Genomic DNA, 41714 nt, shown 5'->3' with positions numbered 1-41714 from the left:
CATTGCTGGCGTGAAGGAAGTCGAGGGCCTGTTCGATACGCATAAAAAATCCGAAACCAAATCAACAGGTTTCGGATTTTTACACATCAGCAGGATCGGTCAATGGATCCTTAACTGATCGGCATTAACCTCAGGGTCGCCTTTTTCTATCGCCCCGCAGGTTGGCGTTGGTACTGGCTCAGGTACACAGACCAGACGGGTCACTTCTGCTTGGTCACTCTTCTATTGCCCTTTTCTGGCGCTCTTGCCTGATCCCTTCTCCCCTTGGTCCATTTCTTCACGGCGCTCTCGAGTCTCCAGGCTGTTCTGGACCATCAGTGGTTGAGGTAGACATCCTGTCCGCCGTAGGCCAGCGGGCCGCTGTGCACGGGCAGTTGCGTTCCTGCAGGCTCGAAAAAGCGGGTCAGCACCCCTAAGCGTTGCCCCAGTTTGCTCAGCTTGACGCGATCCAGCGAAACCTGTGCAGGCAGCCAGGTCAAGACGGCTGCGCAGTGACCATTGCCCAGACTCTGCTCCAGCATAAGCTGCCAGTTCTTGATCTTGGGGCTGTGAACCACCAGCACCCGAGCGGGGTTGATCCCCTGAGCCTGCAGCTGTTTGGCCACTGGCAGGCCTGGCGGGGCAATCAGCAGGATCCAGCCCGTGTCGCCATGGCTCAGCCTCACCAGCTCGTCGAGCAATGGCAGCTCATCGTTGGCAGGCGCGGTGTGGCACGCTTCTTCCACCTTGCTTTGATTGCGGGTTGGCCAGGGATTGCTCATGCTGACAGACGCGGCGAAAGGGAGGTGACTCATGGGCTGGCTCATATGTTTGTCCTGTATGGATAACCATGCTGTATGTGCATACAGTAGTTGCAACTCAGTTCAGTGACAAGCCATTTATGGCCAAAAATGTGATCAAGCTGGCAGGGGCTGAACTCATATTGTTGATTGTAAGAGATATTTTATTTTTACCAGGGTGCTTGTTTTTTCGGCTATGGACAAAGAGGGAGGTGGCGCCCATGGTTATACAGTATCTGGATGAAGAGGAGAGATGAAGATGGACGTCAGTACCTTGCAACGGCTGGATGCCAATATCCTGCTCGGGATCATCAATGAAAAGCTGCGACTGGAGTGTGATGGCCTGGAGGAGCTACTGGCTTATTACGACATGACGGAGGATCAACTGGCGACCCGGTTAATGCAGATAGGCTATCACTACGACCCCATGAGCAATCAGTTCAAGGCCCATGGTTGAAGGGGAGTCGATCGTCGTCATCGGGGGGCCAATCTTGCTTTATGAACAGCGCACATTGAAATCGTTTTCAATGCGCGCTGAATTTTCAGCTATTTTCATGGATTTTCAGTACTTGGCAATGATTGAAAACCTATTCACGGATTTATATTTGCATTTATTTGTTAAGTTGCTGATTTTAAATGAAATGAGTGTCACTGATTAATAAGTTTCAGGAAAGGGTTTTCAAGCTTGAACTGTCATTTTTATACGTTAAAGTGTGACTTGCGTTAACTTTTAAACCATCGGCTTTAGCTAGTATGCCCACGCCGGAACATATTCTGAGATAACAACAGCACCGGTCCCTGATGGGATAACAATTTTATTATTCTGTAACGAAGGAAATGGTTTATGGCTACCAAGAAGAAGACAGACCAGGATCTCCAACTGGATAAAGATCAGCTCAAGGCGAGTATCGTGCGTCACCTGCGTTCTACCTTGGGTACAAGCGAACAGAAAGCCTCGCCAGAAGCGTGGTGGAAAGCAACCGCAGCCGCCGTCAACGAACAGGTGTACGAGCGCCTGACCCGTACTCAGCAGACTCACTTCAAGAAAGATACTCGTGCGATTCACTATCTCTCTGCTGAATTTCTGATGGGGCGTTTGACCTCAAACAACCTGCACAACCTCTCCCTGTACAAAGTGTGTGAAGAGGCGCTGGGTGAACTCGGTCTGGAACTGACCGATTTGTGTGAACAAGAGCCGGACATGGCGCTCGGCAACGGTGGCCTTGGCCGCCTGGCTGCCTGCTTTATCGACTCCCTTGCCACCCTGAACTACCCGGCTGTCGGTTATGGCATCCATTACGAGCACGGCCTGTTCCGTCAGGAGATTAAGGATGGTCGCCAGATCGAACGCCCGGACTCCTGGCGTGAATATGGCAATCCCTGGGAGATCTGCCGCCCGGAATCTGTGCAGGAGATCCCGCTCTACGGCTATGTGGAAACCGTGTTCGGCGACAAGGGTGGCCTGAAGAAGGTATGGCACGCAGGCCGCAAGATCAAAGGGGTGCCTTGGGATATCCCTGTGGTGGGCTTTGGAGGTCACACCGTCAATATCCTGCGTCTGTGGGAATCCCGCGCCTCCGAGTTTTTCGACTGGGACGTGTTCAACGCCGGTGGTTACATCGATTCCCAGGCTGAAAAAGCCCAGGCCGAAACCATCTCCAAGGTGCTCTACCCGAATGATGAAACCGATGCGGGCAAAGAGCTGCGCCTGATCCAGCAGTACTTCTTCTGTGCCTGCTCCATCAAGGACATCATGCGCCGCTACAAGCGGGTGCATGGCAGTGACTTCAGCAATTTTGCCGCGCAAATTGCCATTCAGCTCAACGATACCCACCCGACCGTAGCTATCCCAGAGCTGATGCGGGTGCTGGTGGATGAGGAAGACTTGAACTGGGATGCCGCCTGGGCCATCTGCTATCGGGTCTTCTCCTACACCAACCATACCCTGCTGCCGGAAGCGCTGGAGAAGTGGTCTGTCAGCCTGTTTGAGAAGGTGCTGCCCCGTCACCTGGAAGTCATTTACGAGATCAATGCCCGCTTCCTGAGCGATCTGGTCGAACCCAAGTGGCCAGGCAACGATGCCATCAAGGCCAAGCTCTCCATCATCGAAGAAGGGGATGTACGCAAGGTGCGCATGGGCAACCTGTGCGTGATCGGTTCGTCCAAGGTGAACGGTGTGGCCGAGATCCACTCCAAGCTGGTGAAAGAGGATCTCTTCCCCGAGTTCGCCGAGCTGTGGCCAGAGAAGATGTGCAACGTTACCAACGGCGTGACCCCCCGTCGCTGGCTGCTGGCCTGCAACCCAGAGCTGGCCGAGCTCTATAACGAAGTGGTGGGCAAAGAGTGGCCGCTGCAGCTCGACAAGCTGCGCGCCGTCACCAAGTTTGCCGACGACAAGGCATTCCAGCAGCAGTTCATGACCATCAAGCGTCATAACAAGGAGAAACTGGTCAAGGTCATCAAGGCCGAAACCGGCATCGATGTGAGTGCCGAGGCGATCTTCGACGTCCAGATCAAGCGTCTGCACGAGTACAAGCGCCAACAGCTGAACCTCATCCATATCATGGCGCTCTACCGTCGTCTGCTGGCGAATCCTGACTATGACATGCACCCGCGCGTGTTCATCTTCGGCTCCAAGGCGGCGCCCGGTTACAAGCTGGCCAAGGATATCATCTACGCCATCAACAAGCTGGCGGAGCGGGTCAACAACGATGCTCGCATCCAGGGCAAGCTGAAAGTGGTGTTCATGCCGAACTACCGCGTGAGTCTGGCCGAGAAGCTGATCCCGGCGGCCGATGTCTCCGAGCAGATCTCCACTGCCGGTTACGAAGCCTCCGGTACCGGCAACATGAAGATGGCACTGAACGGCGCCATTACCATAGGCACGCTGGATGGGGCCAACATCGAGATCGCGGAAGAAGCGGGTGCCGAGAACTGCGCCATCTTCGGCCTGAACGTGGACGAGGTGAAGTCATTGAAGGCGCGTGGCTACAACCCGTACGACTTCTACTATGCCAACTCCGAGCTCAAGGCCGTGCTGGATTGGTTCGACACCGACTATTTCACGCCGGGCAAGCCGGGAGAGCTCTCCTCCATCAAGCGCTCCTTGCTGGAAGGGGGCGATCCCTACCTGACCCTGGCCGATTTTGCTTCCTACTCCGATGCGCACAAGCTCATCGATACCTGGTACCGGGATCCGGCGCTGTGGGCGAAGAAGGCCATCATCAATTCGGCTACCATGGGCAAGTTCAACTCGGACCGTTCCATCCAGGACTACGTGGATCGGATCTGGAACCTGAAGAGCTGCAACATACAAGGTTGATAACTTCTTGATATGAAAAAGCCCTCGCAATGCGAGGGCTTTTTGTTTCAAGGGCCACTTGGGGATCAGAGAATGTCGCCAACAAAGTAGGCCAGGACCGCCAGTAGAATGACGAAGACAATGTTGAGGGCCATCCCGGCCTTCATCATCTCCTTCTGGCGGATATGACCGCTGGCGAAGACGATGGCGTTGGGTGGGGTGGCAACCGGCAGCATGAAAGCGCAGGAAGCACCTATGGCGATCAACACGGCCATGACGACAGGAGAAACCCCCAGCGCTTCGGCAACACCGGCAAACAGCGGGATGAGCAGGGCGGCGGTGGCGGTGTTGGAGACTAGTTCGGTCAGGAACACCACGAATGCCGCCAGCATCAGCAGAATGATGAAGATATTGGCATCGGCCAATACGGCCGACAGGTGACTGGCCAGGAAGGCACTGGTACCGGTTGCCTTGAGAATGGCACTCAGGGTCAGGCCACCACCGAACAGCATCAGCACGCCCCAGTCAGTGTTCTGATTGATGTCATCCCAGCTGGCGACCCGGCTGACGGCGATGGCAATGATGGCACCCATGGCGATCAGGGTGTCAAATTGCGGGATGCCCCCCAGTGCCTTGGCAATGGGTTGAGAGCCGATCCAGAGTACGACCGTAGTCAGGAAGATAGCCAGGGTTACCTTGCGCTCGCGGGTCCAGTTGATGGTGACATCCTGGATCTCCACTCTGTGGTTGAGCTGCGGACGCGTCACCAGATAGAGCAGGGCAATGCCGCAAGGCATCAGGATCAGCACCACAGGCACACCAAACTTCATCCAGTCGGTAAAGCCAATTCCCATCTGGGCGGCGGCGATGGCATTGGGTGGGCTGCCGACCAGGGTGCCGATGCCGCCTATGCTGGCGCTATAGGCGATACCCAGCAGCACGAAGACGAAGGTGGCACGATCCTGCTGGCTGTCGAGACGCGCCAGCATGCCAATGGCCAGCGGCAGCATCATGGCGGTGGTTGCCGTGTTGCTGATCCACATGGACATGGCCGCCGTGATGGTAAACAGCAGTATGACACCCCAACCCAGATGGCCATTGGCCAGGTGCATTACCTTGCCTGCCATCAGGGTATCCAGCCCCTGCTTGGAGAGGGCGGCTGCGAGGGCGAAACCACCGAAAAACAGGAACAGGATGGGGTTGGCAAAGTCGGTGAGGGATTTGCCCATGTCAAACACCCCGAGCACTGTGGCCAGCAGGGGCACCAGCAGCGCTGTGATGGTGACGTGCAGGGCTTCGGTCAGCCAGAGAATGGCGATGAAGACCAGGATCCCCAGCCCCTTGTTGACCATGGGGTCAAACGGCAGCCAAGCCAGCATGGCACAGAGCAACAGCACATCCAGGATGACAATCCCGGATTTGATGTCCAGCCAGCGAGATGGAGTAGTCGAGGGTACAGCCGATGTGTGCATATTGTTCTCTCGGTTAATTTATGGTTGTTGTTGTGTTGCCGAGATTACAATTATTCCCCTGTTTGAAACAGGGGAAAGTCGTCAAACCATGCCGGGACTCACAGAGTCAAATTGGCAAGAAACACTTAAAAAACAAAAATTAAACAATTATTTATCATTCAAGGCTGAATGACGGAGGTCACCCACTCCTTGAACAGGCTCTTGGGCAGAGAGCCGCTGCGTTGTGCCACCATCTTGCCTTGCTTGAATATCATCAGGGTGGGAATGCTGCGGATGGCGTAACGGGCTGCGATGGCAGCTTGTTGTTCCGTGTCGACTTTGACAAAACGGAAGTTGGGCTCAAGCTCGCTGGCAACTTGCTGAAAAATTGGTGAAAATTGTAAGCATGGTCCGCACCAGCTGGCCCAGAAGTCCACCACGACAGGAAGGTCGGATTGGATCAGAGTATCGAATTGATCCTCACGGCCGATGACAGGGGTGGTGCCAAACAGCGAGGACTTGCAGCGGCCACATTTCGCATTTGAATCCATTTTTTCGGCGGGCAGGCGGTTTCTGGTGAAGCAATGGCTACAATAGGTAGTGATAAATGACATAATTGATTCCTGTAAGCATAAGCCCTGCAACATCTTTAGTGCACTGACAGGGCAGAGTAACGGTAACATAGCAGTCAGTTATCTTTCACAGCCAGTGGTCCGTTGGCGGATACACGGTCATGACATGAGAATCGAGACGGGATGAATAATGTGACACGGGTCAATCGTGTTGTCCTGAGCCTGATCATCGTCGCGCTGCTGGCGTTTGCCGGCTATTGCTGGCAACTGCTCAGCCAGCAACACAAGGCCTCCGAGCTGAGTGTGGCAGCGGAATTGATCCTCAATCGGGTCAATACTGACACTATTTATCTGCTGGGGCGCGAAAAAGCCAATGATGGCAATGTACAGCAGCGCCTCAACCAGTTGTCGAGCAACCTGGACAGCTTCGTGCGCCAGGTGCGCAACGATCCGGATACGGCCGATAGTCCCAGCTCCCAATCCCTGCTGCACGATATCGACAGCTACCTGCTGGACCTGGCCAAGCTCTACTCCATGGAGATGGCCATCCAGTATATAGAGCAGCCTTTTCAAAAGCAGCTCAATGCCTTGCTGGCCACCTTGCCTGCCAGCTCTGCGCTGGCCATTGATCTGGTCGAACTGGCGCAGCTCAGCCACTACCTCAAGCGCAGCTGGGACAGAGGTGAGCAACGGCAACTGCAAGCGCTGCAGCAACGACTCAAGACCGCCTATCCCGAGTATCCCCAGGTGGCCGGGCTTGCCCAGTTGAGCGAGGACGTCAGCCGTCAGGTGGTGGATTACCATATATTGCGCAACCAGGTCATCGACATGCATGAGCTGGATGGCTTGTCGGTCTGGAAACAAAGCAAAATGGTGCAAGCCTCCTCCCTCAAGAGCCGCTTCTACCTGATGGTGCTCGCTGGCGCCATGGTCTGCTTCGTGCTGGTGGCGGTGACCCTGTGGCGTCGCAACCAGAAGTTGAGCGAGTTGTCACGCCAGACCGGCTTGCTGGCGCAGGCAAAAAGCGATTTTCTGGCCAACATGAGCCACGAGATCCGCACCCCCATGAATGCCATCATAGGTTTCAGTTCCCTGGCGCTGCAAACCGAACTGGATCAGCAGCAGCGGGATTACCTCAGCAAGATCAAGTCTTCGTCAGATACCTTGCTGCTGCTTATCAACGACATTCTGGACTTGACCAAGGTGGAGTCCGGCAAGCTGACCCTGGAAGAGATCGATTTTGACTTGAGCGAGCAGATAGATTCGCTCGCCGGCATGTTTGCCGATCTGGCCGAGCGCAAGCAGGTCGAGGTTATCATCAACAAGTCCCCGGCTGTGCCCGATTTCCTGCGCGGCGATCCGCTGCGCCTGGGCCAGGTATTGGTCAATCTGGTCAACAACGCCATCAAGTTTACCGAGCGGGGCGAGGTGGAAGTGGTCATCACCTTGGTCAACCAGCATCCCATGCGGGTGCGTTTCAGCGTGCGGGATACCGGGATTGGCATCGCCGAGGATAAGCAGGACCAGCTGTTCCAGCCTTTCACCCAGCTGGAGGCGGGTAACACCCGCAAATATGGTGGATCAGGTCTTGGCCTCAATATCTCCCAGCGTCTGGTCGAACTGATGGGCGGGCAGATCACTGTGCAGAGCAAGCCGGGGTCCGGCTCTGTGTTCCAGTTCGAGATCCCCATGACCAAGGCGGTGTACGGGGTATCGGGCCGCCGGGTCTTTTTCGAGCATCAGCCGCTCATTCTGGTGATGGATGACAATGAACTGGTGCTGGACCTGGCCAAGGATATTCTCGGCCGTGCCGGTGTCCGGGTCGTGGCCGTCAACAGCCTCTCCCGGGCGCGTCAGGTGCTGCGGGAAGAGGGGCAGAATATCCGGCTGGCCATTCTGGACTGGCGCATGGGACAGGAGGATGGCCTGGATCTGGCCCTCGAAATGTACCAGCACAGCCAGTGGCGGCGACTGCCAATCCTGATGACCAGTGCCTGGGCCAAGGAGGGGCTGCACGGGCGGATGGAGAGCATGGGCCTGACCCACTTTCTGCCCAAGCCCATGACCGAGAATTCCCTGCTGGCCAAGGTGGATGAGTTGCTCAATGGCAGCTCCCATGATCATCAAGTCCGCCAGGCAGAAGCCCAGGGAGATCAGCAGCACTTTCGTGAGCTGCTGCAAGGTGTCCGGGTCTTGCTGGCGGAGGACAATAGAGTCAACCAGCAACTCATCATCGAGTATCTGCGCCGGATCGATGCCGTGGTGACCGTGGTAGGTAACGGGCGCGAGGCGGTCGAACGGGTAGCCGAGCAGCCTTTTGACGTCATCCTGATGGATTTACAGATGCCGGTACTCGATGGGTTGGATGCGACTCGCCAGATCCGCAAAATGGTCGACAAGCATGACGTGCCCATCATAGCGCTGACGGCCAGCGCCATGCCCGGTGACAGGGAGCGTTGCCTCGGTGTCGGTATGAACGGGTATGTCACCAAGCCGGTCAGCAAGCTGGATCTCTACAACAACCTGTTGCAGTGGGTGAAGAGCGCCAGCGGCGAGCGCCGGATCCCGTTGGAGGTGAAACCCCCTGATCTGATGGGAGTACTGGATCTGGAAGATGCCCTCAAACGGCTGGAGCAAGACAAGGAGGCGCTGCAGATCCTGTTCAAGCTGTTTATGTCCGAGCACAAGGATGATCTGTGGGAGATCCGCTCCGCCCTGCGTCGCCAGCAACCCGAAGTGGCCTGTCGTCTGTTGCATACCCTGAAGGGGGTGTCGGCCAATATATCCGCTGCTCGCCTGCAGATCATGGCCGGTGATTTGGAGTGGCGACTGCGCCAGCAAGAGGAGTTGACCGAGCCGGACCTGGAGCAGTTGCAGCAGGTATTCAGCCAGACCCGGGAGGAGGTGTCTCACTTTCTGCTGACCGGAGAGCAGCATGAATCACCATACAGCCTCGTGGGGCAGCGAGATGATCGCTTATTGTAGGGAGACAAATAGCAATAATTCTCAAGCCAGCCACTTCAGGCTATCATGACCCTCTCGTATCGCCCCCTTCTGGGGGCGATTGCATTACGTTTCCCCGTGACGGGCGGCAGCCTTGGGCTGGCCGCGACAAAGGACATCTACGTGAGTGTATTCTCAAGGCTGGGCTGGTTCTTCAAGGAGCAGTGGCGGCGTTATCTGATCGCCATCTCTTTGCTGATGATGGTGGCACTGTTGACCGTGATCCCGCCCAAAGTGGTGGGTTGGGTGGTGGATGGCATCGCCAAAGGTTCTCTCGACAACGACACCCTGATGGGCTATCTGGCGGGGCTGTTTGTGCTCGGTCTGCTCATTTATCTGCTGCGCTACGTATGGCGGGTCATGTTGTTTGGTGCCTCCTACCGGCTTGCCTATGTGCTGCGTAACCGACTGTTCAGCCACTTCACCCGCATGAGCCCCGATTTTTACCGGCGCCACCGCACCGGCGATCTGATGGCTCACGCCACCAACGATATCCAGGCGGTGGAGATGACAGCCGGGGAAGGGGTATTGACCCTGGTGGACTCCATCATAGTCGGGGTGCTGGTGCTCTCCATCATGTGCAGCCAGTACTCCTGGCAGCTGACCCTGCTCTCCCTGCTGCCCCTGCCTGTGATGGCATTCTTCATGAACCGCTTCGGTACCCAGATCTACAAGGAGTTCAAGGCGGCGCAGGGAGCCTTCTCCCGTCTCAACAACAAGACCCAGGAGGCGCTCTCTGGCGTGCGGGTGCTCAAGTCTTATGCGGTTGAATCCCTGGAAGACAAGGGCTTTGCCGAACTGACCCGACAGGCGGGGGCGTGCAACATGGCGGTGGCCCGCATCGATGCCAAGTTCGATCCTGTCATTTACCTCTGTATCGGTTGTTCCTACTTTCTCGCCGTTGCCGGTGGCAGCGTGCTGGTGGTGCGTGACGAGCTGACGCTGGGGGAGCTCACCAGTTTCACCATGTATCTGGGTCAGCTCATCTGGCCCATGTTTGCCATCGCCTGGCTGTTCAACATCATAGAGCGGGGCAGCGCCGCCTATTCACGCATCGAGAGCATGCTGGCCGAGCGCAGCGACATCGAAGAGCCGACGGAGCAGGCGATGTTTGTCTCTCCCTTCCCGCTCCAGGCCAAGGGGGTGAGCTATCAGCTGGAGCAGCGCACCTTGCTGCGCAATATCGACTTCACCCTCCACAGAGGCGGCATGCTGGGGATCGTCGGGCGCACCGGGGCTGGCAAGAGCTCGCTGCTCAAGCTGTTGATGCGCCTTGCCAATCCCACGTCTGGTGAGCTCACCATGGGCGCAGTGCCCATAGCGCAGCTGGCCCTTGGCGATCTGCGCGGCCAGTTTGCCTATGTGCCCCAGGAGCCGTTTTTGTTCTCCACCACCATAGCGGCCAACATCGCCCTTGGCCGGCCCGATGCCAGCCAGGAGGAGATAGAGCGGGTGGCGCGCATCGCCTGTGTGCACGATGACATCTGCCGCTTCCCCAAGGGCTATGAGACCGACGTGGGGGAGAAGGGAGTGACCCTCTCTGGTGGTCAGAAACAGCGACTTTCTATTGCCCGCGCCCTGCTGTTGGCGGCGCCAATCCTGGTGCTGGATGATGCCTTGTCGGCGGTGGATGCCCATACCGAGCAGCAGATACTGCAAGCGCTCAAGGCCCATAGACGCACGCTGATCCTGGTCAGTCATCGCATGACTGCAGTGGAGCAGGCCGACGAGATCCTGGTGCTGGAGCAGGGCCACATCAGCGAGCGGGGCCGCCATGGCACCCTGATGGCCCACAACGGCTGGTATGCAGACATGGTTCGTTACCAGCGACTGGAACAAGATGTAGAGGAGAGTTTGTGAACCCGATCATTGAATGGCGACTGACTGCCTGGTTGCGCCCGTTACTCGCGTCTGAAACAAGATGTGGGGAGACGCTGTGAATCCAACGATCAAACGCCTGCTCGCTTATTGCGCCCGTTATCCTCGCTGGCTGATTCAGGCGGGGATCTGCCTGCTGCTGGCCACCGGCGCCGAAGTGGCCGGCCCTCTGCTCATCAAGCTCTTTATCGATGACTATCTGGCGCCACGCCAGCTGGTGTGGCCTCCCATTGCTGCCATCGCGGCTGGGTATCTTGGCTTGCAAGTGCTCTCGGCGGCGGGTTTCTATCTGCAATCCCTGCGTTTCAACCGCATCGCCCAGGCTGTGGTGCAGACCTTGCGCGAGCAAGTGTTTGCCACCGCCATCCGGCTGCCGGCCCGCTACTTTGACCAACATCGCTCCGGCTCGCTTATTTCCCGCATCACCAACGACACAGAGGCGATCATGAACCTCTATGTGCAGGTGATCGGTCTGCTGGTACAAAAAGTGGTGCTGCTGTGCGGCATCCTTATCTCCATGGCCCTGCTGGATGTGCGGTTGATGCTGGTGTGCGCCTGCTTGCTGCCGGCAGTGGCGGCTGTGATGTGGCTGTACCAGAAATTGAGCGTGCCCGTGGTACGGGCGACCCGCAGCCTGCTGTCCGATATCAACAGCCGCCTCAATGAGTCGCTGCAGGGAATGCCGGTCATTCAGGCCATGGTACAGGAGCGCCACTTCGCCAACGCCTTTGCCGAGGTGAACCAGCAGCACTGGTCGGCGCGCCTCAAGAGCCTCAAGATCAACGGCATTCTGCTGCGCCCCCTCATTGATTTGTTCTACATGATGGTGCTGATAGGCCTGCTGGCTCTGTTTGCCCGCGAGGGCTTGAGTGCGGGTGGCGCCATCCAGGTGGGGGTGCTCTACGCCTTCATCAGCTATCTGGGGCGGATGATAGAGCCGCTCATCGAGATGACCAACCAGCTCAACCAGCTGCAGCAGGCCATGGTAGCCGGGGAGCGGGTATTTGCTCTGCTCGACGAGTCCTGTGAGAGCACGCAAGGCGAGAGTCCTGCGTTGCAGGGGCGGGTCAGCTTCGACAAGGTGAGCTTCTCCTACGATGGCCAGCAGCAGGTGTTGCGGGAGGTGAGCTTTGCCGCTCGCCCTGGCCAGATGCTGGCGCTGGTGGGTCACACCGGCAGTGGCAAGTCCACCATTATCAGCCTGTTGATGGGGTTTTATCCGGTGGATCAGGGCACCATCCGCTTCGATGATCATCCCATGGCTGAACTGTCGCTGGCGGCGGTGCGCCGCAGCATAGGTCTGGTGCAGCAGGATCCCTTTATCTTCGTTGGAACTTTGGCGGAAAACCTGCGGCTCGGCCGTGACGGCATCGATGAGGCACGGCTCTGGCAGGCATTGACCGAGGTACAACTGGCAGACTTCGTGCTGAGTCTGCCGGATGGGCTGGGTACCCTGATGGAGGAGGGGGGCAAGAACCTCTCCGCCGGTCAGCGGCAGTTGCTCTCCTTCGCCCGCGCCCTGGTGGGGGATCCGCGCATCCTCATCCTGGATGAAGCCACCGCCAGCGTGGATTCCCAGACCGAGCTGGCGCTCTCCACGGCGCTGGCAGCAGCCCGCCGTGGCCGCACCACCATCGCCATCGCTCACCGGCTCTCGACCATAGTCGATGCCGACGAGATCCTGCTGCTTTCCCGCGGTCAGGTAAATGAGCGGGGCACCCACGGTGAGCTGATGACGCAGGGAGGACACTACGCCCAGCTGTTCGAGATGCAGAGTCAGGGGGCCTGGCTGGAAGAGAAACGGGCCTGATCGCAAGGCCCGTTGTAAAAAAGAGAGGGAGCCCGAGGGTTCCCTCTTTTTTTGTGTTCACCGACAAGCAGCAGAAGCGTGATCGGCAACCTTGTAGAGCAGGGTGGTTGCGTGGCAACATGCTGTTTACATTAACTCATCGGATCAGTTTGCATATGGACCTGCAACGTTTCAAAGCCAATCTGGCGCTCCGGCTGTTTGCCTGGCGCTACATTCCCGTTATCGGCTTTTGTGCCCCCGTGATCGAACAAATGGATGCCAAGGCACTGCGCATTCGCATTCCCCTTGGCTGGCGTACTCGCAACCATCTGGGCAGCATGTATTTCGGCGCCCTGGCGACCGGTGCCGATCTGGTGGGGGGATTGCTGGTAATGGAGAAGGGACGGACGAGAGGCAAGAAGGTACATTTTGCTTTTAAAGATGTACAGGGGGAGTTTCTGAAGCGGCCCGAGGCGGATGTGCAGTTTGATTGCGCCGCCGGGGAAGAGATAGATGCCATGATCGACGAATCATTGGCGACGGGGCAGAGAGTCAATCGTCCCATCCAGGTGGTGGCGACTTGCCCGTCACTGAATGGGGATGAGGCGATGGCGCGCTTTGTGCTGACCTTGTCGATCAAGGCCAGCTAGTCAGCAACCGGCTCACTTGCACCTCCTGGCAGGAGGGAAGCGGCCGGTATTCTGGCTCGGTTCCGCTTGCATCACGACTGTCATGTCGCGGATGCCAGCCACTGACTAGGTCACTTTTCTGATCTTCTGGTAGTGCTTGCGGGGATCAGAGGATCTCAGGGCTCACGCCCTCTTTTACCACGACTTTCATGCCGTTGAAGTTGACCACTTGCTCGGCCACTATCTTGCAGCGTTTGCGGGTCTCGACCTGACCGTCCACTTCCACCAGACCGTCGGCGACGAGCGCCTTGGCCGCGCCGCCACAATCGGCCCAACCCTGATGCTTGATAAGGTCACACAAGGCAACGAAGGGGTGGCCTTCGAGCAGAAACGTCTCCATGGGAAATCCTCTAGATGGATGAATGGCTGAAACAGCAGGGCGAGTATTTTAGGCAGTTCAGGCCAGCAATGAAAGGGCGGGGTAGAGAAGGCATCATAAAAGCAGCGTGACAATGTGAACGACAAGCGTCAGCCCAGCGGGTGCCGGGCTGACTCAGGGAGTGCAAGTATTGATGTCAGCCCACCTTCACCACGGCTTCTCCGGTCACGGCGAGGGCGCCGCCAGCGGCAAGGATGCGGGTGGCCAGGGTGATGATGGGCTTGTCACTGCGCATGGCGATGATCTCCACCTCGGCCGTCACCTCATCTCCCACAAACACCGGCTGCTTGAAGGAGAGGCTCTGCCCCAGATAGACGGCGCCCTTGCCTGGCAACTGCTGGCCCAGCAGCCCGGAGAAGAGGCTGGCCAGCAGCATGCCGTGCACTATGGGACGCTCGAATGGCGTGGTAGCGGCAAAAGCCGAGTCCAGGTGCAAGGGATTGAAATCCTCCGACAAGCCGGCGAAGGCCGCGACTTCGGCCGCGCCGAACCGTTTGGTCAGGCTGGCTTTTTGCCCGATTTCAAGGGGGAGTGTGTTCATGCGGGCTCCTCCTCCGGGGTGTTGGCAAAGACAGGGTTGAGCCGCACCTTGACATAACCGCCGGGGGCCGCCTCCAGTCCCTCGCTCGGGATGCGGGCGGGTACGGACGTGGCCTCCTCTTCACGCCCCTTGATGAAGGCTGCCATCTCGGGCCACCAGGAGCCGCTTTGATGGGTTGCCTGCTCAAGCCAGGCGTCCGGGGTGTCACTGCTCGCATCGCTGTGCCAGAAGCCGTACTTGTTGGCCGCAGGCGGGTTGATGATGCCGGCAATGTGGCCCGATTCGGCCAGGATGAAGCGCTGCTCGCCGCCAAACAGCTTCATGCCCTGCCAGGTGCCCTGCCAGAGGGCGATGTGATCGTCCATGGCCGAGACCAGCAGCACAGGGGTCTTCACCTTGGCCAGGTCGATGCGGGTGTGGCGGATCTTGAGTTCCCCCTTCACCAGCTGGTTCTCCAGATAGAGACGGCGCAGCAGACTGTTGTGGGTCTTGCCCGCCACGTTGGTGCTATCGCTGTTCCAGTGAAGGAGATCGAACGCCACCGGGCTCTGGCCCTTGAGGTAGCTGTCGATGTAGTAATTCCAGTAGAGGCTGTTTTCCCGCAGCAGGCTGAAGGAGACCGCCAGCTGGCGTCCATCCATGATGCCCTTGGCCTCATTCTGGGCCTCCAGCGCCGCTATGATGGGCTCGTGGATGAAGATGCCAAGCTCCCCCGGCTGGGAGAAATCGAGCAGTGTGGTGAACAGGGTGGCGGAGCGCACCCGCTGTTTCTGGCGCCGCGCCGCCAGCCAGCCCATGGCGAGCGACAGGGCGGTACCGCCGATGCAGTAACCGATGCCGTGCACCTCACGCTCGCCGGTGGCTGCTTCCACGCCGTCCAGCGCGGCGATCACCCCATCGACCACGTAGTCGTCGAGATCGATATTGGCCTGCTCCACCCCCGGGTTGCGCCAGGAGATCATGAATACCGTCTGGCCCTGGGCGACCAGCCAGGCGACCAGAGAGTTCTGGGGCCGCATGTCCATGATGTAGTACTTGTTGATGAAGGGCGGCACTATCAGCACCGGTGTCCTGGCCACGGTTTCCGTGGTCGGGCTGTACTGGATAAGCTCGTAGAGCTCGGTGCGTTGCACCACTCGGCCCGGCGTCAAGGCCAGATCCCGCCCCAGTTCGAAGGCGGACTCGTCGGTCAGGCGGATGTTGAGCTGATCGGCGCTGCGCTCCAGATCCTCGGCCAGCAGGGCCAGTCCGCGCACCAGATTCTGGCCGTCGGATTCCAGGGTGAGCCTGAGCAGCTCGGGGTTGGTGGCCAGAAAGTTGCTGGGCGCCATGGCATTGAGGTATTGGCGGGTAAAAAAGCGCAGTCGTTCCCGGCTCTTCTGGGGCACCCCTTCCAGCGCATCTACCGAGGCCAGCAGGTGCCTGGCGGTCAGCAGATAGGATTGCTTGAGGTAGTCATAAAGGGGCTGGTCACGCCAAGCGTCGTCCTTGAAGCGGCGATCGCTGCGCTCGGGTGTGATCACCGGCTCGCTCTCCTGGCCTGCGCTTTTGAGCAGGGTGTGCTGCATCAGCTTGAGCTGATCCTGCCACCAGTTCATCTGGGCATTGATCAGTTGCCAGGGTTGCTGAGTGCCCTGTTCCAGTACCTGGCCCAGATCGTCCAGATTGGTCTGCAACAGCGCCTGCGCCGTGCGCTCCGTCTGTGCCTTGGCCATGTCCAGCAACTTGTCGTTATAGTGGGCCAGGGCCTCGAACAGCGGGCCGTAAGATGATTGGCTCATGTTCTCTCCTTCACCCACACCCGTGACAGGGCGAGCCTGTCGTGTCGGGTCATGGGGAGATGTGGCTGCCCGCATCGGGCAGCCAGGGGGATATCAGGCCTTGCCCGTGCTCTTTTTGATGCCGTCGGCCGCCAGGGTATCCAGCTCTTCCTTGAACTGCAGACCCAGCGCATTGAGCTTCTGGATGTCATCCAGCATCTGGCGGGATAGCTGGCTGGCGGTTTCCAGCTGCACAGTGCCGAGGGCCGCCAAGCTCTGGGCATCCTGCACCTTGCCAACCGCCTGCAACTGGCTCAATCCCAGTTCGGCATAGGCATTGGCGGAAGCCAGCTGCAACCGGGTCAGTTGTTCAATATTGCTGGCCAGCAGCTGGTTGTAACGGGTGAGGGGGGCAGCAAAGCCTTGCATCTGCTCGGTAAAGGTCTTGATTACGTCCATATTCATCGCGCGTCTCCGTGGTTGACAGCAGGGTATTGCAAAAGGCCGACAGGCCCATTCTTTGGTTACATCCGTTCGACTACATCCTGAAGTCGTTGCGTGTCGTTTGCTCTGTTCAAACGCACGTTTGAGCATTGTGTTACCAAATGAGGCTTGATGTAAATAATATAAATGTTAATTTTTGCTTAAATTTTGATTCTGGTCTGGCCAGGTGACCGAGTGAATTCAGACGGGGAATGACGCAGCCACGCCTGCCCGGTCTCGTTCCTTCCTGCCAGTACTGATAGGCTGGCGCCACTCTCTGACCGTCAAGGAAAGCCCCGATGAAACCTGCCCACCTCTTGCTTGCCTGTGGTTCTTTAGCCCTGAGCGGTGTCTCCCATGCCAGCACCCCGATTCAGGTCTCGCTGCCCGGTGTCAATCTGCCTGCCTCTCATCAGGTTGAAGGCGCCAGAGCCTCCTTTCTCTATGGCCACACCGGTCAGGTGAAAGGGATAGATCTGCCCATCTTGGCCCTCTCCGATGTGGATCAGTTCAGCGGTCTGCAGCTTGGCGTCTTCCTCGGCGCCGGACGGGTGCGCCATCAGTTCAACGGTGTGGCCATCAATGCCGTCAACTGGCACGAGGGACAGGACAAGGGGGTAAACCTTGGCTTCGTCAATCTGACCAACAATGTGCAGGGCCTGAACTGGGGCGCCGTCAACATCGCCAAGGGCAATGCTCTGGCCAACGTGGGCTTCGTCAACTATGCCGAACGCACCACCTTCCAGTTGGGTTTCATCAATGCCACCAAGCATCTGGACGGGCTGCAGATCGGTCTGGCCAACTACGCCGAGAACGGTATTTTCCCCATACTGCCGCTGATCAATTTCAAGAAATCTTTCTAAGGCCGGCTCCCGGCCTTGCTTTAGGGGCCGCAGCCATTACCCTGTGCTCCATTGATAGCGCGCAGAGGTGACACGGGCATGACAATGGAACACATGGACGCCATCGGCATCGGCTGGGATGTGAGAGGCTGGCAGGGCAATGCCCAGGCGGTGGCCGTGGTGGGCTGGCAGGCGCGCGAGCAGTGCCTGCACTGGTTTGGGGTGTCGCCCCTGTTCCGGTTGAGCTCGCGGGTGGCGCCGGATCTGGATGCCCTGCTGCGCCCGGCGCTGCAAGATGAGATGAATCTGATGCAGGTGCTGGCTTGCCCGCAGCTGGCACTGGGTATCGATGCGCCGCTCGCCTTTCCACGTGCCCTGGGCGATCTGCTGGCGGGGAGGGCGACCGAGTGCGCTGTGCCCCAGCGCGAAATTGACAACCCTTATGCCTATCGCGATTGCGAGCGCTGGCTGCACCGGCAATATGGCAAGAAGCCCCTCTCCGCGACCTTCGACCGGCTCGGCAACAACGCCACGCTGGCGCTCTCCATGCTGCCCCGGCTGGGGGATCTGCAACTCGTACCCAAGCTGCAGTCTCAGGCCGATCGCGCCGTGCTGGAGGTCTATCCCGCTTTGGCCAAAGTGGGTGGCAAGGCATCCGCGGTCAGGGCCGAGCTGCAACCCCATCTGCCTGCAGAATTGGCGACGGGCACGGATCGCTATGACGCTGCCATCTGCGCCCTGATGGCGCTGCAATACGCCGCCAAGGGGACTGTGTATCTGCTGCCACCCCTGATACAAGCGCCCGCCGACATGGTACTGGATGAAGGCTGGGTCTATCACTTCGCGCGCCCTTGAAAGCAGGGCCGGATACTGACCTCTCGGCCTTGTTCTGCTTCTTTTCTGCAGGGTGTTATACAGGGCACCCGGGTTTTTCTTTGCTTTCCTCAGTGCCATCACGCAACCAGATCCGATGCTGACTTATTGCTCTCATATGCCATCAAACAAAATCATGGGATCACCCTGTGAAACTCGGTCAAGCCAGAGGGAACCGCCCCTGGTCTGGCAGGGCAAAAATGGCACTAACAGGGCATGGGGTGGGATTGTGATGACAAATTCATCGTTTGATGGTGATTTTCGGGGCTAAATAGCGGTTTGTGCCGCACAAAAGTAGAAGTGCAATCTCCTCATCCGATATATTGCGCCTTTCCCTGATCTTCTCTGCGGTGATGTCGATGAAACGCATTCTCTCTATCCAGTCCCACGTGGTGTTTGGCTGTGCCGGTAACAGCGCCGCCGTGTTTCCCATGCGCCGTCTCGGCATGGAGGTGTGGCCCGTCAACACGGTGCAATTCTCCAACCACACCCAGTACGCGGCGGGCTGGCAGGGGATGGCGATGCCTGCCGGTCACATCAGCGCCCTGGTAAAGGGGTTGAGTGATATCGAGGTGCTGGGCCAGTGTGACGCCGTGTTGAGCGGTTATCTCGGCTCGGCCGAGCAGGGGGACGAGATCCTGGCGGTGGTGGCCGCGGTCAAGGCCGCCAATCCCAATGCGATCTATTTCTGCGATCCCGTCATGGGGCATCCGGAGAAGGGGTGCATAGTCGCCCCCGGTGTCACCCGTTTTCTCACCGAGCAGGCGTTGCCGGTGGCCGACATCATGGCTCCCAACTTGCTGGAGCTGGAGACACTGTGTGACACCCACCTGGCGGATCTGGCCCAGACCCGGGTGGCTGCCCATCAGCTGCTGGCCAAGGGGGTCAAGATGGTACTGGTCAAGCATCTGGGGCGTGCCGCACAGGAGTCGGGTCGTTTCGAGATGCTGCTGGCCACCCCCGAGGGCGACTATCTGATCGCCCGTCCGCTCTACGCGTTTGCCCGCCAACCTGTGGGGGTAGGGGATCTTATCAGTGCTCTGATGCTGGCCAATCTGCAGACCGGCTACGATGCCGTGACTGCCTTTGAGCGAACCAATGCGGCGGTGGACACAGTGATGCTGCACACCTGGCAGGCAGAGGCTTACGAACTGCAACTGATTTCAGCTCAGGATGCGTTTGCCGAGCCAGTGATCAAGGTGCGCGCCGAGCGGTTGGCCTGATCATCCCGGTTTGCGAGCCCATGATCACACGGTAGGCAGGGCTGCCGTGTTCACTCCCAGCGCGACTGTCTGACAGTGTTCCACTGCCTGATAGTGTTCCACTGTGGGGAAGGGGTCGTAGAAGTGGTGCAGCAGTGCTTTCCATTGCTGGTACTGAGCGGAGCCGCGAAAGCCCTGGGTGTGATCTTCGAGCCGCTGCCAGCTGACCAGCAACAGATAACGGTGAGGATCGGTCAGCGAGCGCTGCAACTGGTGCCCGGCGTACCCTGGCATGGCACTGATGATGGTCTGGGCTTGCCCAAAAGCCTGTTCGAAGGCGGCGGCCTGACCCGGGATAATCTGCAGATGGGCGACTTCCAATATCATGATGACTCCTTGTCTTGACGGGGGAAGCGCCATTTCAGCAGTTCAGGCCACAACGAACAAGGCCAGCCGTCAGGCTGGCCTTGTTCGTTGTCGATCATCAAGGAGTTTTATCCCGGATCAATCCCGCGGATAACGGGCCCGATAGCGCTCGGCCATGGCGTTGGCCGCTATCATGGCGTTGTAAACATCCTGCTCGCTCACGGCCATCGGCATATTGACCATGGTGTCGAGGGGATCGCAGGCAAGCGCTGCCACCTTGCGCCACTCGCTCTCGATGAAACGGGTCAGCCCCATCTCCTGCAAGGTCATGGGCAGACCGGCAACCTGGATGATGCGCATCACCTCATCGACCTCGGTCTGGGGCGAGCGCTCCAGCACCAGCTGGGTCAGCAGACCGAATACCACCTTCTCCCCGTGCTGTGCCCGGTGCAAGTCAGGTACCACCGACATGCCGTTGTTGACTGCATGGGCTGCCGCCAGACCACCTGCCTCGGCGCCGACGCCGCTCAGGTAGATGGTGGCTTCAATGATCTGCTCGAGCGCCGGTGTGGTGACATGATGGTGAATGGCATCCATCGCCATTTCTATGTTTTCCCCCAGCAGCTCATAGCAGAGTTTTGCCAGGCCAAGTCCGGTACGGGAGGGGCGCTTGCCCACCAGGTTGATGCCATCGGCTCGATAGCAGGCGCGGGCCTCGAAATAGGTGGCCAGGGCATCCCCCACGCCAGCGGCGAAGAAGCGGGCAGGAGCCGCCGCTATGATGGCGGTATCGGCGATCACCACGTCCGGGTTCTGGGGGAGGAACAGGTAGCGCTCGAACTCGCCCGCCTGATTGTAAATCACCGCCAGCGCGGTACAGGGCGCATCGGTGGAGGCAATGGTGGGGAACAGCACAACGGGACGGCGCAGGTAGAAGGCAACCGCCTTGGCCACATCCAGGGTCTTGCCGCCGCCGATACCGACGATCACGTTGGCGCCCTGCTGTTCGGCGAGATCGCAGAGGCGACGGATCTCGATATCGGTGCATTCGTAGTTGAACTTCTCGACCCGTCCTTTCAAGCCTGCTTGCAGCAGACCGGCCAGCGCCTCTTCGCGCACCCGCTCCAGGATGAACTCATCGCTGACGAGCAGGGCGTTGTCGCCAAAATCTTTCACATGATCATGGAGTTGAGGCAGAAGGTCGTGACCTATGATGAACTTTTTGGGGGAGGTGACGGTACGAGGCAGAATAGGCATGCAGGATTCCTCAAGGCAGTGAGTGACACCCGTTAGGTATGCAAACGGGTCTTCCTGCCACACCATACGCCTAGCTCGCCATCAGGTGAAGGGGTAATGGCGCAGGCTCCTTGTCAAAATTAATCAGCTGGCGCTTTTGATTGTTTTTGCAAAGGGGCGTGCCCTGCTTGAACAAGCGCGCCACGCCGCAGCACAATGCGCCCTCCGGGGAAAGAGTGGGCGCCTTGCTTTCCCGGAGGGCATTCATCAGAGCTGCTTGTAGAAGAAGAGGGTGGCGGCCAGGGTACCGTCGGCATTGCGGGCAAAGTCCGGGATCTGGCCAACTTCCTGATAACCGAGCTGGCGATAGAGGCTGGATGCCACGTCGCCGACCCGGGTATCAAGCACCAGCAGGGTGCGTCCCTTATCCCGGGCGCCTTGCTCCATGGCGGCCATCAGGGCGCGGCCGACGCCCTTGCCACGGGCGTGGCTGTGCACCATCAGTTTTTCTACCTCGGCCCGGTGGCGGCCATTTGCCTTGGTGCAAAGCGCCAGTTGCAGGGCCCCGACCAGGTGGTGCTGCTCGAAGGCAACCCAAAGCCGACGCCTGCCTGCTGCCAGCTCAGTCTCGATCCCTTGCCAGTATCCCAGTCCCTGATCTTCTGTCAGTGGCGGCAAAAATCCCACCGAGGCGCCATTGACCACGCTGTCTTGCAGCAGGGTGATGAGCGCAGGCTTGATGCCCAGGGTGGTATCAACCTCAACTATGTCCATCGAGATTCCTTGTCAAACGTGGTCGCGACAGCGGGTCTTGCCCGCTGCGGCTGAATGCACAGATACAATCCAGTGTCATCAGCATGACTGGTTAGACTCGCCTTTTCTGATGCCGATTTCAAGTCGGTCGCCTCTGCAGAGTGCGCAGGATCACGCTTGTCCATCAGCCCCACAACAGGTTCATCAGCCGCACGTCTTAGCGAATAAGGTTTTGCTCTGCCAGCCAGGCGAACAGCAGGCGGGAAACGGGGGAGATCTGTTCGAGGTGGCGGCTATCGAGCCAGCGCAGTTCGGCGATCTCGGCCGAGGCAACAGGTGTACCGCTGGCCTCGCCGGTGTAACAGCGCAATCGGACCTGCACGCCTTCAGGCTTGCCATCGGCCTGGGCGCTGAATTCGCAGGCAAGGCGCAAGGTGTCGGCTTGCAGGGGCACGCTCAGCTCCTCCTCGATTTCTCGCATCAGCGCCGCTTCATCGCTCTCTCCCGCCTCGCGTTTGCCGCCGGGAATGTAGTAGATGGCCTTGCCGTGGGAACGGGCGCAGAGCAGTTGCTGATCCTTGAAGGTCAGCCAGGCGAGTTTGTCGATCATGATTGTGTCCCGGTGGTTCAAATGGTCAGTAGAGAGTATTCACGTATTTTTCAGTCGGTTCCGGCAGCAGATCTTGTGGATGATCACCACCAAATGTAGCCCATTTGCTTTTTCCCTTAAATGAGCTGTTGGCTATGCTCTTTTTGCTCAAGGTATCGTAGATAACTACCTGAATTTCAATTACATCCGGTTTTCCAGACCATTCTGTTGCCCGTTCCTCCCAATGTAGAATGACGGGTTTCACATAATATCTGAACTGAGTCGGCTCAATGTTGGTCAGGCAAGGATCTCCATGACAACTGGTCGTGATCTCGACTCTGTGAGCCTTCTTGGAAAATGCCGCATAGATTGCCAGGGCCGTCATTTGCCCCGAATTCTGATACTGCGTAGTTTCATATGACCCATCTTGGGGTTGCGAAATGAGTACCCCCTGACTGGCATCGAGTTTATTGGTCATCGTTTGTACATCGGCTTGTTGATAGGTCGAGCTGCAGCCGACAGCAAGCAAGGAAAAAAGGGCACCGAGATAGGGTTTCAAAATACATTCCTTTGTTTAATCAGTTGTTTTTTGATGTTTAGATAAAGCGTGATTTTTATACCAAAGTTAAAAATATAACTTATTGATTAAGCTCACATAACTCCTTATAGGATCGATATTCTCGCTGCTTCAAGCCCAGCTTTATCGCCAGATGCTCCAACTCGGCTCTATATTCCTCCAACCGATCTTCGTCATCGGTCATGATGGCCAGCTCGGCAAAGTCGCCGAGCCCGTCCAAGTGATCCAGCGTGACGTGGAAGGGGCCAACAAAGTAGATGCTGCGCCGCTTGCTGATGGCCAGCACCTGCTGATAACCCAGGGTCTGCAGCATGCTCGCAGCCTTGTCGGCGTCCGTGATATTGACCGCCTCGCAGCGATCCCGCTCGGGCCCCTTGACGATCCAGAGCTTTATGCCGGAAGGCTGCATGGTACGGATCACCAGGCTCTTGCCCTCTGTGGCCAGGGTAGGTTCCGGTGTGTCGAAGTAGCTGTCCTGTTCCAGATTGTTTTCCAGCATGACTTCCGGATCCAGCGTCTTGAGCGTGGAGATGAAGGCGGGTCTGTCATCCAGTCGATATTTGAATTCGACTTCATAGCGGCCCTGAAAATGATCCTGTGACATTGAGGCTGTCCTTGTAAGCTGCTGGCGTTTGCTGGGTGGCAGCCTACCAAAGTTGAGGGGGTGGCCCAAGGGGTCAGCCTTGCTGGAGATGGAAACGCTCTGTTTCCCGTCGGGTTCGTTTGCGCTTTGTGATTTTCCAGTAGAGCGCTTTTCTGCAGGCGTGGCTGATCGGCGTATTGCCTTTGTCAGTGATCTGGCTGGCCGCCACTCTGTCAGCAAGAGAGGGAATGAAAAACGGGTGTTAACAGGTGGTGAGTCCCTGGTTAGAGAGTCACCAATGGGCGCCAAAAAGTTCGCGCTGGCGCACAGGATGGGGCGCCCGGACTGGGCGGGAACAGGCCCCTGTGGTTTAATCCTTGCCACTTTCGCGGTAGCTGCTTCCGCTTGATAGGCCAGCTACCCCCGCTTTGGCAAGATGCAGGTGATCAGATGCAAGTGACAGCAGAGAGCAAATTTATCGGACTCGGGGTGGCGGGCAACTTTGCCGGCCACCTGGAGCAAGCTGGAGAAGCCTCGGATTTCGTGGCTGTGGTGGTGCGTGATACCACAGCGCCCAAGGCGCTGTTTCCCTTCTATGTGCCGGGTCACCCGGGTCAGCTCGGCGTCTTCCCCCTGAGCGAGAAGGCCATCTTGCTGCCAGAGGCGGCGGTCAGTGGTGACGAGAAGGTGCAGATCGAACCGGAAGTCGCGCTCTGGTGCGAGCTGGAGTACGCAGGTACCCAGGTGGTGGCCATCCATCCTCGCGCCTTTGGGGCCTATAACGACTGCTCCATTCGTCGTCCCAATGCCAAGAAGATCAGCGAGAAGAAAAACTGGGGGGAAGAGAGCAAGGGGCTGGCAGCCAATCTGCTGCCACTCAGTGGTTTTACCGCGGGTTGCGAGCTTGATGACTATCGCATCGCCTGCTATCTGGAGCGCAATGGCGAGCTCCACGTTTACGGGGTAGACAGCGCCGCCGTTGATTACAGCTATTTTCATCAACAGCTGCTGGACTGGGCCATCGACAAGTTCAACCATCAGCAGGATGAGGGCCCGGCAGAGCATATTCAGGGGCTGCTGGCCCAGGCTGGCTACCCGTCCCATGCGCTCATCAGCATAGGCGCCACCCGTTATACCCCCTTTGGCGAGACCCACTTCCTCAAGCCCGGCGATACGTCCTGTGTGCTGGTCTATCCGGCCAGCCGTTATAGCGAAAGTGATATCCGCGAGGCCATTCGCACCCGTCAGTTCGGGCCGGATGTGTCAGCCCTGCTGCAAGCGGTCAAAACCCGCTAATACCACCACCTTCCCCCGTGCTCGCGGGGGAAGGCTCGCCTTCTTGCCATTCCATCCCGTCTTTTTTCGCTGTGCTTACATAACCTGATGATTTATTTTAACATTCAGCCTGTTTAGCAAGGGCGATAGAGACACATCATGGTAGAACTCAAAACGATCGGGCTGTTTCTGATCACGGCGGTGGCCGAAATCGTCGGCTGTTATCTGCCCTATCTCTGGCTGACACAGGGCCGAAGTGTCTGGTTGCTGCTGCCAGCGGGTTTGAGTCTGGTGCTGTTTGCCTGGCTGCTTTCACTGCATCCGACCGCTGCCGGCCGTGTCTATGCCGCCTATGGTGGCGTCTATATCTTTGTCGCCATCCTCTGGCTCTGGCTGGTGGACGGTATCAGACCTACGCTGTGGGATCTGGTGGGTTCGCTGGTGGCGCTGCTCGGCATGGCCATCATCATGTTTGCACCAAGGCCCGCTTAGGGTCCGGGGTGACGCTGCGCCGGGAACAAGATCAGGAGGATCCCCATGGTGGTGATCAGAACGTGCAATGAACAAGACGTAGCGGGTTTGCTGACCCTTTATCGGGAGCTGAGGCCCCATGATCCGCAGCTGGTTGAAGCCGAGGCGGCCCTTGCCGCCTTGCTGGCTCAATCCCATGTGCGGCTTATCGTCGCCGAGGTGGAGGGTCAGCTTGCCGCCACCTGCCAGTTGGGGGTGATCCCCACCCTCACCAACGGTGGCAGGCCGTTTGGCATCATAGAGCACGTGATCACGGCGGCCCGGTTTCGGCGCCAGGGGCTGAGCCAGCAAGTGCTCGAACAGGCGCTGGCCATCGCCTGGCAACAGGATTGCTACAAGGTGATGCTGCTGTCAGGGGAGGGACGTGAGTCGGCCCACCGCCTGTATGAAAAGCTGGGTTTCAAGGCCGGCATCGAGAAGGGATTCGTCATCAAACAAGTGGATGCCAAAGGCACAGCCGAGCCTCTCCGGTAAGGCTGTTCACGCCACACAACAAGAGTCATGTCATGAAGATTGAACAAGCAAAGACGCGGGATCACCCGACCCTGATCAGCCTCTGGGAAGCCTCGGTACGCGCCACTCACCACTTTCTGCCAGAGGCGGAGATAGATGTCCTCAAGCCGCTGATCCTGGAGCACTATTTCGCGGCCGTCGATCTGGTCTGTGCCAGGGACGACACAGGTATCACCGGTTTTTGCGGCGTGCACGATGGCAATATCGAGATGCTGTTTCTCGCACCCGAGGCAAGAGGCCGTGGCATCGGACGCCTGCTGGTGGCCCATGCCATCAGCCGCCAAGGGGCAACCAGGGTGGACGTCAACGAGCAGAATGTGCAGGCGCTTGGCTTCTACCAGCGCATGGGGTTCGCCGTGACGGGGCGCTCGCCACTGGATGGCCAGGGCAAACCCTATCCGCTGTTGCATATGGTGCTGGCGGATTTCGAAAAGGTGTGATCTATCCTGCCAATAAAAAACCGCCTTTCGGCGGTTTTTTATTTTTCAGTGCGGGCAGCTCATGTCCGGCCTTACTCCTCGTTGGAGTTGTCCTGATAGCTGTCGCGCTGGGCCCGGGGCAGGCGGCGCATCGGGGTGAGCCCTGCGTCTACGCCACCGCGATCCTTCTGGCGCGCCGACGCTGGTTGCTTGCTGCCATCGGCTTTGGGCTTGCCCCTGCCTTTGGCGGGCGCCTTGGCATTGTGCTTGGCGTTGGCATGGCCGCGATCCCGCGGCGGGTTTTGTACCGGCTTGCTACCCGGCAGGGTCTGGCGAGTCGGTTTGCCGCTCGGCTCATAACCGGCCAGGATCTCACTCGGTATGCTGAGGCCGATCAGGGACTCGATGGCCTTGAGTTGATCCTGTTCATCCTGGCTGACCAGGGAGATGGCTTCACCGCCACGACCGGCACGGCCGGTACGGCCGATGCGGTGGATATAATCCTCGGCCACCTGCGGCAGCTCGAAGTTGATCACATGGGGCAGCTGATCGATATCGAGACCACGGGCGGCGATGTCGGTGGCGACCAGCACCCGTACCTTGCCTTCCCGAAAATCCGCCAGCGCCCGGTTGCGGGCACCCTGGCTCTTGTCACCGTGGATGGCGACGGTATTGAGGCCGTCTTTTTCCATCTGGTGGGCGAGACGGTCGGCGATCTGCTTGGTGCGCACGAACACCAGCACCCGTTGCCAGTTGTTGCGGCCGATCATGTGGGAGAGCAGCTCGCGCTTGCGCTCGCGGTCGACCTTGATGATGCGCTGGTTGACCTGCTCGGCCGTGCTGTTGCTCGGGCTCACCTCGATCAGGGTCGGGCTCTTCAGCAGATCGTCGGCCAGCTCCTTGATCTCGTTGGAGAAGGTGGCGGAGAACAGCAGGGTCTGCCGCTCTTCCGGCAGCGCCTTCATGATGCGGCGAATGTCGGTGATGAAGCCCATGTCGAGCATGCGATCCGCCTCATCCAGCACCAGCACTTCCAGCTCGGTCAGGGTGAGGGCGCGCTGGGTCAGCAGATCCAGCAGGCGGCCCGGGGTCGCGACCAGGATGTCGACGCCGAGCTTGATGGCCTCCAGGTTGGGCTTGATGCTGACGCCGCCGTAGGCGATCAGGGTGCGAAACGGCAGGTGATGGGCGTACTTGATGATGCTTTCGCCCACCTGGGCGGCCAGTTCACGGGTCGGGGTCAGCACCAGGGCGCGTACCTGACGACGGCCACCACGGCCATGGTTGGCCATCAGACGGTGCAACATGGGCAGGGTGAAACCGGCCGTTTTACCTGTGCCTGTCTGGGCGCTGCCCAGCACATCCTGGCCTGCCAGCACAGCCGGAATGGCTTGCTGCTGGATGGGGGTTGGCTGTTCGTAACCCAATTCCTTGACGGCCCGCAGAATGTGCGGTGACAGACCCAGTTCGTTAAATGACATGTTCGAGAGAGACTCCTGAGGTGAGCCTTGGGCTCAACGAGTGACAGACAGGCGCTGACGCCTGGCCTGTCACAACATAAGACGCAGCGGACCACCTGGGCAGCCAGCCACGACATAGAAAAGATAATGGGGGCGTAATATAGCAGATGTGCGGCCTGCACGCAGCAGCCGTGTCACTTGCCCGGGCCGCTGCGTGAGTCTGGTCCCGCATCAACCTGCTGGCTAGGCTCAGAGCAGTGCGTTTATCTCGTCCAGCAGGCTCTCTGGCTTGGTCTGGGGGGCGAAGCGTTCCACCACCTCGCCGTCGCGGTTGATGAGGAACTTGGTGAAGTTCCATTTGACGTTTTCCAGCCCCAGCAATCCGGGTTTTTGCTGTTTAAGCCAGCGATAGAAGGGGTGGGTGTGCTCGCCGTTGACTTCGCACTTGGCCATGATGGGGAAGCTGACCGGATAATCCAGCGAGCAGAAGCGGGCGATTTCGTCCGCATCCCCTGGCTCCTGATGGCCAAACTGATCGCAGGGGAAGCCCAAGATCACCAGCCCTTTGGGTCCCAGCTGCTGATAGAGTGCCTCCAGCCCCGTGTATTGGGGGGTAAAACCACAGCGGCTGGCCACGTTGACCACCAGAATGACCTGACCTTGCAGGGCGGTGAGAGAGAACTCGGTACCATCGAGACGTTGCAGGGGAAGATCGGGCAGAGACATGGTGCACTCCAGAGAGGATGGGGCCCATTCAGGGCAGTGGTTATGCACGTTAACGGGCCCGGGATCCCGAGGCAAGCAGCAAGTGCCGGGTTTGCCTCCCCTCATGCATCCTTTTGTCGAGCCAGATCACAGGGCGGCGAGGCCGGTACGATAAAGGGCGCCTTCTGTGGCGGGATAGCGTATTGATGGTGGGACTTCTCAGGAGAAGCAAACTGGTTTGTGCTCAGGCCAGGAAGTCGCTAAAAAGCGCCCTCTCTCCACTAATTGCGAGCCAATCTTGGACTATCAAGCCGTCATGGATGCCATTTACACCCGGGGATGGGTGATTGTGGATGACTTTTTAACCGCCGTTGAGGTGGATGCCCTCAAAGCCTGTCTGCCCCATGCGTGGCATCCGGCCGGGATTGGGCGGGAAAGTCTGCATCAGGGCAATCCCGATATTCGCCGTGATCAGATCCACTGGCTGGAGCCTTCCCTTGGCGCGCCAGTGGCGGACTATCTCGGTCGCATGGAGTCCCTGCGCCTCGCCGCCAACCGCATGCTGATGCTGGGGCTGTTCGATTACGAGGCCCACTTTGCCCGTTATCGCAGCGGGGACTTCTATGCCACCCATCGCGATGCTTTCGCTGGTCGCTCCAACCGTCGTCTCACCTCTGTCTTCTATCTCAACAACGACTGGCAACCTGAGGCGGGTGGCGTGCTCAGGGTCTATGACAACGACGAGCAGCTCTTGATGGATGTCTCTCCCAAGGGAGGGCGGCTGGTATTGTTCCTGTCGGAGGAGTTCCCCCACGAGGTACTGCCCGCCAATCGTGAGCGTTACAGCATAGCCGGCTGGTTTCGGGTCAATGGCAACGGCATGGGGCGCGTGGATCCGCCGCGCTGAGCCCTTTTCGTCCCGTTTTTGACACAAGAGGGGATTTTTACGGGCCGCGGCTGCCTGATGGTGCCCCCATCAGCTGACAAGGCTTGATTTCCCTTGCTACACTGGCTCGCACTTATGTTCGTATCTGGCTTCGTCCATTTTTAGTGCAGTTGGATTATCACATTGTCATGACGAAGCCGCTTCTCCCAAGGGATCACATCTAATGAAGAACATGCATGTCTTGCTGCTGTGCGGCGGCGGTGGCTCAGAACACGAAGTCTCTCTGCGCAGCGCCAATTTCCTTGAGCAACAACTCGGTTTGGTGCCCGGTGTCGAAGTGACCCGGGTCGAGATGTTCGCCGACCGCTGGCTCTCTGCCGACGGCCGCGAGTGCAAGCTGGGGCTGGACAAGCTGCTCTCGTTTGACAGCGTGGCCCGTCCGGTGGACTACGTGGTGCCCTGCATCCACGGCTATCCGGGTGAGACCGGCGATCTGCAATCCTTCCTCGAGCTGGCGGGCCTGCCTTATCTCGGTTGCGATGCCGAGGCGAGCAAGATCTGCTTCAACAAGATCAGCACCAAGCTGTGGCTCTCCGCCATCGGCATTCCCAACACCCCCTATCTGTTCCTGACCGAACAGAACGACGCCGCCCTGACCGAGGCAAAAGCCGCCTTGGCCAAGTGGGGCAAGGTCTTCATCAAGGCCGCCTCCCAGGGCTCTTCCGTGGGCTGCTACTCCGCCAGCAACGAAACCGATCTGCTGGAGGGCATCAAGGATGCCTTCGGTTACTCCGAGCAGGTGTTGATCGAAAAAGCGGTCAAGCCCCGCGAGCTGGAAGTGGCTGTCTACCAGTACGGTGACGAGCTGATTGCCACTTATCCTGGCGAGATCTGCGTGCCGCAGGACAAGTTCTACACCTATGAAGAGAAGTACAGCAGCGCCAGCCACACGGCGACCAGCCTCAAGGCCGAAGGCCTGACCCAGGCGCAGGCCGATGCAATTCACGAGTATGCCCTCAAGGCGTTCCGTCAACTGAAACTGACCCACCTGTCTCGCATCGACTTCTTCCTGACGGAAGAGGGCGAGATCCTGCTGAACGAGATCAATACCTTCCCCGGCATGACCTCCATCTCCATGTTCCCGAAACTGCTGGAGCATCACGGCCACAGCTTCGCTCACTACCTCGAGCAGATCCTGCGCAAGTCCGCCTGACGGTTTGCCGAAAACAACAGAGGGGCCCGCGGGCCCCTCTGTTGTTTGCAGCTTGTCCAGATCACATGGGATCAGGGGTGAACAGCCAGATATGCGCCCCTTGTGGATCGGCAATCAGGGCCATGCGCCCGACTTCCGGGATATTCAGGGCCGGCACCACCACGGATCCTCCATGCTGGCTGACCTTGGCCACCCTGGCGTCCACGTCATCCACCGCTATGTAGGTTGCCCAGTGCGGCGGAACACCGGCCATATCGGGATTGTCACGGGTCGTCTGTACCCCGGCTACAGGTCTGCCATTGACGACCAGCATGGGGTAGTTGCCTCCCTCCATGGCCATGGTCTGGCTCTCCCAGCCGAGCACTTCCGTGTAAAAGCGGATCCCGGCCTCGGCGTCCGGAACATAGAGCTCGTGCCAGGTGAAGGCAGAGCCTTCCGCCAGGGCATGTTCTCTTGCCATATCTTGTTCTGCCATCGTCTTCCTCCTGTGTCCCATGCGTGGGCGCATGGGTTGACGACCAAGTATAGAGAGGCGTGGCACCCCGGCTTGCCCCGGATGGGGGGCCTTGCTGCGCGGCGGACGGCTCGTTACAATCTGCCCCCTTTTTTCCGCAACGTGCACCGCCAGAGCCGCGCCCCCATGAAGCCAATCCCAGATCACGCCGTCAATCGCCTGCGCGTATGGCGCAAGAGCATCTCCACCCGTCCTTTTCTCGCCCGTGGTGGCACTGTGCCACGCTGCGAGGCATGTCAGTTGCGCTCTGACTGGTGCGCCTGCGAATGGCGGCCAGAGCTCAAGGCCGAGGCCGGCTTCTGCCTGCTGATGTATGACAGCGAGCCCATGAAACCCTCCAACACGGGTCGCCTGATCGCCGACGTCCTGCCGGATACCACCTGGGCCTTTCTCTGGAAGCGCACCCAGCCCCATCCTGAGTTGCTGGCACTGCTGGCCGATCCCGTCTGGCAGCCCTATGTGGTGTTCCCCGCGTGCGAGAAAAACCCGGCGCGAGTGACCGAACAGGTCATGCTCGCCCCCGGCAAGAAGCCGCTCTTCATCCTGCTGGATGGCACCTGGCCCGAGGCACGCAAGATGTTCAACATGAGCCCTTATCTGGATGGTTTTCCCGTGCTGGCGGTCAAGCCGGATGCACTATCCACCTATGGCATGCGGGTCGCCAATTGTGATGAGCACCTCTGTACCGCGGAAGTGGCGGCCTGTGTGCTGGAGGTGGCCGGTCAGCTGCAAGCCGGACAGGCGTTGCAGCTCTGGTTCAATCTGTTCAGCCGTCGCTACATGGCGGGCCGTGTCAGCCGGGCGCCCGGTGAGGATGAAGTGCAGCTGCAACAGGCGTTGGCTGCGATCAAGGGCGGCGTACCGGCTGAGGCGCTGACTGATAGCGCCGCCTGATGGCGGGGAAGGGGAGGACTGGGCGAGATGAATAAGACTGATGAAAATATGGAATCAATTGGCTGCCACTGTTTCGTTAGCCTCATGAACCCATGGCCTTTAGGATAGCGGCCAAGTCAGCTTGTCCGGCTTGTTTACACAGCAAATTCAACAAGGGGCCCCTCTTTTGCGGGCGACCCTGTCTCGCGAGGTCTATGGATGGAATTGGAACTGTTTACCCTGCTCGCCCTGTTCGGGGTGGCGCTGATTGCCGGCTTTATCGATGCCATTGCCGGCGGCGGTGGCCTCTTGACCGTCCCTGCCCTGCTGGCGACTGGCATGCCGCCGGCGCTGGTACTGGGCACCAATAAACTGCAGAGCAGTTTTGGCTCCTTCTCCGCCACCTGGTTTTATGCCCGCAAGGGGCTGCTGGAGTGGGCCATGATCTGGCCTGCGGTGATCTGCACCTTTATCGGTGCCGCCATCGGCACCCTGGCGGTGCAGACCATAGACGCCGCCATTCTGGAACGGCTCTTGCCCTTCCTGCTGATGGCGTTTGCCTGCTACTTCTTTTTCTCCCCCAGAGTGAGCGATGCAGAGAGCGCACGCCGCCTGACCCCCATGGTATTTGCACTGTTGGTGGGGGGGGGAGTGGGCTTTTATGACGGCTTCTTCGGCCCGGGCACAGGGTCGTTTTTTGCCATCGGCTTCGTGGCGCTGGCGGGTTTTGGCATGGCGCGGGCCACAGCACACACCAAGCTCCTGAACTTAACCTCCAACCTTGCCTCCCTGCTGTTTTTTGCCCTGGGTGGCAAGGTGGTGTGGAGCGTTGGTTTCTGCATGGCGCTGGGGCAGTTTATCGGTGCCCGTGTTGGCTCCAGACTGGTGCTGAAGAAAGGGGTAAAGCTCATCAAGCCCCTGCTGGTGACCGTCTCTGTGCTGATGTCAGCCAAATTGATGTGGAGCCAGTATCCCGAGCTGTTTGCCTGGATCCAGTGAGACGGCAGATCTGCTTATCAACCCGTGCTCTCTACTGCTTGCACGGGTTTATTGACTCGGCCCGCTGAAATGATGAAAGTGCCTGCGCAGCGCACTCACCAGCTGCGCAATGCGTTCCCGCTTCAGACTGCTCTGGCGATAGACCAGATGCAAAGGGCGCCCCAGCCCAGGCAAGGGGCGAGCCGTTTCCCCCTGTTCTCCCACCAGTGCCAGCAGACCTGCCGGCAGCAGCACAGGACCTATGCCTGCCTTGGCGAGTTCTATCAGCGCCAGATAGGAGTCCAGCTCCATGGCGGGCACCAACCCCAATTGTGCCAGCGGCTCGCGCAGATAGCGGTTGGAGGGGTTCTCCAGATCCATAGTCAGGATCTTGCGCTGATCTGCCGAAGGCGCCTCATGCTGATCGTCCCCCACCAGATAGAAGGGCTCCTCCAGCAATAGCTCGGCTCCCAGGCCATGGCCGGGAGGAAGGCGGCCGGCACAGATGCCGAGCAGGGCGTCGCCACTGCGCACCCGGGCCAGGATCACGGGGGTATGATGGGTGGAGAGGGCAATATGGGGATCGCGGCCCAGATAGTCGTGCATGAAGCGGGCGAGGTAGCCCGCCAGCAGGGTTTCGGAGCAGGCGATCGGCAGGGGAGTCAGATCGGTGAGGGTCAGGCTGTCGGCCAGCACCCCCTTCATCTCGGCGAGACTCGGGGCCACCCGGTCGAGCAGCTCCCGCGCCTGGGGGGTGAGCCGGATCTGGCGGCCATCCGGCTCGATCAGCTTCTTGCCAAGGCGCAGCTCCAGCTGACCAATGCGCTTGCTCACCGCCGACTGGCTGATGTAGAGGCGGCTGGCCACCTTGGCCATGGTGCCCTCGCTTGCCAGCAGACTGAGTGTCTCCAATCCTTCCAGTAACATTAGGGCCCCTGGTGTCTCACCGTATATCGAATGGCGTTACCTTAGGGGCTGATGGCGTCAGGAGCAAGTGTCGTTCACCGCCTTGGCAGGCCGCCAGCGCCACTCCCGCAAGGGTGGGGCGAAGATCACCAGATTACCGAGCAAACTGATCACAACGCCCACCACTGAGACCGTCTGCCAGACAAACCCTTCATAAAGCGTCGAGAGCGTGAGCGCTACCAGCGGGAACAGCACAGTGGCGTAGGAGGCCTTGCTGGCGCCAATCCTGCCCACCAGCGTGAGGTAGGCAGTGAAGGCGATGACAGAGCCGAACAGGGCGAGATAGACCATGGCCGCCAAATAATGGCCGTCGGTCGGAATGGTCAGGGATTGGCCGAGCAGGGTGACCCAGCCCAGCAGCAATATAACCCCGTACACCATGCCCCAGGGCACCAGTTGCAGCACGTGATAGCCGTGACGCTGGCCGCGGGCAGAGACCAGGTTGCCCAGCGAGAAGCAGAGGGTGCCGCCACAGGCCAGCAGCAACCCCTTCCAGCCGTTTGCACCCAGTTGCGCATCCGCCAGCACGGGCCAGAACAGCAACAGTGTGCCAAACAATCCCAGCACGGATCCTTGCAGCCAGCGCAAGTTTGGGCGTTTGCCCTCGAACAGCCAGAGATTGAGGCCGTTGAAGATGCTGGCACTGGCGAAGATCACCGCCGACAGGCCACTCGGTATGTAGAGGGTGGCATGATAGAAGCAGAGAAAGTTGGTGGAAAAGAGCAGGGCGCCGAGCAGGGCCGCGTAGCGCTGGCCCGCCCAGGGCAGGCGGGGGAAGCGGCCGCTGACGGTGAGCAGGGCAAACAGCGCAAGCGCCGCCAGCAGGAAGCGATAGAGCACGGACACCTCGATGGGAATGGGTCCGAGCTGCCAGGCGATGGCGATCCAGGTGCTGCCCCAGATAAGGACGGTGGCAAGATAGAGCAGGAGATTCATAACACATCCGGTGAAGTGGGAATGAGATGAACCACAGCATGGGGCGGGCCGGAGCGACTGGCTTGCACCATCTTGCGGTTATTTCAGCCGGGCCGCAGCGTTTGGCCCAGCGGCGCGGTAAGATGGCCGCAAGGCATGATGGGCGAGGCAGCAAGGTGCAACAGATAAGACAGGCGGGCGTATTCGATGCACTGGTCAGCACGGGAGCGCGGCTGGAAGACTCCTGCTGGCTGGAGCCGGGCCTTGGGGTAGCCAGCTGGCGCAACTGCTATGATCAGACCCGCTATCACAAGCCGGGTCACCATACTCTGAGCGTCTATTTGCAAGGGGGCGAGCAGACTGAGCGCCTCGATGGTCCCGGCGGCCATGGCGGCACCGGCAAGGTGTGCATCATGCCGGATCACCACAGATCCGAGTGGCTGGTGCGTGAAGAGTTCCGCTTTTTCCACCTCTACTTCACGCCGGCCCATCTCACCCGCATCGCCGAGCAGGTCTGCGACAAGGAGGGGCGCCATCTGCTGCTGGAAGACAAGACTTTCATCGATGACCCCCAGGCATCCGTGCTGGTACAGACACAGCTGATGAAGCTGGAGTGGCAGCACGGCGTCGATCGCATGGCGCTCTCCCACGGCGCTTGGATGCTGATGCTGCACGCCTACCGCCACCATACACGGGAGGCGCCGAGCCTGCCCGAGGTGCGTGGCGGCCTGGCACCCGGGGTGATCCGGCGGGTGCAGGAGTACCTGCAAGCCCATCTGGCCGAGCCGGTTACCCTGGCTGAGCTGGCACAGCAGGCGAGCCTCAGCGAATATCACTTCGCCCGTATGTTTGGCCAGAGTCTGGGTTGCCCGCCTCATCGCTATCTGCTTGGGCTGCGGCTCAAACGGGCCAAACAGTTGCTGGCAGGATCCGACTCCCTGGCCAGCATCGCCATCCTGTGCGGTTTCTCCTCCCAGGCGCATTTTGGCAATCGTTTTCGCGAGGCGTTTGGCCTCACACCGGGCCAGTGGCGTACACAATTGTCATCTTCTCGTCACAGATAACGCTGAGACTCTGGGCAAAAGAGGTGTACCATCTGCCACTTACCCATTGAAAGGAATGCCCATTGAATTATCGCAAACGCCAGACCCGTACTCGTCACCTTTGGTTCAGCCACTGGAATGCTCCCCAAGATCGCACCTGTATTCCCACCCCTCCCGAACCCGTAGTGCCTCACAGTTCCCGCTGAAAATCGATACGACCCGATAGGTTTTTTCCGGCAACTTTGCCACTATTGCGCCATCTGAATGGATTGGATATGGCTGCATGTTTCTGGAACGCATTGAAGTCAAAGGTTTTCGCGGGATAAATCGCCTCTCGCTCGGGCTGGATAACACCACGGTTCTCATCGGTGAGAACGCCTGGGGCAAATCCAGCCTGCTGCGCGCCCTCTGGTGTCTGTTGGGGCAGGATGCCGAACCCTATCAGTTCAGCAGCGATGATTTTCACCAACCGGAAGATCCCGAGCTCGCACCCGCCCGTCATCTGCAACTGGTGCTCACCTTCAGTGAACACAGACCCCAGATGTGTCTGCACTCCCATCGCCTTGCCCGTCTTGGCGCCTCCTGGGTCAAGCACAAAGACAAATTCCACCGTATTCACTACCGAGCCAGTGCCGAATTGCAGGCCGATGGTTCCGTGCTCACCACCCATGATTTTCTCGACGGCATCGGCAAGTGCCTGCCCATCGACAATGCCCATGAACTGGTCTGCCTGCTGATCACCATGAACCCTGTGTTCCGGCTGCGGGATGCCCGCACCGCACGCAACGGGGTCGAGATGTTGCAGTGGGGGGATTTGTCACAGAACCGGTTGAGCCAGCTGGCCGACAAGCTCATCGACGAACCCCAGCGCATCGGTGAGGCTGAGCTGAAAGAGGCGCTGCAGGCCGTGCGCCAGCTGATGGATCACTACTTCAACGCCCTTGCCCCCATGAAGCACAAGCCTCGCAGCCAGCGGGACATCGTCAATCGCCCCATGACACTGCGCAATCCCGGCAATCTGCAGACGCTGCTGCGCAATGCCGACAACCGGGCGCTGCAACTGGCGATGGCAGGCATGGCGGCCACCCTGCTCAACGCCCGTGGCAACCGCGAGCTGGAACAGGGGGCGCGACCCATCATGATCCTGGAAGACCCCGAGAGTCGCCTGCACCCCACCATGATGGCGCTGGCCTGGGGTCTGCTGGAGCACCTGCCGGGCCAGAAGCTGCTGACCACCAATTCGGGCGACCTGCTCTCCTCCCTGCCTCTGAATCAGGTGCGCCGTCTGGTGCGCCGCCAGCAGGACATCGTCTGTCATCAGCTGGGGGGCGAGCGTTACAGCAGCGATGATCTGCGCAAGATTGCCTTTCATGTGCGCATCAACCGCCCCATGTCGATGTTTGCCCGTTGCTGGCTGCTGGTGGAGGGGGAGACCGAGATTTGGCTGCTCTCCGAGTTGGCCCAGATCTGCGGTTACAGCCTGCGGGCGGAAGGGGTACGCATCATTGAATTTGCCCAGTGCGGTCAGTCGCCTCTCATCAAGGTGGCGCGCGACTTTGGCATCGAGTGGCATCTGCTCACCGACGGTGACGAGGCGGGGATCAAATACGCCACCTCAGCCCGGGCGCTGCTCAAGGGGGAGCGGGAGCGAGACCGGCTGACCCAGTTGCCGGCGGCTGATATCGAGCACTACCTCTATCACAACGGCTTCGAAGCTGTGTTTCGGCGCGAGGCCGGGGTCGGTGGTCGTTCGACCCTCAATGCCGGGCGCATCATCAACAAGGCCATTCATCATCGCAGCAAGCCTGGCATGGCGCTGGCGGTGGTGGAGGAGGCTGAGCGCCTGGGGGGCGAGCATATACCGCCTGTGATCCGGCAGATGTTTGCCAAGGTGGTGGCACTGGCGCGCGGTCAGGGCTGATGGCCTGTGCTGGCCGGCATCCAATGATGCCGGCCAAGTGTGGCCCCGCCTTGTCATCCAGATGGTGCTGAGCGTCAAATCCCTCGCAAGGCGCTTGCAGAGATTGGGGACAGGGATGGGTTTGGGTATACTCGGCCCCTTCTCTGGCGCCCCACAGGCGCATTCCGAATCTTTGCTGCTGGAGGCGTCATGTTCGTCCAACTCCCTTTTTGGCTTTTTCCCCTGACAGGTTTGATGGCGCTGGGGGCCCTCATTGCCCTCGGCATAGTGTTGTGGCGCGGTGATCTCTGCCCGGGCCAGCGCTCGCGGATCACGGCCCAGCTTTTCTCCATCTGGGTGATCACTGGGCTCTCGCTGATGCTGGCGGTGGAGGCCAAGGTGGCGAGCTGGCTTGTCTGGAGCGGTGGCGCCGCCCTGATCCTGGGGATAGTGCTGTCCCTTGCCCAGTCACGGCTGGAGGGCAAGCGTGCCATCCCGTCCACCCTGCTCTGGCTGCCTGCCATGCCGCTGCTGGTCTATGGGGTCGGCCTGCTGCAAATCCAGGGCTGGCTGAGCGGCCTGCTGCAGATGACCTTGCTGGGGGCGGCCTTCGCGCACCTGATGCTGCTGCGGGCCCGCCACCGTCTGCAGGCGTTCAATCTGTTGCTGCCACTGGCGGGGCTGGTGGCTGCCATGCTGAGCCTGCTCTGGCTGGCTGTGCTGGTGGGCTGGCAGGGCAATGGTGCCGCGCTTGATGCCCTGATCCCCGGTGTGTTGACCCAGGCCATCTTGCTGATTGCAGCCTTGTTGCTCTGGTTCAGTCCCATCTATCTGCAAAAAGAGACGGCGCCCGTTGTGGTCTCCACCGCCCTGTGCGGCCTCGTCATTGCCCAGATAGCTGCGACCAGCGTGCTGCACCAGCTGACCTGATAGCGTACCGCACTGCATGAATAGAAAAGCCCACCCCGAGTCACTCAGGGTGGGCTTTTTGATGGCCGCAACAGTGCAATCCGGGCCTAGTAGAAGTCATCCGCCCCGCAGATAAAGAGGCAACTGCTGCGCGGCTGGGCCAGGTATTCCCGGGTCAGCCCCTCCAGCGGCATGCCGAAGGTGCAGATGTCGTGGGGTGAGGGCAGGGCGGTATCCAGGATCCGGCGCCAGTAGCCACCCACCCCCTTGGGGGGGCTTGGCAGATTGAAGGTGAGCGGCTCCCAGTAGGCATTGAACAGCACATAGAGTGCCAGCTTGGTTTCGCTGGAGAGTGCCGACATGGCGATGGCGTGGGAGTGGGGGCTGAAGTCCGGCTGGGCGGCATTGACACCGTGCCAGCAGATCTCGCTGTGACGCAGGATCTCGGTCAGCGACAGCGGCATGCTCTCCTGCTCCGGTCGCTGGAACAGGTGCTTGCGATACTGGATCAGCTCCTTCATGAAGCGGAACATCTCCTGTCCCATGGTACTGGTTTGCCAGTTCATCCAGCAGGCTTCGTTGTCCTGGCAGTAACCATTGTTGTTGCCGTGCTGGGTGCGCAGCACCTCGTCCCCCATCAGCAGCATGGGGGAGCCCACCGACAACAGGGTGGCCACCATCATGTTCTTGGCCTGGCGTATGCGCAGCGTATTGACGTGAGGATCCTCAGTGACCCCTTCATGGCCATGATTCCAGCTGAAGTTGTGATCGCAGCCGTCCCGGTTCTGCTCGCCGTTGGCCTCGTTGTGCTTGTGGTCATAACTGGCCCAGTCCCACAGGGTGAAACCGTCATGACAGGTGACGAAGTTGATGCTCTTCTCCGGGTCGGCGTGGTGATAGTGATAGATATCCGGGCTGCCGCACAGTCGCTCCACGAAGGGGGTGACGGCGTTGTCATCCCCGCGCAAAAAATGGCGCACGTCATCCCTGAACTGGCCGTTCCACTCACGCCAGCGTGCGCCGGCCAGGCTGCCCACCTGATAAAGTCCACCCGCATCCCAAGCCTCGGCGATGAGCTTGATGTCGGCGATGTGGGGATCCGTGTCTATGGTGCGCAGGGTCGGCGCATTGGCCTGTGGCATGCCGGACTCGTCCCGCGACAGTATGGCGGCCAGATCGAATCGAAAGCCGTCCACGTGCATCTCCTGGCGCCAGAAGTGTAGGCTGTCCATGATCATGCGCAGAACCACTGGGTGGGCACCGTTGAAGGTATTGCCGCAGCCCGAATAGTTGGTGTCCTTCTGATTGCTGTCGAGGATGTAGTAAGCCTCGTTGTCTATACCGCGAAACGAGAAGATGGGGCCATCGTCGCCCCCTTCGGCCGTGTGGTTGTAAACCACGTCCAGGATCACCTCGATATTGGCTCTGTGCAGGGCCTTGACCATGTCCCTGAACTCGGTGAGCGGATCGCCGCCACTGGCATATTGAGCATGGGGGGCAAAGAACGACATCGGGCTGTAGCCCCAGTAGTTGGATAGCCCCTTGGGGGCATCCTGGGGATCGAACTGGAACACCGGCAGCAGCTCGACGGCTGTGATGCCGAGGGATTGCAGATAGGGGATCTTCTCGATGAGGCCAAGATAGGTGCCGCGCAGGGCAGGCTCCACCCCCGAGCTCGGCGACTTGGTAAATCCCCCCAGATGCAGCTCGTAGATCACGGAGCGGGAGAGGGAGTGAGCGGGGAGCTTGTCCCCTTCCCAGTCATAGTCGCGGGTATCCACCACCCGGTTCTTGGCACACACAGCCAGGTTGCTGCCGGGACGGGCCGCAGCCCAGCGGTCGTAGGTCGGCCCCAGCTCAATGCTGCGACCATAGGGGTCCAGCAGTACCTTGTCCGCATCGAAGCGGGTACCGTAGTAGGGACGCCAGGGGCCCTGGATGCGATAGGCATAGCGCTGGCCCAGTGGAATGCCTTCGATATGGATGTGCCAGTAGTAGGCGGTGCGGTTGAGACGGGGGGAGAGCACTATCACCTCAGGGGTGTCATCATCGGCACGGGTGAAGAGCAGCAGTTCAACCCGACTGGCCAGGCGGGCCCAGATGGCAAAGTTGACGCCGTCGTTCTCGGGTGTGGCCCCCAATTGACGGCAATGACCGGCGGATATGCGCATGATAAGGCTACCTAAAAAGAGGAGTGACAAGCCTTTTGAGTGTAGTGCGCCAAGCTGGCCCCAAACCTGCTTGTCTGAAAAAACAGCGTCCTGTTGCAAATTCCTTCAATTTGTGCCGCTTTAACCTTCGAATGAAGTTTTTTTAGGATATTTACTTGCAATCTGAGCGCTGGCGCCTATTATTGGCGACCTCAGACGCGGGGTGGACGGGGTGGAGCAGCTCGGTAGCTCGTCGGGCTCATAACCCGAAGGTCGTCGGTTCAAATCCGGCCCCCGCAACCATCTGGGTATCAGAGTCGAAAACGCTGATTAACGCATTGAAGACAAAGATAATTCGAACTGGCTACTGCTCGGCCAATTCGGAAAAATATGGACGCGGGGTGGAGCAGCTCGGTAGCTCGTCGGGCTCATAACCCGAAGGTCGTCAGTTCAAATCTGGCCCCCGCAACCAACTATTTGTGCTCATGGCGAGGCTGATGCCACGCGGTGAGCGTAAAGACAGCGAACTACTTCTGCTCGGTAGTACGCGGTGATAAAGGCAATACAATTCGGACGCGGGGTGGAGCAGCTCGGTAGCTCGTCGGGCTCATAACCCGAAGGTCGTCAGTTCAAATCTGGCCCCCGCAACCAACTATTTGTGCTCATGGCGAGGCTGATGCAAAGCGGTGAGCGTAAAGACAGCGAACTACTTCTGCTCGGTAGTGCGCGGTGATAAGGCAGTACAATTCGGACGCGGGGTGGAGCAGCTCGGTAGCTCGTCGGGCTCATAACCCGAAGGTCGTCAGTTCAAATCTGGC

40 protein-coding genes and 3 tRNA genes are annotated in these 41714 nt (G+C 59.3%); 24 read left to right on the top strand and 19 right to left on the bottom strand.

Annotation, left to right across the window (positions count from 1 at the left end):
• Positions 1 to 314: 314 nt before the first annotated feature.
• Positions 315 to 806: a cell division inhibitor gene (locus GWQ29_RS20995; RefSeq protein WP_275920247.1), complete on the bottom strand. Its 492-nt coding sequence runs from the start codon at positions 804 to 806 to the stop codon at positions 315 to 317.
• A gap of 232 nt (positions 807 to 1038) precedes the next feature.
• Between GWQ29_RS20995 and GWQ29_RS20990 the strand changes: the two genes are divergently transcribed.
• Both GWQ29_RS20990 and GWQ29_RS20985 read left to right on the top strand, forming a co-directional pair.
• Positions 1039 to 1236 (top strand): DUF4250 domain-containing protein, encoded by a 198-nt coding sequence (locus GWQ29_RS20990; RefSeq protein WP_005311031.1) that lies wholly within the window; start codon positions 1039 to 1041, stop codon positions 1234 to 1236.
• A gap of 387 nt (positions 1237 to 1623) precedes the next feature.
• Positions 1624 to 4101: a glycogen/starch/alpha-glucan phosphorylase gene (locus tag GWQ29_RS20985; protein WP_159166300.1), complete on the top strand. Its 2478-nt coding sequence runs from the start codon at positions 1624 to 1626 to the stop codon at positions 4099 to 4101.
• A gap of 65 nt (positions 4102 to 4166) precedes the next feature.
• Here GWQ29_RS20985 and GWQ29_RS20980 read toward each other — a convergent pair whose 3' ends face one another.
• Together GWQ29_RS20980 and trxC are read right to left on the bottom strand one after the other, a co-directional pair.
• Positions 4167 to 5552 (bottom strand): DASS family sodium-coupled anion symporter, encoded by a 1386-nt coding sequence (locus tag GWQ29_RS20980; RefSeq protein ID WP_021138281.1) that lies wholly within the window; start codon positions 5550 to 5552, stop codon positions 4167 to 4169.
• Positions 5553 to 5710: 158 nt separating this feature from the next.
• Positions 5711 to 6145: a thioredoxin TrxC gene (trxC, locus tag GWQ29_RS20975; RefSeq protein WP_034523445.1), complete on the bottom strand. Its 435-nt coding sequence runs from the start codon at positions 6143 to 6145 to the stop codon at positions 5711 to 5713.
• Between the two features lie 141 nt (positions 6146 to 6286).
• Between trxC and GWQ29_RS20970 the strand changes: the two genes are divergently transcribed.
• The 4 genes from GWQ29_RS20970 to GWQ29_RS20955 all read left to right on the top strand — a co-directional run bounded on the left by GWQ29_RS20970 (position 6287) and on the right by GWQ29_RS20955 (position 13423).
• Positions 6287 to 9088 (top strand): response regulator, encoded by a 2802-nt coding sequence (locus tag GWQ29_RS20970; protein WP_275920246.1) that lies wholly within the window; start codon positions 6287 to 6289, stop codon positions 9086 to 9088.
• A gap of 141 nt (positions 9089 to 9229) precedes the next feature.
• Positions 9230 to 10966, top strand: coding sequence for an ABC transporter transmembrane domain-containing protein (locus GWQ29_RS20965; RefSeq protein ID WP_275920245.1), 1737 nt, complete (start codon positions 9230 to 9232; stop codon positions 10964 to 10966).
• 76 nt (positions 10967 to 11042) lie between these two features.
• Complete coding sequence (locus GWQ29_RS20960) at positions 11043 to 12794, top strand: ABC transporter transmembrane domain-containing protein (RefSeq protein ID WP_275920244.1); 1752 nt, start codon at positions 11043 to 11045, stop codon at positions 12792 to 12794.
• Between the two features lie 155 nt (positions 12795 to 12949).
• A complete protein-coding gene (locus tag GWQ29_RS20955) occupies positions 12950 to 13423 on the top strand; it encodes a DUF4442 domain-containing protein (protein ID WP_265449101.1) in 474 nt (157 codons plus the stop codon).
• Positions 13424 to 13568: 145 nt separating this feature from the next.
• On the opposite strand, the gene ybcJ is transcribed toward GWQ29_RS20955, so the two are convergent.
• The 4 genes from ybcJ to GWQ29_RS20935 all read right to left on the bottom strand — a co-directional run bounded on the left by ybcJ (position 13569) and on the right by GWQ29_RS20935 (position 16607).
• Positions 13569 to 13802, bottom strand: coding sequence for a ribosome-associated protein YbcJ (gene ybcJ / locus GWQ29_RS20950; RefSeq protein WP_005311045.1), 234 nt, complete (start codon positions 13800 to 13802; stop codon positions 13569 to 13571).
• Positions 13803 to 13977: 175 nt separating this feature from the next.
• Positions 13978 to 14382: a MaoC family dehydratase gene (locus GWQ29_RS20945; protein WP_265422841.1), complete on the bottom strand. Its 405-nt coding sequence runs from the start codon at positions 14380 to 14382 to the stop codon at positions 13978 to 13980.
• On the bottom strand, positions 14379 to 16163 hold the full coding sequence (locus tag GWQ29_RS20940) for a class I poly(R)-hydroxyalkanoic acid synthase (protein WP_265448364.1): 1785 nt from the start codon (positions 16161 to 16163) through the stop codon (positions 14379 to 14381). The genes GWQ29_RS20945 and GWQ29_RS20940 overlap by 4 nt, the downstream gene beginning before the upstream one ends.
• A gap of 93 nt (positions 16164 to 16256) precedes the next feature.
• Positions 16257 to 16607, bottom strand: coding sequence for a phasin family protein (locus GWQ29_RS20935; RefSeq protein ID WP_021138288.1), 351 nt, complete (start codon positions 16605 to 16607; stop codon positions 16257 to 16259).
• A gap of 317 nt (positions 16608 to 16924) precedes the next feature.
• Here GWQ29_RS20935 and GWQ29_RS20930 point away from each other — a divergent pair, with 317 nt between their 5' ends.
• The 3 genes from GWQ29_RS20930 (at position 16925) to pdxY (ending at position 19563) form a co-directional block, all read left to right on the top strand.
• Positions 16925 to 17488 carry a phaC PHA synthase gene (locus GWQ29_RS20930; protein WP_275908148.1) on the top strand — a complete coding sequence of 188 codons (564 nt, stop codon included), beginning with the start codon at positions 16925 to 16927 and terminating at the stop codon, positions 17486 to 17488.
• A 78-nt stretch (positions 17489 to 17566) separates the two neighbouring features.
• The gene (locus GWQ29_RS20925) at positions 17567 to 18322 is read left to right on the top strand and encodes a DUF429 domain-containing protein (protein WP_275908147.1); all 756 of its coding nucleotides are present in this window, start codon (positions 17567 to 17569) and stop codon (positions 18320 to 18322) included.
• A gap of 377 nt (positions 18323 to 18699) precedes the next feature.
• On the top strand, positions 18700 to 19563 hold the full coding sequence (pdxY, locus tag GWQ29_RS20920; protein ID WP_059111957.1) for a pyridoxal kinase PdxY: 864 nt from the start codon (positions 18700 to 18702) through the stop codon (positions 19561 to 19563).
• A 24-nt stretch (positions 19564 to 19587) separates the two neighbouring features.
• On the opposite strand, the gene GWQ29_RS20915 is transcribed toward pdxY, so the two are convergent.
• The 6 genes from GWQ29_RS20915 to cyaB form a co-directional block, all read right to left on the bottom strand.
• Positions 19588 to 19929, bottom strand: a complete 342-nt coding sequence (locus tag GWQ29_RS20915) for an antibiotic biosynthesis monooxygenase (RefSeq protein WP_275920243.1) — start codon at positions 19927 to 19929, stop codon at positions 19588 to 19590.
• Between the two features lie 117 nt (positions 19930 to 20046).
• A complete protein-coding gene (locus GWQ29_RS20910; RefSeq protein ID WP_275920242.1) occupies positions 20047 to 21165 on the bottom strand; it encodes a glycerol dehydrogenase in 1119 nt (372 codons plus the stop codon).
• 246 nt (positions 21166 to 21411) lie between these two features.
• The gene (locus GWQ29_RS20905) at positions 21412 to 21918 is read right to left on the bottom strand and encodes a GNAT family N-acetyltransferase (RefSeq protein WP_275920241.1); all 507 of its coding nucleotides are present in this window, start codon (positions 21916 to 21918) and stop codon (positions 21412 to 21414) included.
• Positions 21919 to 22114: 196 nt separating this feature from the next.
• Positions 22115 to 22507: an NUDIX domain-containing protein gene (locus tag GWQ29_RS20900; RefSeq protein ID WP_275920240.1), complete on the bottom strand. Its 393-nt coding sequence runs from the start codon at positions 22505 to 22507 to the stop codon at positions 22115 to 22117.
• Between the two features lie 25 nt (positions 22508 to 22532).
• Complete coding sequence (locus GWQ29_RS20895; protein WP_275920239.1) at positions 22533 to 23045, bottom strand: DUF4823 domain-containing protein; 513 nt, start codon at positions 23043 to 23045, stop codon at positions 22533 to 22535.
• Between the two features lie 79 nt (positions 23046 to 23124).
• Positions 23125 to 23667 carry a class IV adenylate cyclase gene (cyaB, locus tag GWQ29_RS20890; RefSeq protein WP_058406976.1) on the bottom strand — a complete coding sequence of 181 codons (543 nt, stop codon included), beginning with the start codon at positions 23665 to 23667 and terminating at the stop codon, positions 23125 to 23127.
• 79 nt (positions 23668 to 23746) lie between these two features.
• Here cyaB and GWQ29_RS20885 point away from each other — a divergent pair, with 79 nt between their 5' ends.
• The 5 genes from GWQ29_RS20885 to GWQ29_RS20865 all read left to right on the top strand — a co-directional run bounded on the left by GWQ29_RS20885 (position 23747) and on the right by GWQ29_RS20865 (position 26405).
• Positions 23747 to 24055 (top strand): hypothetical protein, encoded by a 309-nt coding sequence (locus GWQ29_RS20885; protein ID WP_265422834.1) that lies wholly within the window; start codon positions 23747 to 23749, stop codon positions 24053 to 24055.
• 41 nt (positions 24056 to 24096) lie between these two features.
• On the top strand, positions 24097 to 24942 hold the full coding sequence (locus tag GWQ29_RS20880) for a DUF5718 family protein (protein ID WP_099993082.1): 846 nt from the start codon (positions 24097 to 24099) through the stop codon (positions 24940 to 24942).
• Positions 24943 to 25080: 138 nt separating this feature from the next.
• Complete coding sequence (locus GWQ29_RS20875) at positions 25081 to 25413, top strand: YnfA family protein (RefSeq protein WP_059167499.1); 333 nt, start codon at positions 25081 to 25083, stop codon at positions 25411 to 25413.
• Positions 25414 to 25458: 45 nt separating this feature from the next.
• Complete coding sequence (locus GWQ29_RS20870; RefSeq protein WP_275920238.1) at positions 25459 to 25926, top strand: GNAT family N-acetyltransferase; 468 nt, start codon at positions 25459 to 25461, stop codon at positions 25924 to 25926.
• A 32-nt stretch (positions 25927 to 25958) separates the two neighbouring features.
• Entirely contained in the window at positions 25959 to 26405 is a 447-nt protein-coding gene (locus tag GWQ29_RS20865; RefSeq protein WP_275920237.1) for an acetyltransferase, read from the top strand.
• A gap of 71 nt (positions 26406 to 26476) precedes the next feature.
• On the opposite strand, the gene GWQ29_RS20860 is transcribed toward GWQ29_RS20865, so the two are convergent.
• The gene (locus tag GWQ29_RS20860; RefSeq protein ID WP_275920236.1) at positions 26477 to 27865 is read right to left on the bottom strand and encodes a DEAD/DEAH box helicase; all 1389 of its coding nucleotides are present in this window, start codon (positions 27863 to 27865) and stop codon (positions 26477 to 26479) included.
• Positions 27866 to 28093: 228 nt separating this feature from the next.
• A complete protein-coding gene (locus GWQ29_RS20855; protein WP_275920235.1) occupies positions 28094 to 28570 on the bottom strand; it encodes a glutathione peroxidase in 477 nt (158 codons plus the stop codon).
• Positions 28571 to 28847: 277 nt separating this feature from the next.
• Here GWQ29_RS20855 and GWQ29_RS20850 point away from each other — a divergent pair, with 277 nt between their 5' ends.
• Together GWQ29_RS20850 and GWQ29_RS20845 are read left to right on the top strand one after the other, a co-directional pair.
• Positions 28848 to 29456, top strand: coding sequence for a 2OG-Fe(II) oxygenase (locus GWQ29_RS20850; RefSeq protein ID WP_034523454.1), 609 nt, complete (start codon positions 28848 to 28850; stop codon positions 29454 to 29456).
• Between the two features lie 202 nt (positions 29457 to 29658).
• On the top strand, positions 29659 to 30648 hold the full coding sequence (locus GWQ29_RS20845; RefSeq protein ID WP_275908854.1) for a D-alanine--D-alanine ligase: 990 nt from the start codon (positions 29659 to 29661) through the stop codon (positions 30646 to 30648).
• A gap of 61 nt (positions 30649 to 30709) precedes the next feature.
• Here the strand turns inward: GWQ29_RS20845 and GWQ29_RS20840 are convergent, their stop codons facing one another.
• Entirely contained in the window at positions 30710 to 31123 is a 414-nt protein-coding gene (locus tag GWQ29_RS20840; protein ID WP_099993092.1) for a VOC family protein, read from the bottom strand.
• Between the two features lie 165 nt (positions 31124 to 31288).
• Here GWQ29_RS20840 and GWQ29_RS20835 point away from each other — a divergent pair, with 165 nt between their 5' ends.
• Both GWQ29_RS20835 and GWQ29_RS20830 read left to right on the top strand, forming a co-directional pair.
• Positions 31289 to 32056 carry a tRNA-uridine aminocarboxypropyltransferase gene (locus GWQ29_RS20835; protein WP_265422829.1) on the top strand — a complete coding sequence of 256 codons (768 nt, stop codon included), beginning with the start codon at positions 31289 to 31291 and terminating at the stop codon, positions 32054 to 32056.
• Between the two features lie 198 nt (positions 32057 to 32254).
• Entirely contained in the window at positions 32255 to 33034 is a 780-nt protein-coding gene (locus tag GWQ29_RS20830; RefSeq protein WP_005311090.1) for a TSUP family transporter, read from the top strand.
• Positions 33035 to 33082: 48 nt separating this feature from the next.
• Here the strand turns inward: GWQ29_RS20830 and GWQ29_RS20825 are convergent, their stop codons facing one another.
• Positions 33083 to 33940: a LysR family transcriptional regulator gene (locus tag GWQ29_RS20825; protein ID WP_099993096.1), complete on the bottom strand. Its 858-nt coding sequence runs from the start codon at positions 33938 to 33940 to the stop codon at positions 33083 to 33085.
• 57 nt (positions 33941 to 33997) lie between these two features.
• On the bottom strand, positions 33998 to 34915 hold the full coding sequence (locus GWQ29_RS20820; RefSeq protein WP_275920234.1) for an EamA family transporter: 918 nt from the start codon (positions 34913 to 34915) through the stop codon (positions 33998 to 34000).
• Positions 34916 to 35070: 155 nt separating this feature from the next.
• Here GWQ29_RS20820 and GWQ29_RS20815 point away from each other — a divergent pair, with 155 nt between their 5' ends.
• The 3 genes from GWQ29_RS20815 to GWQ29_RS20805 all read left to right on the top strand — a co-directional run bounded on the left by GWQ29_RS20815 (position 35071) and on the right by GWQ29_RS20805 (position 38767).
• Entirely contained in the window at positions 35071 to 35958 is an 888-nt protein-coding gene (locus GWQ29_RS20815) for a helix-turn-helix domain-containing protein (protein ID WP_265463311.1), read from the top strand.
• A gap of 262 nt (positions 35959 to 36220) precedes the next feature.
• Positions 36221 to 37858, top strand: coding sequence for an ATP-dependent endonuclease (locus GWQ29_RS20810; protein ID WP_275920233.1), 1638 nt, complete (start codon positions 36221 to 36223; stop codon positions 37856 to 37858).
• 189 nt (positions 37859 to 38047) lie between these two features.
• Positions 38048 to 38767: a hypothetical protein gene (locus GWQ29_RS20805; RefSeq protein ID WP_017412051.1), complete on the top strand. Its 720-nt coding sequence runs from the start codon at positions 38048 to 38050 to the stop codon at positions 38765 to 38767.
• A gap of 86 nt (positions 38768 to 38853) precedes the next feature.
• Here GWQ29_RS20805 and glgX read toward each other — a convergent pair whose 3' ends face one another.
• The gene (glgX, locus tag GWQ29_RS20800; RefSeq protein WP_275920232.1) at positions 38854 to 40917 is read right to left on the bottom strand and encodes a glycogen debranching protein GlgX; all 2064 of its coding nucleotides are present in this window, start codon (positions 40915 to 40917) and stop codon (positions 38854 to 38856) included.
• A 196-nt stretch (positions 40918 to 41113) separates the two neighbouring features.
• On the opposite strand from glgX, the gene GWQ29_RS20795 reads away from it, so the two are divergent.
• From GWQ29_RS20795 to GWQ29_RS20785, 3 genes are all read left to right on the top strand, one after another.
• Positions 41114 to 41199 (top strand) — tRNA-Met (locus GWQ29_RS20795).
• A 92-nt stretch (positions 41200 to 41291) separates the two neighbouring features.
• A tRNA-Met gene (locus GWQ29_RS20790) sits at positions 41292 to 41368 on the top strand.
• Between the two features lie 102 nt (positions 41369 to 41470).
• Positions 41471 to 41547 (top strand) — tRNA-Met (locus GWQ29_RS20785).
• Positions 41548 to 41714: the final 167 nt, after the last annotated feature.

The organism is Aeromonas sp. 2HA2, assembly GCF_029237345.1.
GTDB lineage: Bacteria > Pseudomonadota > Gammaproteobacteria > Enterobacterales > Aeromonadaceae > Aeromonas > Aeromonas salmonicida.
Note: the sequence above shows the minus strand (reverse complement) of the source record. Positions and strands in the feature narration are given on the sequence as shown.

Coding starts and splice junctions, on each gene's coding strand:
- GWQ29_RS20855 (WP_275920235.1), bottom strand. CDS start 28,570: ATGTCTCTGCCCGATCTTCCCCTGCAACGTCTCGATGGTACCGAGTTC.
- GWQ29_RS20915 (WP_275920243.1), bottom strand. CDS start 19,929: ATGATATTGGAAGTCGCCCATCTGCAGATTATCCCGGGTCAGGCCGCC.
- GWQ29_RS20905 (WP_275920241.1), bottom strand. CDS start 21,918: ATGGACATAGTTGAGGTTGATACCACCCTGGGCATCAAGCCTGCGCTC.
- GWQ29_RS20955 (WP_265449101.1), top strand. CDS start 12,950: ATGGACCTGCAACGTTTCAAAGCCAATCTGGCGCTCCGGCTGTTTGCC.
- GWQ29_RS20980 (WP_021138281.1), bottom strand. CDS start 5,552: ATGCACACATCGGCTGTACCCTCGACTACTCCATCTCGCTGGCTGGAC.
- GWQ29_RS20880 (WP_099993082.1), top strand. CDS start 24,097: ATGCAAGTGACAGCAGAGAGCAAATTTATCGGACTCGGGGTGGCGGGC.
- GWQ29_RS20845 (WP_275908854.1), top strand. CDS start 29,659: ATGAAGAACATGCATGTCTTGCTGCTGTGCGGCGGCGGTGGCTCAGAA.
- GWQ29_RS20870 (WP_275920238.1), top strand. CDS start 25,459: ATGGTGGTGATCAGAACGTGCAATGAACAAGACGTAGCGGGTTTGCTG.
- GWQ29_RS20910 (WP_275920242.1), bottom strand. CDS start 21,165: ATGCCTATTCTGCCTCGTACCGTCACCTCCCCCAAAAAGTTCATCATA.
- GWQ29_RS20925 (WP_275908147.1), top strand. CDS start 17,567: ATGACAATGGAACACATGGACGCCATCGGCATCGGCTGGGATGTGAGA.
- trxC (WP_034523445.1), bottom strand. CDS start 6,145: ATGTCATTTATCACTACCTATTGTAGCCATTGCTTCACCAGAAACCGC.
- GWQ29_RS20930 (WP_275908148.1), top strand. CDS start 16,925: ATGAAACCTGCCCACCTCTTGCTTGCCTGTGGTTCTTTAGCCCTGAGC.
- GWQ29_RS20835 (WP_265422829.1), top strand. CDS start 31,289: ATGAAGCCAATCCCAGATCACGCCGTCAATCGCCTGCGCGTATGGCGC.
- GWQ29_RS20985 (WP_159166300.1), top strand. CDS start 1,624: ATGGCTACCAAGAAGAAGACAGACCAGGATCTCCAACTGGATAAAGAT.
- GWQ29_RS20995 (WP_275920247.1), bottom strand. CDS start 806: ATGAGCCAGCCCATGAGTCACCTCCCTTTCGCCGCGTCTGTCAGCATG.
- GWQ29_RS20820 (WP_275920234.1), bottom strand. CDS start 34,915: ATGAATCTCCTGCTCTATCTTGCCACCGTCCTTATCTGGGGCAGCACC.
- GWQ29_RS20900 (WP_275920240.1), bottom strand. CDS start 22,507: ATGATCGACAAACTCGCCTGGCTGACCTTCAAGGATCAGCAACTGCTC.
- GWQ29_RS20865 (WP_275920237.1), top strand. CDS start 25,959: ATGAAGATTGAACAAGCAAAGACGCGGGATCACCCGACCCTGATCAGC.
- GWQ29_RS20970 (WP_275920246.1), top strand. CDS start 6,287: ATGAATAATGTGACACGGGTCAATCGTGTTGTCCTGAGCCTGATCATC.
- ybcJ (WP_005311045.1), bottom strand. CDS start 13,802: ATGGAGACGTTTCTGCTCGAAGGCCACCCCTTCGTTGCCTTGTGTGAC.
- GWQ29_RS20860 (WP_275920236.1), bottom strand. CDS start 27,865: ATGTCATTTAACGAACTGGGTCTGTCACCGCACATTCTGCGGGCCGTC.
- glgX (WP_275920232.1), bottom strand. CDS start 40,917: ATGCGCATATCCGCCGGTCATTGCCGTCAATTGGGGGCCACACCCGAG.
- GWQ29_RS20945 (WP_265422841.1), bottom strand. CDS start 14,382: ATGAACACACTCCCCCTTGAAATCGGGCAAAAAGCCAGCCTGACCAAA.
- GWQ29_RS20805 (WP_017412051.1), top strand. CDS start 38,048: ATGTTCGTCCAACTCCCTTTTTGGCTTTTTCCCCTGACAGGTTTGATG.
- GWQ29_RS20830 (WP_005311090.1), top strand. CDS start 32,255: ATGGAATTGGAACTGTTTACCCTGCTCGCCCTGTTCGGGGTGGCGCTG.
- GWQ29_RS20810 (WP_275920233.1), top strand. CDS start 36,221: ATGTTTCTGGAACGCATTGAAGTCAAAGGTTTTCGCGGGATAAATCGC.
- GWQ29_RS20825 (WP_099993096.1), bottom strand. CDS start 33,940: ATGTTACTGGAAGGATTGGAGACACTCAGTCTGCTGGCAAGCGAGGGC.
- GWQ29_RS20990 (WP_005311031.1), top strand. CDS start 1,039: ATGGACGTCAGTACCTTGCAACGGCTGGATGCCAATATCCTGCTCGGG.
- GWQ29_RS20935 (WP_021138288.1), bottom strand. CDS start 16,607: ATGAATATGGACGTAATCAAGACCTTTACCGAGCAGATGCAAGGCTTT.
- GWQ29_RS20840 (WP_099993092.1), bottom strand. CDS start 31,123: ATGGCAGAACAAGATATGGCAAGAGAACATGCCCTGGCGGAAGGCTCT.
- GWQ29_RS20875 (WP_059167499.1), top strand. CDS start 25,081: ATGGTAGAACTCAAAACGATCGGGCTGTTTCTGATCACGGCGGTGGCC.
- GWQ29_RS20940 (WP_265448364.1), bottom strand. CDS start 16,163: ATGAGCCAATCATCTTACGGCCCGCTGTTCGAGGCCCTGGCCCACTAT.
- pdxY (WP_059111957.1), top strand. CDS start 18,700: ATGAAACGCATTCTCTCTATCCAGTCCCACGTGGTGTTTGGCTGTGCC.
- cyaB (WP_058406976.1), bottom strand. CDS start 23,667: ATGTCACAGGATCATTTTCAGGGCCGCTATGAAGTCGAATTCAAATAT.